This window comes from Amphritea sp. (assembly GCF_048266285.1).
Classification (GTDB): Bacteria; Pseudomonadota; Gammaproteobacteria; order Pseudomonadales; family Balneatricaceae; genus Amphritea.
This window is the reverse complement of sequence record NZ_JBLWZV010000002.1, coordinates 1-57,671: the sequence shown is the minus strand read 5'-3', so window position 1 is coordinate 57,671 and position 57,671 is coordinate 1. Positions and strand designations below refer to the sequence as shown.

The 57,671-nt window shown below is 48.4% G+C and carries 57 protein-coding genes, 1 other RNA gene and 2 pseudogenes (1 of these 60 running past the window's edge); 17 read left to right on the top strand and 43 right to left on the bottom strand.

The window, feature by feature from the left end; all coding sequences use genetic code 11:
* The 5 genes in view from mrdA to ACN0T0_RS03820 are tightly spaced (at most 54 nt apart) and all read right to left on the bottom strand, a layout consistent with a single transcriptional unit that may run on beyond the window.
* A protein-coding gene (gene mrdA, locus ACN0T0_RS03840) for a penicillin-binding protein 2 (RefSeq protein WP_417223526.1) crosses the window boundary here: on the bottom strand, positions 1-42 show its 5' end (the start). 1,920 nt of this gene lie to the left of the window's left edge; 42 of the gene's 1,962 nt are visible here — the first part of the coding sequence; it begins with the start codon at positions 40-42; its stop codon lies beyond the left edge, outside the window.
* Between the two features lie 47 nt (positions 43-89).
* Complete coding sequence (gene rlmH / locus ACN0T0_RS03835; RefSeq protein WP_417223524.1) at positions 90-557, bottom strand: 23S rRNA (pseudouridine(1915)-N(3))-methyltransferase RlmH; 468 nt, start codon at positions 555-557, stop codon at positions 90-92.
* A gap of 54 nt (positions 558-611) precedes the next feature.
* Entirely contained in the window at positions 612-959 is a 348-nt protein-coding gene (gene rsfS / locus ACN0T0_RS03830; RefSeq protein ID WP_417223523.1) for a ribosome silencing factor, read from the bottom strand.
* A 6-nt stretch (positions 960-965) separates the two neighbouring features.
* A complete protein-coding gene (gene nadD, locus ACN0T0_RS03825) occupies positions 966-1,631 on the bottom strand; it encodes a nicotinate-nucleotide adenylyltransferase (protein WP_417223520.1) in 666 nt (221 codons plus the stop codon).
* A 6-nt stretch (positions 1,632-1,637) separates the two neighbouring features.
* On the bottom strand, positions 1,638-2,894 hold the full coding sequence (locus ACN0T0_RS03820; protein ID WP_417223518.1) for a glutamate-5-semialdehyde dehydrogenase: 1,257 nt from the start codon (positions 2,892-2,894) through the stop codon (positions 1,638-1,640).
* A 155-nt stretch (positions 2,895-3,049) separates the two neighbouring features.
* On the opposite strand from ACN0T0_RS03820, the gene ACN0T0_RS03815 reads away from it, so the two are divergent.
* From ACN0T0_RS03815 to ACN0T0_RS03805, 3 genes are all read left to right on the top strand, one after another.
* Positions 3,050-4,528: a hypothetical protein gene (locus ACN0T0_RS03815; protein WP_417223516.1), complete on the top strand. Its 1,479-nt coding sequence runs from the start codon at positions 3,050-3,052 to the stop codon at positions 4,526-4,528.
* Positions 4,529-4,722: 194 nt separating this feature from the next.
* A complete protein-coding gene (locus ACN0T0_RS03810; protein WP_417223514.1) occupies positions 4,723-5,514 on the top strand; it encodes a sulfite exporter TauE/SafE family protein in 792 nt (263 codons plus the stop codon).
* Between the two features lie 45 nt (positions 5,515-5,559).
* Positions 5,560-6,183: a LysE family translocator gene (locus tag ACN0T0_RS03805; RefSeq protein WP_417223511.1), complete on the top strand. Its 624-nt coding sequence runs from the start codon at positions 5,560-5,562 to the stop codon at positions 6,181-6,183.
* Between the two features lie 334 nt (positions 6,184-6,517).
* Here the strand turns inward: ACN0T0_RS03805 and rpsA are convergent, their stop codons facing one another.
* The 7 genes from rpsA to ACN0T0_RS03770 form a co-directional block, all read right to left on the bottom strand.
* Positions 6,518-8,197 (bottom strand): 30S ribosomal protein S1, encoded by a 1,680-nt coding sequence (rpsA, locus tag ACN0T0_RS03800; RefSeq protein ID WP_215953921.1) that lies wholly within the window; start codon positions 8,195-8,197, stop codon positions 6,518-6,520.
* Positions 8,198-8,539: 342 nt separating this feature from the next.
* The gene (parC, locus tag ACN0T0_RS03795) at positions 8,540-10,822 is read right to left on the bottom strand and encodes a DNA topoisomerase IV subunit A (RefSeq protein ID WP_417223509.1); all 2,283 of its coding nucleotides are present in this window, start codon (positions 10,820-10,822) and stop codon (positions 8,540-8,542) included.
* A gap of 81 nt (positions 10,823-10,903) precedes the next feature.
* On the bottom strand, positions 10,904-12,796 hold the full coding sequence (gene parE / locus ACN0T0_RS03790) for a DNA topoisomerase IV subunit B (RefSeq protein ID WP_417223508.1): 1,893 nt from the start codon (positions 12,794-12,796) through the stop codon (positions 10,904-10,906).
* Positions 12,789-13,433: a YqiA/YcfP family alpha/beta fold hydrolase gene (locus ACN0T0_RS03785; protein ID WP_417223505.1), complete on the bottom strand. Its 645-nt coding sequence runs from the start codon at positions 13,431-13,433 to the stop codon at positions 12,789-12,791. The genes parE and ACN0T0_RS03785 overlap by 8 nt, the downstream gene beginning before the upstream one ends.
* A gap of 88 nt (positions 13,434-13,521) precedes the next feature.
* Positions 13,522-14,286 (bottom strand): metallophosphoesterase, encoded by a 765-nt coding sequence (locus tag ACN0T0_RS03780; protein ID WP_417223502.1) that lies wholly within the window; start codon positions 14,284-14,286, stop codon positions 13,522-13,524.
* Positions 14,283-14,723, bottom strand: coding sequence for a DUF1249 domain-containing protein (locus tag ACN0T0_RS03775; protein ID WP_417223500.1), 441 nt, complete (start codon positions 14,721-14,723; stop codon positions 14,283-14,285). Before ACN0T0_RS03775 ends, ACN0T0_RS03780 begins: the two co-directional genes overlap by 4 nt.
* Before the next feature lie 68 nt (positions 14,724-14,791).
* Entirely contained in the window at positions 14,792-15,433 is a 642-nt protein-coding gene (locus ACN0T0_RS03770) for an NUDIX domain-containing protein (RefSeq protein ID WP_417223498.1), read from the bottom strand.
* Between the two features lie 279 nt (positions 15,434-15,712).
* Between ACN0T0_RS03770 and ACN0T0_RS03765 the strand changes: the two genes are divergently transcribed.
* Complete coding sequence (locus tag ACN0T0_RS03765) at positions 15,713-17,488, top strand: SulP family inorganic anion transporter (RefSeq protein WP_417223497.1); 1,776 nt, start codon at positions 15,713-15,715, stop codon at positions 17,486-17,488.
* Here the strand turns inward: ACN0T0_RS03765 and ACN0T0_RS03760 are convergent.
* The 15 genes from ACN0T0_RS03760 to ffh all read right to left on the bottom strand — a co-directional run bounded on the left by ACN0T0_RS03760 (position 17,481) and on the right by ffh (position 32,107).
* Positions 17,481-19,247, bottom strand: a complete 1,767-nt coding sequence (locus ACN0T0_RS03760) for an EAL domain-containing protein (protein WP_417223495.1) — start codon at positions 19,245-19,247, stop codon at positions 17,481-17,483. The genes ACN0T0_RS03765 and ACN0T0_RS03760 overlap by 8 nt on opposite strands.
* A gap of 153 nt (positions 19,248-19,400) precedes the next feature.
* Positions 19,401-20,249, bottom strand: a complete 849-nt coding sequence (gene nfo / locus ACN0T0_RS03755; RefSeq protein ID WP_417223492.1) for a deoxyribonuclease IV — start codon at positions 20,247-20,249, stop codon at positions 19,401-19,403.
* A 110-nt stretch (positions 20,250-20,359) separates the two neighbouring features.
* Complete coding sequence (locus tag ACN0T0_RS03750; protein ID WP_417223489.1) at positions 20,360-20,542, bottom strand: hypothetical protein; 183 nt, start codon at positions 20,540-20,542, stop codon at positions 20,360-20,362.
* Between the two features lie 30 nt (positions 20,543-20,572).
* A complete protein-coding gene (gene recJ, locus ACN0T0_RS03745; RefSeq protein ID WP_417223487.1) occupies positions 20,573-22,306 on the bottom strand; it encodes a single-stranded-DNA-specific exonuclease RecJ in 1,734 nt (577 codons plus the stop codon).
* On the bottom strand, positions 22,299-23,108 hold the full coding sequence (locus ACN0T0_RS03740) for a YdcF family protein (protein WP_417223484.1): 810 nt from the start codon (positions 23,106-23,108) through the stop codon (positions 22,299-22,301). Before ACN0T0_RS03740 ends, recJ begins: the two co-directional genes overlap by 8 nt.
* 72 nt (positions 23,109-23,180) lie before the next feature.
* Entirely contained in the window at positions 23,181-24,575 is a 1,395-nt protein-coding gene (gene thrC / locus ACN0T0_RS03735; RefSeq protein ID WP_417223481.1) for a threonine synthase, read from the bottom strand.
* A 28-nt stretch (positions 24,576-24,603) separates the two neighbouring features.
* Positions 24,604-25,899, bottom strand: coding sequence for a homoserine dehydrogenase (locus ACN0T0_RS03730; protein ID WP_417223479.1), 1,296 nt, complete (start codon positions 25,897-25,899; stop codon positions 24,604-24,606).
* A 211-nt stretch (positions 25,900-26,110) separates the two neighbouring features.
* Entirely contained in the window at positions 26,111-26,854 is a 744-nt protein-coding gene (locus ACN0T0_RS03725) for a DsbC family protein (RefSeq protein ID WP_417223476.1), read from the bottom strand.
* A gap of 168 nt (positions 26,855-27,022) precedes the next feature.
* Positions 27,023-27,895 carry a site-specific tyrosine recombinase XerD gene (xerD, locus tag ACN0T0_RS03720; protein WP_417224011.1) on the bottom strand — a complete coding sequence of 291 codons (873 nt, stop codon included), beginning with the start codon at positions 27,893-27,895 and terminating at the stop codon, positions 27,023-27,025.
* A gap of 110 nt (positions 27,896-28,005) precedes the next feature.
* The gene (locus ACN0T0_RS03715) at positions 28,006-28,413 is read right to left on the bottom strand and encodes a hypothetical protein (protein ID WP_417223474.1); all 408 of its coding nucleotides are present in this window, start codon (positions 28,411-28,413) and stop codon (positions 28,006-28,008) included.
* A 176-nt stretch (positions 28,414-28,589) separates the two neighbouring features.
* Positions 28,590-28,949, bottom strand: a complete 360-nt coding sequence (gene rplS, locus ACN0T0_RS03710; RefSeq protein ID WP_215950319.1) for a 50S ribosomal protein L19 — start codon at positions 28,947-28,949, stop codon at positions 28,590-28,592.
* A 16-nt stretch (positions 28,950-28,965) separates the two neighbouring features.
* Entirely contained in the window at positions 28,966-29,715 is a 750-nt protein-coding gene (trmD, locus tag ACN0T0_RS03705) for a tRNA (guanosine(37)-N1)-methyltransferase TrmD (protein WP_417223471.1), read from the bottom strand.
* A 3-nt stretch (positions 29,716-29,718) separates the two neighbouring features.
* A complete protein-coding gene (gene rimM / locus ACN0T0_RS03700; RefSeq protein WP_417223468.1) occupies positions 29,719-30,252 on the bottom strand; it encodes a ribosome maturation factor RimM in 534 nt (177 codons plus the stop codon).
* A gap of 31 nt (positions 30,253-30,283) precedes the next feature.
* Positions 30,284-30,523: a 30S ribosomal protein S16 gene (rpsP, locus tag ACN0T0_RS03695; RefSeq protein WP_126157587.1), complete on the bottom strand. Its 240-nt coding sequence runs from the start codon at positions 30,521-30,523 to the stop codon at positions 30,284-30,286.
* A gap of 192 nt (positions 30,524-30,715) precedes the next feature.
* Complete coding sequence (gene ffh, locus ACN0T0_RS03690) at positions 30,716-32,107, bottom strand: signal recognition particle protein (protein WP_417223465.1); 1,392 nt, start codon at positions 32,105-32,107, stop codon at positions 30,716-30,718.
* A gap of 257 nt (positions 32,108-32,364) precedes the next feature.
* On the opposite strand from ffh, the gene ACN0T0_RS03685 reads away from it, so the two are divergent.
* Entirely contained in the window at positions 32,365-33,150 is a 786-nt protein-coding gene (locus ACN0T0_RS03685) for a cytochrome C assembly family protein (RefSeq protein WP_417223462.1), read from the top strand.
* A gap of 105 nt (positions 33,151-33,255) precedes the next feature.
* The gene (locus ACN0T0_RS03680; protein WP_417223459.1) at positions 33,256-34,536 is read left to right on the top strand and encodes an HlyC/CorC family transporter; all 1,281 of its coding nucleotides are present in this window, start codon (positions 33,256-33,258) and stop codon (positions 34,534-34,536) included.
* A gap of 13 nt (positions 34,537-34,549) precedes the next feature.
* Here ACN0T0_RS03680 and ACN0T0_RS03675 read toward each other — a convergent pair whose 3' ends face one another.
* From ACN0T0_RS03675 to ACN0T0_RS03665, 3 genes are read right to left on the bottom strand one after another with little or no spacing between them, the layout of a single operon-like run.
* A complete protein-coding gene (locus ACN0T0_RS03675) occupies positions 34,550-34,852 on the bottom strand; it encodes an MTH1187 family thiamine-binding protein (protein WP_417223456.1) in 303 nt (100 codons plus the stop codon).
* 13 nt (positions 34,853-34,865) lie between these two features.
* Positions 34,866-35,063, bottom strand: coding sequence for a DUF1289 domain-containing protein (locus tag ACN0T0_RS03670; protein ID WP_417223453.1), 198 nt, complete (start codon positions 35,061-35,063; stop codon positions 34,866-34,868).
* A gap of 48 nt (positions 35,064-35,111) precedes the next feature.
* On the bottom strand, positions 35,112-35,693 hold the full coding sequence (locus ACN0T0_RS03665; RefSeq protein WP_417223450.1) for an NUDIX hydrolase: 582 nt from the start codon (positions 35,691-35,693) through the stop codon (positions 35,112-35,114).
* Between the two features lie 288 nt (positions 35,694-35,981).
* Between ACN0T0_RS03665 and ACN0T0_RS03660 the strand changes: the two genes are divergently transcribed.
* The 3 genes from ACN0T0_RS03660 (at position 35,982) to ACN0T0_RS03650 (ending at position 37,445) form a co-directional block, all read left to right on the top strand.
* Positions 35,982-36,539, top strand: a complete 558-nt coding sequence (locus ACN0T0_RS03660; protein ID WP_417223449.1) for an NUDIX hydrolase — start codon at positions 35,982-35,984, stop codon at positions 36,537-36,539.
* A 23-nt stretch (positions 36,540-36,562) separates the two neighbouring features.
* The gene (locus ACN0T0_RS03655) at positions 36,563-36,724 is read left to right on the top strand and encodes a YqaE/Pmp3 family membrane protein (RefSeq protein ID WP_417223446.1); all 162 of its coding nucleotides are present in this window, start codon (positions 36,563-36,565) and stop codon (positions 36,722-36,724) included.
* Between the two features lie 112 nt (positions 36,725-36,836).
* A complete protein-coding gene (locus ACN0T0_RS03650; RefSeq protein WP_417223444.1) occupies positions 36,837-37,445 on the top strand; it encodes a MarC family protein in 609 nt (202 codons plus the stop codon).
* A 274-nt stretch (positions 37,446-37,719) separates the two neighbouring features.
* On the opposite strand, the gene ACN0T0_RS03645 is transcribed toward ACN0T0_RS03650, so the two are convergent.
* The 7 genes from ACN0T0_RS03645 to grpE all read right to left on the bottom strand — a co-directional run bounded on the left by ACN0T0_RS03645 (position 37,720) and on the right by grpE (position 44,287).
* Positions 37,720-38,031 (bottom strand): NGG1p interacting factor NIF3, encoded by a 312-nt coding sequence (locus tag ACN0T0_RS03645; protein ID WP_417223441.1) that lies wholly within the window; start codon positions 38,029-38,031, stop codon positions 37,720-37,722.
* A 111-nt stretch (positions 38,032-38,142) separates the two neighbouring features.
* Positions 38,143-38,532: a DUF3461 family protein gene (locus ACN0T0_RS03640; RefSeq protein WP_417223438.1), complete on the bottom strand. Its 390-nt coding sequence runs from the start codon at positions 38,530-38,532 to the stop codon at positions 38,143-38,145.
* 166 nt (positions 38,533-38,698) lie between these two features.
* Entirely contained in the window at positions 38,699-39,505 is an 807-nt protein-coding gene (dapB, locus tag ACN0T0_RS03635; protein WP_417223435.1) for a 4-hydroxy-tetrahydrodipicolinate reductase, read from the bottom strand.
* A gap of 56 nt (positions 39,506-39,561) precedes the next feature.
* On the bottom strand, positions 39,562-40,365 hold the full coding sequence (gene cysE, locus ACN0T0_RS03630) for a serine O-acetyltransferase (RefSeq protein WP_417223434.1): 804 nt from the start codon (positions 40,363-40,365) through the stop codon (positions 39,562-39,564).
* Between the two features lie 48 nt (positions 40,366-40,413).
* Entirely contained in the window at positions 40,414-41,550 is a 1,137-nt protein-coding gene (gene dnaJ, locus ACN0T0_RS03625; RefSeq protein WP_417223433.1) for a molecular chaperone DnaJ, read from the bottom strand.
* 112 nt (positions 41,551-41,662) lie between these two features.
* Positions 41,663-43,585, bottom strand: a complete 1,923-nt coding sequence (gene dnaK, locus ACN0T0_RS03620) for a molecular chaperone DnaK (protein WP_417223430.1) — start codon at positions 43,583-43,585, stop codon at positions 41,663-41,665.
* Positions 43,586-43,681: 96 nt separating this feature from the next.
* Positions 43,682-44,287, bottom strand: coding sequence for a nucleotide exchange factor GrpE (gene grpE / locus ACN0T0_RS03615; protein WP_417223427.1), 606 nt, complete (start codon positions 44,285-44,287; stop codon positions 43,682-43,684).
* 175 nt (positions 44,288-44,462) lie between these two features.
* Here grpE and recN point away from each other — a divergent pair, with 175 nt between their 5' ends.
* Positions 44,463-46,142 (top strand): DNA repair protein RecN, encoded by a 1,680-nt coding sequence (gene recN / locus ACN0T0_RS03610; protein ID WP_417223425.1) that lies wholly within the window; start codon positions 44,463-44,465, stop codon positions 46,140-46,142.
* Positions 46,143-46,223: 81 nt separating this feature from the next.
* Here the strand turns inward: recN and fur are convergent, their stop codons facing one another.
* Complete coding sequence (fur, locus tag ACN0T0_RS03605; RefSeq protein WP_417223422.1) at positions 46,224-46,649, bottom strand: ferric iron uptake transcriptional regulator; 426 nt, start codon at positions 46,647-46,649, stop codon at positions 46,224-46,226.
* Between the two features lie 90 nt (positions 46,650-46,739).
* Between fur and bamE the strand changes: the two genes are divergently transcribed.
* Positions 46,740-47,081 (top strand): outer membrane protein assembly factor BamE, encoded by a 342-nt coding sequence (gene bamE, locus ACN0T0_RS03600; protein WP_417223420.1) that lies wholly within the window; start codon positions 46,740-46,742, stop codon positions 47,079-47,081.
* Between the two features lie 69 nt (positions 47,082-47,150).
* Here bamE and ACN0T0_RS03595 read toward each other — a convergent pair whose 3' ends face one another.
* The 3 genes from ACN0T0_RS03595 to ACN0T0_RS03585 are packed head-to-tail and all read right to left on the bottom strand — an operon-like array spanning position 47,151 to position 49,281.
* Positions 47,151-47,447 carry an RnfH family protein gene (locus tag ACN0T0_RS03595; RefSeq protein ID WP_417223417.1) on the bottom strand — a complete coding sequence of 99 codons (297 nt, stop codon included), beginning with the start codon at positions 47,445-47,447 and terminating at the stop codon, positions 47,151-47,153.
* Positions 47,448-47,480: 33 nt separating this feature from the next.
* Positions 47,481-47,912 (bottom strand): type II toxin-antitoxin system RatA family toxin, encoded by a 432-nt coding sequence (locus ACN0T0_RS03590; protein WP_417223416.1) that lies wholly within the window; start codon positions 47,910-47,912, stop codon positions 47,481-47,483.
* Between the two features lies 1 nt (position 47,913).
* Positions 47,914-49,281: a sodium-dependent transporter gene (locus ACN0T0_RS03585; RefSeq protein ID WP_417223413.1), complete on the bottom strand. Its 1,368-nt coding sequence runs from the start codon at positions 49,279-49,281 to the stop codon at positions 47,914-47,916.
* A gap of 220 nt (positions 49,282-49,501) precedes the next feature.
* Here ACN0T0_RS03585 and smpB point away from each other — a divergent pair, with 220 nt between their 5' ends.
* The 5 genes and pseudogenes from smpB to ACN0T0_RS03560 all read left to right on the top strand — a co-directional run.
* Complete coding sequence (gene smpB / locus ACN0T0_RS03580) at positions 49,502-49,975, top strand: SsrA-binding protein SmpB (RefSeq protein ID WP_417223411.1); 474 nt, start codon at positions 49,502-49,504, stop codon at positions 49,973-49,975.
* Positions 49,976-50,100: 125 nt separating this feature from the next.
* Positions 50,101-50,459, top strand: a transfer-messenger RNA (tmRNA) gene (ssrA, locus tag ACN0T0_RS03575).
* 97 nt (positions 50,460-50,556) lie between these two features.
* Entirely contained in the window at positions 50,557-52,272 is a 1,716-nt protein-coding gene (locus tag ACN0T0_RS03570) for a DUF6538 domain-containing protein (RefSeq protein ID WP_417223408.1), read from the top strand.
* Between the two features lie 270 nt (positions 52,273-52,542).
* The gene (locus tag ACN0T0_RS03565; RefSeq protein ID WP_417223407.1) at positions 52,543-52,878 is read left to right on the top strand and encodes a 50S ribosome-binding protein YggL; all 336 of its coding nucleotides are present in this window, start codon (positions 52,543-52,545) and stop codon (positions 52,876-52,878) included.
* A gap of 390 nt (positions 52,879-53,268) precedes the next feature.
* Positions 53,269-54,066: pseudogene (locus tag ACN0T0_RS03560) on the top strand (IS30 family transposase); the annotation flags it as partial.
* Positions 54,067-54,113: 47 nt separating this feature from the next.
* On the opposite strand, the gene ACN0T0_RS03555 reads toward ACN0T0_RS03560, so the two are convergent.
* Positions 54,114-55,526: an amidase gene (locus ACN0T0_RS03555; protein WP_417223404.1), complete on the bottom strand. Its 1,413-nt coding sequence runs from the start codon at positions 55,524-55,526 to the stop codon at positions 54,114-54,116.
* A gap of 112 nt (positions 55,527-55,638) precedes the next feature.
* Positions 55,639-56,817 carry a BCCT family transporter gene (locus ACN0T0_RS03550; RefSeq protein ID WP_417223402.1) on the bottom strand — a complete coding sequence of 393 codons (1,179 nt, stop codon included), beginning with the start codon at positions 56,815-56,817 and terminating at the stop codon, positions 55,639-55,641.
* A gap of 254 nt (positions 56,818-57,071) precedes the next feature.
* Between ACN0T0_RS03550 and ACN0T0_RS03545 the strand changes: the two are divergent.
* A pseudogene (locus ACN0T0_RS03545) lies at positions 57,072-57,479 on the top strand (IS30 family transposase); the annotation flags it as partial.
* Positions 57,480-57,671 lie beyond the last annotated feature (192 nt).

Sequence of the window (57,671 nt, the reverse complement as noted above, 5' to 3'; positions counted from 1 at the left end):
TCCCTCTTTGGTATGATCTTTCAGGCTATCAAAGGCTGACATCGAAGCAACTCGTCACAGAATGGGATTCACAGGTAGGTAATAATCGGTTATTTATGATAAGGGTGGCCCTGCAAAATACTCCAAGCCCGGTAAAGCTGTTCAGACAGTAGAATGCGCACCAAGGGATGCGGCAGTGTCAGGCCGGATAACGACCATTTCTGATCAGCTATGGCGACACACTCAGGCGCCAGCCCCTCAGGCCCACCGACCAATAAACTGACATTTCGCCCAGACATCTGCCACTGTTCCGCCTGTTCTGCCAGTTGCTCGGTGCTCCAGTTGCGGCCACCCACTTCAAGAGCTATCACCTGATCGCCCTTAGGGATCGCCGCCAGCATCAGTTCGCCTTCTTGACGTTTCGCACGGGCTAAATCAGCCCCTTTGCCTCGATGTCCCAAAGGGATCTCCACCAGTTCCAAAGAAAATTCGTGCGGTAGGCGTTTCTGATACTCATTAAACCCTTCGGTGACCCAGCCAGGCATCTTGGTGCCTACGGCAATAAGGCGTATTTTCATTCTAAGACCAGTATCCTTCTCTCTCTGGTGACAACTCGACTAAGTCAACCTGAACTAAACAGTTTCCTGCTCAGCCACGCTATCAAAGCCCCACAGTTTCTCAAGGTCGTAGAAGCTACGAGCATCTGGCATCATCACATGAACCACTAGGTCTCCGAGATCCACCAACACCCATTCACCGGTGTCCACACCTTCAATACCCAACGGCATGACACCCTGACGCTTCATCTCTTCTTGCACATGTTGTCCTATAGACATCACATGACGCTTAGAGGTTCCGCTGGCAATCACCATCCGGTCAGTCACTGTTGATTTATTGGTGACATCAATCTCGACAATATCCCGGGCTTTCATATCATCAAGGGCTTCACGTACAGCGATGATCATCTGATCCATTTCCATTAGTAATTATTTACCTTCAGTTGGTTGCTCATAATCATAGAGCTTGTTTTGTTTTATATAGTCCCACACCGCATCCGGTATCAGATAGCGAGGCGAGTGGCCGGCACGGATCAACGCTCTGATCTGTGTCGCAGAAATTCCCAGCGGCGTCAGTTCACGAAAAATCACTTGGCCAGCCGGTAACTGCAGCATGGTATCGATATCATGAACTTCGTGATTCATGCTTATCTGCTGCATCTGTTCGCAGGGCTCATAAATCCATCCCGGACGTTTGACCACCACAATATGACAAAGATTAAGGAGTTCCTGCCAGCGATCCCATTGTGGCAGAGAAAGATAGGCATCCATACCCAGTATCATACAGATCGGGACCTTTTCACCCAGTTCACGACGAAAAGATTCCAGCGTCAATACAGTATAGGAAGCATCAGCCGAGATAACCTCTCGATCTTCGGCCACCAACGCTCGTTCGTCAGCAACGGCCAAACGCACCATATCGAGACGCTGCTGACCGCTACGCTCGGGTTGTTTACGATGCACCGGTGCCTTTGATGGCATCAATGTCACCTGTTCAACACCTAACCACTGTTGAATTTCCAGCGCAGTGCGCAGGTGACCATTATGGATAGGATCAAAAGTCCCACCCATAAAGACCTTTACCGATTGGCTCATCACGTATTATTGACGGACATGACCATCACCAAGCACCACATATTTTTGCGAGGTTAAGCCTTCCAGCCCAACTGGGCCTCGGGCATGTATTTTGTCGGTAGAGATACCGATCTCAGCCCCTAGGCCATATTCAAACCCATCAGCAAAACGGGTCGACGCATTTACCATCACGGAGCTGGAATCAACTTCGCGTAAAAAGCGACGGGCGCGGGTGTAATTTTCAGTAATAATGGAATCAGTATGATGGGAGCCGTAACGATTAATATGTTCAATCGCTTCATCCATATCGCTAACCAGTTTAATCGACAACACCGGCCCTAAGTATTCGGTTTCCCAATCGGCTTCGGTGGCAGCGTTAATACCTGGCAATATTGCACAGGTTTTCTCGCAGCCACGTAGCTCAACCCCAAGTGAGCGATACTGGCCTGCTAACTCGGGCAAAATATCTTCAGCCCGGGCCTCATGTACCAGCAACGTTTCCATGGTATTACAGGTACCGTAACGATGTGTTTTAGCATTAATCGCCACATTGATCGCTTTAGTTTTATCGGCATCATTATCAATATACACATGACAAACGCCATCAAGATGCTTGATGACCATCACCTTCGCATCACGACTCACCCGCTCAATCAGGCCCTTTCCACCTCGCGGCACGATCACATCAACATATTCAGGCATGGTAATAAGCTCACCCACTGCCTCGCGATCCGTGGTCTTCACCACCTGGACGGTATTTTCTGGCAGCCCAGCAGCCTTCAAGCCCGCTTGAATACACTCAGCTACCGCTTTATTACTGTGAATAGCTTCGGAGCCGCCTCGCAAAATGGTTGCGTTGCCAGATTTCAGGCACAAACTAGCAGCCTCAACGGTCACATTTGGCCGAGATTCATAAATAATACCGACCACTCCGAGTGGCACTCGCATTTTACCCACCTGAATACCACTCGGCAGATAATTCATATCGGTGATCGCACCGATCGGGTCCGGTAGTGTCGCCACCTGACGCAAACCTTCGATCATCGTGTCGATTTGAGAGGGTTTCAGTTCCAAACGATCCAACATGGCATCATCAAGACCATTCACACGGCCCTGTTCTAGGTCTTTAGCATTCGCCGCAACCAATGTTTCGCGGGCAGCATCAATCGCCTCCGCCATCGCCAGTAACGCACGGTTCTTTATGCCGGTGTCAGCTTTCGCGATTGCACGTGAGGCGACACGCGCCTGCTGCCCCAGTTCTGCCATATACTCTTTAACGTTCATAACCTTCCTTCCCCCTCGAGACCGGGCATTATAACCTGCCCGACAGCGGGGGTCATCGACAGAGAAAGCAAAACAGAAAAAAACCCGTTTTTGCAGGGTAACTTAGCTGCTATCATCTGCAGGCTTTACTACCCCGGAATAATTACCGTCGGAATATGGATAAACCGCTACGCTTTTCAGTCATGATTCATCAGCGCACCCAGTTGATGATCACACTCGCCTGCATTTTGCTCGCAGGCTTGCTGCTGTCTGGCATCTACCTATCCGTTGTGGCAGGCAAGATAGCCCAACAACAAACCCGACAGCAAGGCACGCTGCTAGGCCAGCAAACAGTAACGATGATCAAACCTGCCCTGATGGCAGGTGACTCAGTGAGTCTCAATTTCATTCTCAACCAACTTGTGCAACAGCCCAGCATTGACGCCATTATCCTTAATGACCCCAAAGATCGCCTATTAGGCCGGGCTGGCGATATCAAACACGATAATCTTATTCACCAAGAAATACTCATTCGGCAGCAACAAGAGACCCTCGCAATTCTGGAACTGCGTCTTAACCCCGCATCAAACAAAGCCAATCTCAACGCCATTCTGATGCAAGCCGCCATCCTAGCCCTAATTACCGTCATTTTAGCGCTGCTGGGCTGCTGGCTTTTCCTTAATCGCAACAGCAAGCTTGAGCAAGCCAACAATCTGCCAACAACTCATACGGGCAATACTTCAAACCACAGCCAGAGCAACATCCCTAACAGTACAGAACACCCCCTAATAGCGACACCTCAGCAGAAAAGCAAAAAGAAAAAGAAGAAAACGCCTGATAACGAAGCACTCGTTGATCTACTCAGACCCGCAGATGACGCCCCCCATATGCCAGACTTCGCACCTTTTTCTGATCATAAAGAGAGTGCGCCAGAGGAAGAATATGACGCCGATATAGAGTTCACTCTGATCGAAGAGGTCGAACTGGAAGCGCCACCGCGTCACAAACGCAACCCACTATTTGAAAACAGCAAGCATGAAGTTCAGCTCGACCTTTATGCCTTTGAGCAGGAACTGGAGCTAATCGTCCCGGCTGACCAAGCCGGCTACCTACTCTATCTCGACCTATCATCCGGCCACTCCGATAACCTGCAAAGCGAAGAATTACAAACGTTACAGGCATACTATTATCGAATGCTCGATATGGTAATCACCATTTACCAAGGCGAAGTCGCCCGCCTCGATAACGGCGACCTACAATTGGCCTTCCTAAAACCACATAAAGATGATGCCCACGGCATCAACGCTATCTGCGCTAGCCAACTATTTAACCGTCTATATAAACTATTTAATCAGCAACGCATTCGCAGCTTTCAACCTGTGCTCAATTTACATATGGCATTAGTGCGGGGGCATTACCAAAAGCTCGCTCGCATGCAGGAAGAGGCTCGCTACCTCACCCACAGCACCGACAGTAATGAACTGATCACCCACACAACGCTGAGCGAAGCCCCTGACCTAAAAGTGAGCTTACTGGCGGGTGCCGAGATCGTCCGTGCCGAAGAAGATAAGGTATTGGTTAAATCCGTTAACGAGAACTATCAAAAACTGCTAGATAAACAAGCACGACACCTGCTTAGCAAGCTGTTTCCATAGACGCTAACGCAGGTACCCGCTCAGCAAGAAGCCTAACAGGCTAACCTTGGAGCAACCCCAATCACTGCTTATGCTATACGATTAAAGCAGTACAGATCGACCTCGTTTTTTATTTATCGTGTATCTGTATCGTTTACTTAAGCTCACCTATACTCACCCCTCGTCATTTGTACGCTCTAACCTAAGGTAACACCATGTTAAACGACCTCATTATTCTCTTTATCGCGGGTTTTCTTGGCGGTATCTTAAATTCAATTGCTGGCGGCGGCAGCTTTATCACCTTTCCCGCTCTACTATTTGCCGGCGTACCGCCGATCAGCGCTAATGCCACCAACACCTTCGCCTCATGCTCTGGCTACATGAGCGGCACCTGGGCCTTTCGCAAAGACCTTGCAGAGATCAAAGATCAACTGCCTCACTTTATTATCATTAGCCTACTGGGCGGCATCAGCGGCGCTTGGTTGCTATTACAAACACCGGAAGCCTCATTCGAAATGGCCGTGCCTTGGCTGCTACTATTTGCCACCTTGCTGTTTATCTTTGGCGGCCACCTCAATCGCAGCCTCAAAAAGCTCAGCACCAAACATCGCCACGCCTCCTCAGCCGGTGCTGCGCTGCTGATCATTCTATTGTTTGGCGTCTGCCTGTATGGCGGTTTTTTTAATGCGGGCCTAGGCATTATTTCATTAAGCTATCTCGCCCTCGCCGGGCACACCGATATCAACCGGATGAATGGATTAAAACTGCTGATCTCAACCTTCGTCTCACTGATCGCTATCGTTTTGTTTGCCTATGATGGCGTCATTGCTTGGTATGAAGGCTCAATTGTTCTGGTCGGCACTGTGCTTGGCGGCTATATGGCTGCTCACCTGTCTCGCAGACTGCCACAACAACTCGTGCGTAACTTCGTTATCATCGCCAGCATCGGTATCACCCTATACTTTTTCTATGATGCCTATCTGGTCAAACCGGCCTTAGGGGGCTAGCATAACGCTAAACAATAAAGACCTAAAAAGACCGGGCATTCAATCATGGAAATGATAACGCTGCTGCTATTTATACCCACCTGCTTTGCATTAAATATGTCACCGGGGCCTAACAACCTGCTGGCAATGAGTAACGCAAAACGCTATGGCTTTCGCAGCGCTGTTATCGCCGGCGCAGGCCGCTTACTCGCTTTCTGCGGCATGATTTTCCTCGCCGCGACTGGGTTAGCGGTGGTGCTACTGGCCTCGGAAAAAGTATTTATTGCTGTTAAGGTCGCCGGGGCCTGCTATCTGTTCTGGCTAGCCTTTAAGCTCTGGCAAGCCGACACAAGCCAATCGAACGAAATACCCAACAGCACAAAAAAAACACTGTTCGGCTTAGCCCAGCAAGAGTTTTTGCTGGCGGCCAGCAATCCTAAAGCGATACTGTTCTTTACCGCCTTTTTGCCACAATTCACCAACCCGGCGGCGCCTACAGGCCTACAGTTCTTCCAGCTCGGCATCACCTTTCTGATACTGGAATCCATCGCAATAACCTCCTATGCACTGTTCGGCATCTATCTGCGCCAGTGGTTTGCTCAACCCCACAAAAGACGCTGGTTTAATCGTAGTTGCGCCACCTTACTTGGCAGTGCTGGAATCGGCTTACTAGCCAGCCGCCAACACTAAGACAACCCTGCTAGAACGCCAAGATATAGCCTTTCGCCTAGCTCGACGGGGTATTCAATGCCAACAGAACACCTGCACATTAGTAATATAAAGCACAAGAGACTCTTAAGATGAACCTGATGAATAGGCTAGCAAGGAATTCATAAAGACGGATAACGAGGCGGGTACACAGGCACAAGACCATCGCGATAAAAACACAGGAAGGAACTGAAATAGCTGAACAGGGAAACAACAAGTACTGAGGGTTTTACAAACAATACCGATGCTTGGCAGCCCGGTAAAAAATCAAAAAAAAGGAGCGCATCAGCGCTCCTTTTTTATCAGCTTAGAAGTCTTACTTCTTAGCAGCCATCTGTGCCTTGATCAGGTCACCGATAGTAGTAGGTCCAGCCGTTTCAACCGGTGCATCAGCAACCGCTTTGATTGCCGCTTTCTCATCTGCCTGGTCTTTCGCTTTAATAGACAGAGTGATTGAACGGTTACGACGATCCAAGTTAACGATCTTCGCTTCAACTTCTTCGCCTACTTTCAGGACAGTAGAAGCATCTTCGATGCGATCGATGCTGATGTCAGACACTTTCAGGTAACCTTCGATGCCTTCAGCCAGCTCGATGTTAGCGCCTTTAGCGTCTACAGACTTAACAATACCTTTAACGATAGTGTTTTTGTCATTGGCAGCAGCGTACTCAGAGAAAGGATCGCTTTCCAGTTGCTTGATACCCAGAGAGATACGCTCTTTCTCAGCATCAATAGACAGGATAACGGCTTCAACTTCTTCGCCTTTCTTGTATTCGCGCAGTGCAGTTTCACTATCCGCATCCCAAGAGATGTCAGACATATGAACCAGACCGTCAAGATCATTTTCCAGACCAACGAAGATACCGAAGTCTGTAATAGTCTTGATAGTACCAGTCACTTTATCGCCAGCAGCGAACTGCTCAGCAAAAGTAGACCATGGGTTAGGGATGCACTGTTTCATACCTAGAGAGATACGACGACGCTTCTCATCAACATCCAGAACCATAACTTCAACTTCGTCGTTCACTTGAACAACTTTAGAAGGATGGATGTTTTTGTTTGTCCAAGACATTTCAGAAACGTGGATCAAACCTTCAACGCCATCTTCAATAGAAGCAAAGCAACCGTAGTCAGTCAGGTTAGTCACACGTGCAGGAACTTTAGTTCCAGCAGGGAAACGAGCCAGGATAGAAGACCAAGGATCTTCGTTCAGCTGTTTCAGGCCTAGAGACAGACGGTTAGTTTCTTTATCAAACTTGATGATCTGAACAGTGATCTCATCACCCGGAGTCAGCATATCGCTAGGGTGAGAAATACGCTTCCAAGCCATGTCAGTGATGTGCAGCAGGCCGTCAACACCACCCAGATCTACGAATGCACCGTAGTTGGTCAGGTTCTTAACGTAACCCTTAACTTGCTGACCTTCTTCCAGAGTAGCCAGCAGTTCATCACGTTGAGCGCTGTTAGCTTCTTGAAGAACAGCACGACGAGATACAACGATGTTGTCGCGCTTCTGATCCAGCTTGATCAGTTTAAATTCCAGCTCTTGACCCATCAGGTGGTCAACGTTTTTAACTGGACGAACATCTACCAGTGAACCTGGCAGGAAGCCGTTGATCTTGTTAACGGTAACGGTGAAGCCACCTTTAACAGTACCACTGATGAAACCTTTAACCGTTTCTTCAGCTTCGAATGCAGTTTCCAGAACGCCCCAAGACTCAGCGCGTTTAGCTTTTTCACGAGACAGACGTGTTTCACCGGAACCATCTTCAACGCTTTCCAGTGTAACCTTAACCATGTCACCCACTTGAACTTCAAGTTCTTGGGCATCATTAAGGAACTGGCTGCGGGCAATAACAGCCTCAGATTTCAGGCCAGCATTTACGGTAACCCAGTCACTATCGATGTCGATAACTTCACCCATAACGAGGGTGCCTGGCACCATAGCAACGAGTTCAAGGGATTCTTCAAATAAGTCAGCAAAGCTTTCGGTCATGCTTTTTCCTATACAGCAAATCCGTAGGTAAACAGGATTCGCAGGGGGTCAACCTGTATTGTCAGTTGATACAGGGCAGTTTAATTATCTTGTAAGGTTGCACAGACTGACTAAAAAACAACCAAACAAGAGAGGTAGGGGCGGTATTATACAGATAACTTCTGCAATAAGAAAGCAGGTAGGTGATTGCAATAGTGCTGCCGCTGTCATCAGCGCACACACAAACCACACAGGCATGCATTTCGATAAACAAAAAAAAGAGCCCTCGATCATGGCTCTTTCTACTTAGGCTTTATCTTCTGTCTTGAGCTTAGGTACGACTCAGCAGACTCAACTCAGCGGCTAGTCCGGTTCATCGGATGAATCCGTAGACGGCTTCACGATCACTTCCAGAGAATCCACCCGCTGATAGCCTCGCGGTAACTTATTCCCCCGGCGGCCACGCTCACCACGGTAATGCTCCAAATCAGACGGTTTCATCTTCAGATGCTGACGACCAGAGTTCACCTGCAGAGTATCCTGCTCAGACAGCGTCACCATCGCAATCAGTAACTCCTCCCTCGCAGCGGCTCTGGCAGATGGAATGTTGATAATTTTATTACCCTTGCCACGACCTAACTCAGGCAGGTCTTTTACTGGGAACACCAGCATCCGACCTTCGTTTGTCACCGCCACCAGCAGATCACTATCTTTGCTAGACAAGGCCATCGGCGGCATCCCTTTCGCGCCTTTCGGCAATGTCAGGGCCGCTTTACCGGTACGGGTTTTACTAGTCATATCGGCAATCTTGGTGACAAAGCCATAACCGGCATCCGATGCCAGCAGCACCGCATCATCATCCTTACCCGCAATCGCGCCATCTATCGTCGCCCCTTTTGGAAGCGTTAGCTTACCGGTCACCGGCTCGCCCTGTCCTCGTGCAGATGGCAGCGTATGCGCTTCCAACGAATAGGCCCGCCCCGTACTATCGAGCAAAATTATCGGCTGGTTCATCCGCCCAAAACAGGCTAGCTTAAAGCCATCACCGGATTTATAGCTTAACCCTTCAGGATCGATATCATGCCCTTTCGCAGAACGAATCCAACCCTGCTTGGAGATCACCGCCGTAATTGGGTCGGCCGTCAGCAGCGCTTTCTCATCCATGATTTTCGCTTCTTCACGGGCAACGATCGGAGAGCGACGATCATCGCCATACTCTTTCGCATCGGCCTTCAGCTCATCACGAATCAACTTACGCATCAGCTTTTCGGAGCCTAAAATCTCTTCTAGGTAGTTACGCTCTTCGGTGAGCTCATCAATCTCCCCGCGAATTTTAATCTCTTCCAGCTTGGCTAACTGGCGCAGACGAATTTCGAGAATAGCCTCGGCCTGCGTCGCGGTAATGCCAAAGCGTTCGATCATCACCAGCTTAGGCTTCTCTTCGGTGCGGATAATCTCAATCACTTCGTCGATATTGAGATAGGCCACCATTAAGCCTTCAAGAATATGTAATCGGGCCAGCACCTTGTCCAAGCGAAATTGCAGCCGGCGACGCACGGTTTCTGTGCGGTACACCAACCATTCAGACAGGATCTCCTTGAGGTTTTTCACCTTAGGGCGACCGTCGATGCCGATCATATTCATATTGACCCGGTAAGTACGTTCTAGGTCAGTACTGGCGAACAGGTGAGCCATCAACTGCTCAACATCAATACGGTTTGAGCGGGGTACGATTACCAAACGGGTCGGGTTTTCATGATCCGATTCATCTCGCAAATCAGATACCATTGGCAGTTTTTTCTGCTGCATCTGCTGGGCGATCTGCTCCAACACTTTTGCCCCAGAGACCTGATAAGGCAGCGCAGTAATCACAATATCACCCTGCTCTCGACTATAGACTGCACGCGCTCTGAGACTCCCTTTCCCCGTCTCGTACATTTTCTGCAGTTCTTTACGCGGTGTGATCAGCTCAGCATCAGTAGGCATATCCGGACCGGGAATAATTTCGCATAACTCATCGATGCTCATACTCGGCTTCGACAGCAGCTTAATACAGGCTTGCGTGACTTCGCGAAGATTATGGGGCGGAATGTCGGTCGCCATGCCCACCGCGATACCGGTGGTACCGTTCAACAGGATATTGGGTAATCGAGCCGGCAATGTCAGCGGCTCATCGATGGTGCCATCAAAGTTTGGCCCCCACTCGACGGTGCCCTGCGCTACCTCTTTAAGCAACACTTCGGCGTATTTCGCCAATTTAGACTCGGTATAACGCATCGCCGCAAAGGATTTCGGATCATCCGGTGAGCCCCAGTTACCCTGACCATCGATCAGCGGGTAGCGATAGGAGAATGGCTGCGCCATCAACACCATCGCTTCATAGCAGGCGCTGTCGCCGTGTGGGTGGAATTTACCCAACACATCACCCACGGTACGGGCCGACTTTTTGTACTTAGCGGTTGATTTCAACCCGAGTTCAGACATCGCATAGACAATGCGTCGCTGCACCGGTTTCAGGCCGTCGCCGATATTTGGCAGCGCCCGATCAAGGATGACGTACATGGAATAATCCAGATACGCCTTCTCGGTATATTCTTTCAGTGACAGGCGTTCAATGCCTTGATCAATATGTACTGTTCCGCTCATTTCTTATCCCGGCGCTCATCAAACTCAACTATTGCTTCAGCGTACGCATCAATATAATCACGAGGTCACTAAACCCCGACATTATACGTCTGCCAGATTACCCTTGCTCTCCAACCACTCTTTACGGTCCGGGGAACGTTTCTTCGCCAGCAGCATATCCATCACTTCATTGGTACCATCGCCCGGCTCGATGGTCAGTTGAACCAAACGACGGGTATCACGGGACATGGTGGTTTCACGCAGTTGCAATGGGTTCATCTCACCCAAACCCTTGAAGCGCTGCACGCCGATCTTGGCATTTTTGCGCTCCTTCTTAATCCGCTCAACGATACTGTCTTTTTCGTTATCATCGAGGGCATAGAAGACATCTTTCGCCACATCGATACGATACAGTGGTGGCATCGCCACATAGACATGACCAGCGGCCACCAGCGGTTTAAAGTGACGCACAAACAGCGCACACAAGAGCGTGGCGATGTGCAATCCATCGGAGTCCGCATCGGCAAGGATACAAATTTTGCCATAACGTAAACCGTCAAAATTATCGGTGCCGGGCTCTACGCCAATGGCGATGGAGATATGGTTAACCTCCTGAGACGCCAACACATCATGATGATCGACTTCCCAAGTATTAAGGATCTTACCCCGTAGTGGCATCACCGCTTGGTATTCACGATCCCGCGCTTGCTTGGCAGAACCACCTGCCGAATCCCCTTCCACTAAGAAGAGTTCTCCTTGCATCGCATCGTTACCGGTGCAGTCTGCCAGCTTACCCGGCAGCGCAGGCCCTGAGGTGACTTTCTTACGGATGACTTTCTTATTTGAACGCAACCGCTTCTGCGCATTGCTGATCACCAATTCGGCGATCTTTTCGCCGTCTTCAACATGACGGTTAAGCCACAGGCTGAAGGCATCTTTCACCGCGCTGGAAACAAAGGCCGCGATTTCTCGGGACGACAGACGCTCTTTGGTTTGCCCGGAGAACTGTGGGTCCTGCATTTTCACTGAGAGGATATAGCAACAACGTTCCCAAATATCTTCGGCAGAGATCTTAACGCCACGGGGCAATAAATTACGGAATTCACAAAACTCCCGCATCGCTTCCAGCAGCCCGGTACGCAAACCGTTCACATGGGTGCCGCCCTGTGCCGTCGGAATCAAGTTAACGTAGCTCTCGCCGGTCAGTTCACCACCTTCCGGCAGCCACTGAAGTGCCACATCTAAGCCGTCGCGTTCACCTTGAAAAGACACCGTAAACGGTTCTTCCGGCAGAGTATCAAATACCTGAGTGGTACCTTTAAGGTAATCCACCAAACCATCTTCGTAATACCACTCATCTTTTTCTTTGGTGCTACCTGAAGCGTCGGTAAAGGTCACCCGCAAACCGGAACAAAGTACCGCTTTTGCGCGCAGCATATGCCGTAGTTTAGTCAGATGATATTTAGGCGTATCGAAATATTGAGGATCGGCGAGAAAGCGAACTTCGGTGCCGGTATTACGCTGCCCACAACTATCGATAATTTCAAGATCAGATACTTTTTCGCCGTCGGCATAGGTCATACGATAAACATTACCGCCGCGACGAATGGTGACTTCTAAGAGTTTCGATAGGGCATTAACCACCGAGACCCCCACGCCGTGCAAACCACCGGAGTAGTTGTAGTTTTCATTGGAAAACTTACCCCCAGCATGCAACCGAGTCAAAATCAGTTCAACACCGCTGACGCCCTCTTCGGGGTGGATATCCACCGGCATGCCCCGACCATTATCTTTAACACTAATGGCGCCATCTTTATGCAGGGTAACATCCATCTGGGTCGCATGACCGGCCAGTGCTTCATCCACACTGTTATCGATCACTTCCTGGGCCAGATGGTTGGGGCGATCGGTCTCAGTATACATACCTGGACGACGACGCACCGGGTCCAGCCCACTCAGTACTTCAATTGCATCAGAGTTATAGGTATTACTCATCGGAAGTTTCAGTCCTTATTTGCTCGGCGGTCAGATCAGTGATCGCTGGCAACTCAATCCGGCCTTCGGCAAATGCCAGAATCGCCGGAATAACAGATTCAAATTGGTCAAAACCATGACTGCCACCCGTCTGAACCAACATGGGTGACGCCTTAAATTTACTCACCGCTTCGCGATAATCGAGCGTTTCATCGCCGGTTTGGGTCAGCAGTAGATAGCGGGATGGATCTTGCAAATTGTCGCAGTTAATCGCTAGCAACTGTTCTAGATGCTCTCCGGTTAGCTCATATTTTTCATCGCTATAATAGTTGCCCTGCTCACCCAGCATCTCCGCCAATAGTTCAAACGGACGTACCGCTGGATTAATCAACACCGCCCGCAGGCCATATTTTTCGACCAACCAGGTGCTGTAATAGCCCCCCAGCGAGCTGCCCACCAGCACAATGGTGCGTTCAGAATGATTTTCGATGAGTTGCTCAAGCAGCGCGATGGCCGCAGCAGGCCAATGGGGCAGCGCAGGCACTATGACCTCATCCCCACGCCCGGCCGCCATCATCCAGTCGACAAAAAAACGCGCTTTAAAAGAGTCCGGCGAGCTGTTGAAACCGTGAATATAGATAAACAGTGGTTGGGCCATTAATAACCTTTACTCTCTGCTATAAACTTTATCTGTATATATATACATGCTTTCAGTAAATTACCGGAGAGCGCTGAGTGTTGCAACCTTAACAGGCGACTCTTTTAACCGAGGTCGTTATCCGGCCATCAGGATAAAGCTGCAATAATCGATAGCCCGGCAACTCTAGCACCGGGGAATCCTCGAGGGTCATTTGCCGACATCGCGCCTTAAACTGCACCGAACTCGCGGGAGTCATCAACACACGAACCCCCTGATATAAGTGATCACCCGGTTGGTGAACATGGCCATGAATGACACCTTTGACCTGTTGATGCGAGGCCAGAATACGCCAAAAGGCACCGGCATTCGCCAGCATGATACTATCTTGCCATTCGCTATCGACCGGTAGTGGGTTGTGATGCAACCCGATCAGGCAATGATAATCCTTATACAGCTGCAGTTGCTGCTCCAGAAAACTCAACTCCAGTGACGCTAAACATCCACCACCCTGACCGTCTGGCTCAGAAGTACTATCGAGCAGAATAATCGCCCATCCCTGCTTAACAAGCGTCCGCTGATTCAGTTTGCCACCCAGCTGTCGCATCAGATCAGCATCATCATGATTACCGGGAATCCAATAGCTCGGCAACGGCAATGCAGCAAGCCGTTCATTTAAACGGTGATAACCCTTCTGCGCACCGTGATGGACTAAATCACCGGTCCATAGGATTAACTCAGCTGCGGGGGTTTGAGCCAACAGATCATCGACCACACAATCGAGCTGCTGCTCGACATCCCGGCCTCGGTAATCTTGCCTTGGATCATTTTGCAGATGACAATCAGTAATCTGCGCAACAGTGAACGGGTTCATGAAAAGCTATACGCCGCTTCAGTGGCTTGCCCATGACTGAGACAATGGCTCAGCCATTCACCAAGATACTGATTCAGCTGCGCTTTCTCATCTTTTTGATGCATCTGATCATTCGGGTAACTATAAACGCCACGAAAGTGACGCTTACTTTTCAGGCAGATAACTTCCGCTGCACGGGCATCATGATACATCCTCACGATCAGACTCGGAGCTTCCAGCCAATGGTGATCGAAGCTCTGCGAGACCAAGACCGTGGTCGTATAGGTAAAACGTTCCTCAACCTGCAGGCGAACAGTGCTCTGCTGTTGATGACAATGAACATCGAACGCACGCTCATCGCGCTGCTCGATATCCGGCATCAACCGCATTAGACGCAGATAGTTGGCCTCACAATCGGCCATCTGCTTAACCAGATCAGGAATATAACGTTTTTTCATTTTCGACAGCTCTTAAATCTACAGCGTTTAAAATTTAAGTTTTACTCTTCACCGCTCATGCACAGTCATCATTTAGCTTCTAGGGGTGGCAGATAACCCCAGCCTTGCAGCAGCGTTTGCCGGTTCAATTGTAGCCATTGTACCGCAATGATGGTGGCGGCATTATCGATCACGCCGCTGGCTACCAATTCACAAACCTCAGCAAAGGGTAGCACATGCACTCGAATATCTTCGCCTTCCTCAGCAAGCCCATGTACGCCACCGACGATCGTGCTATCCACGCGGGCACAGAGTAGATCAACATATTCGTCACATCCCCCAGCGCTAGGCAAATAACGGGTAATCGATACAATATTATCAATATAGGCGCCGGCTTCCTCTTGCGACTCACGCAGAGCGACATCCTTCGGCGTTTCACCCGGCTCAACAATACCCGCCACCAGTTCTAACAACCACGGGCTATCAGCTTTACCCAACGCGCCAACACGAAACTGCTCCACCAGCACCACGGCATCATGATCGGGATCAAACAACAACACACAGACAGCATTTCCGCGCTGAAACTGCTCCCGCACAATCTCAATCTCTCCACCTTCAAAAAGCGCATGACGGATAGTTAAGCGACGGATTTTAAAAAAGCCATCACAGGTACGCTCCTGCGCAATGATGGCTGCATCCGCAGCGGTAAAGGTAGGTTGCCAGTTAGCCATCGCTAAGCTCCCAGTTAAGTGCTAAATGTTACGTTTGAGTGGAATGCTAGGCTGAGGACCGAACACTGGCACGGCTCAACTCAGCGCCAACAGTGTGTATCGAGCCTTAATAAGGCTTGGGGCTAGAGCACCTCAGTGCATCAACAATGCAGCCATGATAAACAGTGCGCCAATATACCATGACTGGTCAGGCACTCTGAACAGGAGTTATAATATTGAGCAATATCGATATTCTATTTAGTACTATCAACCATTCAATACAAGGTCTGTCTCGATTTAATGCCATCACCCCAACGCTTAGCAACATTACGTCATTATTTTCCGCTGACTCGCTGGTTAAGCGACTATCAACGGAGCGACTTCATTAGTGACCTTATCGCCGGGATGGTCGTCGGGGTACTACTGATCCCTCAAGGCATGGCTTATGCTTTTCTGGCCGGCCTACCGCCGCAATACGGTTTATATGCGGCGATTATTCCGTTGCTAATCTATGCCCTACTCGGCTCAAGCCGAAGTTTAGCGGTCGGACCCGTGGCTATCGCCTCATTAATGGTCGGTTCCACTATTGCCGATGCCACCGCTAGCGGTCTGGGTGATCCGGTATCGATCGCTATCAATCTATCACTCTTGGTTGGTACGATTCTTATCTGTTTACGGATTCTGCAATTGGGATCGATTGTGAACTTTATGAGTCACTCGGTCATCTCAGGTTTTACCAGTGCTGCCGCCCTATTAATTGGCGTTAGCCAGCTACGCCACCTGACCGGCCTAGCGATCCCCAACGACGGCTTTATCACCGACTCCTTGGGCTTTCTACTACAACACCTCAGCAGCATCAACGGCATCACCCTATTGCTGGGTTTACTCGGTTTATTGGTACTATGGTTTTGCAAAGCAAAGCTGGCGGGCATCCTCAGTCGATCGCCGCTGCCAGACTGGCTGATCCAACCACTCTGTCGTGCCGGGCCAATGTTTGCCATGATCATCAGCATCCTATTCGTTGCCAGCTCCGGCTTGGCTCAACACGACCAGATCGCCATTATCGGCAAAATACCGCAGGGACTCCCCGTTATTGGACTGATCAGTATCGATCTACAGCTTTGGCAACAGCTGTTAACCCCTGCCATATTGATCGCCCTGATTGGCTTTCTCGAAAGTGTTTCCGTGGGTACCACACTCGCCAGCCGTGAACGGGAAAGGATCGACCCCAATAAAGAGCTCGTCGCACTCGGTGCAGCCAACCTAGGAGCGGCTTTCAGTGGCACCTACCCGGTTGCCGGCGGTTTTGGTCGTTCAATGGTGAACTTCGCCTCAGGGGCGCGTACCACAATCGCTTCAATCATAGCGGCACTGATGGTGGCGATAACGGTTAGTTTTTTAACGCCGCTGTTTTATTACTTACCCAAAGCCATTCTGGGAGCCGTTATCATTATGGCGGTTCTACCATTGATCGATATCCACGCCTTTCGTGCTAGCTGGACGTTCAATAAAGCCGATGCACTCACTATGTTCAGCACCTTTATCGCCGTACTCACACTGGGGGTTGAGCTTGGTATTCTCTGCGGTATCGGGATCTCTTTCCTATTGTTCATCTACCGCAGTAGCCAACCCCATATCGCCGTTGTCGGCCGTGTTGGCAACAGTCAGCATTTCCGTAATGTTGCCCGCCACGAAGTAACCACTGATAAACATATACTAGCGATTCGTGTGGATGAAAGTCTCTATTTTGCCAACACCCGCTTTGTGGAAGACTTTATTCGGGCACAGTGCGCCTCTCGGCGGGAGGTCGAACATGTCATTATGATCTGTAATGCGGTTAACTTTATCGATGCCAGCGCTCTAGAAAGTTTAGAAAACCTAACCCTGCAACTCGCTTCAGAGGGTGTCACCTTGCACCTCGCCGAGGTCAAAGGCCCGATTATGGACCGCTTACAACAAACCACATTTCTACAACAACTCAGTCCTGGGCAGGTGTTTTTTACCGCGGATGAAGCCATGTGTGCACTGACAAAAGCGACCGCCGAGGGACAGCCGAGTAAGGGTCAACTCAGTTAGGACGTATTTTTCGCCGTTGAGAGATAAACAGATAACTACCCTCGCGCTTTTTGGCTTCTTTCTTAGCCTGCGCGGCCAACTCAGCGACTTCATGATAACTGACGCAGCAGTAGGGGTCGGGATGCACTACACCACAGGAAAGACTAAGCACCGGGTAGAAGGTTGAATCACCGTTACGACTAGCCGCCCAAATTCCTCCCTGCTCTAAATCTTTTGGGCTATAAAACTCCCGAATGGCTTGATCAAACTCCTGCAAAATCAACTCACAGCAGGCCTGCCAATCGTCCGTGCGAAACACGACCACGAAGTCATCACCGCCCACATGACCGGTAAAATTTTCGCCGTTCGCATGGCGAGTCAATAGCTCACCGAGGAGCTGAATAAGGCGATCCCCCTTCACATAGCCATAGCTATCATTGAATGGTTTAAAGAAATTGATATCAAAATAGGCAACACGGAAGTTTTCCGTCTGTTTTAGTAGCCCATCAATCTCTCGGTTGATCGGTACATTACCCGGCATTAGGGTTAACGGGTTAGCATAGCGGGCATTGCGAATTTTCAATTCAGTGATATTTTTCAACAGATCCCGAACATTACCAATACCCTGATAATGACCATCCTTGGTAATCACCAACCCCTGATGCAGATACACCGCATCCTGCTCGGTGATTAACCGCGACACCTGCTCTAGACTGGTGTCCGATTCAATAATAATCGCCTTGCTATCCAGAATTCGAGTAACCGGACGGTTTTCATATAAAGCGCGACCGTACTGGGTGGAAAACAGTTCTAGCAGGTCAGAACGATGAACAGTCCCGATCGGACGCCCCTCTTCCAAAACCGCCAAAATATCATACAGGGGATTATCGCTAAACAGCTGAGCGGTATATCCCATTTGATCATCAAAACTAAGTGCAGGCGCTGGGTGAATCAGCACCGCAGCGGTCTCGGCCATATCTTTTTCACTGCCCGCACGGCGTTTACGGGGTAGCCATTCTTCGCTATCGCACTCCATTTTCGGCTGCTGTGTGGGCATCCCAAGATAAAAACCTTGCCCGATTGTTGCCCCTAACTCTTTTAGGGTGACTAGCTCTGAGCGGGTTTCTATCCCCTCAACAATCACCTTCGAGCCAACCCCATTGGCAATGCTACAGATCGATTTCACAAACTGTCGCTTAATCGGCTCGCGGTCGACATTGTGGATAAAATGACGATCAATTTTGACATAATCTGGCTGCAGTTCAGACCAGAGCTTCAACCCTGAGTAGCCCGTGCCGAGATCATCCACCGCGACTTTAAAACCCATCTGTTTATAATAGTTAATCGCGTCCAGCGTTAGCCCGTAATTATCAAACGGATGCTGCTCGGATATCTCAATAACGATGGAATCTAATGGGATATTAAGGGATTTGAGCCACTCAGCAGTTAAACCCTTGCGGTGTTCTGGCGTCCCCAACAGAGAAGCACTGACATTCAGAAACAGCTTACCTTCCAACTCTTGGCGCGCATAGGCTTCCAGTGAAAGCCGACGACACAGCAACTCTAGCCGATGCTCCAAGCCACATGCCATGGCGGTGCTAAACAAGACCAAGGGTGAATGCAGCTCACTATTTTCCGGCCCCCGAATCAGCGCTTCATGGCCCAGTACTTCGCCCCGACGTAGATCCACGATGGGTTGAAAATGAGGATATAACTGTTCCGTTTCAATCAGTTCCTGAAGCTGGGCATAACGGTCGGGTATAATCTGCGAAACGGTCATATTCAAAGTGTCGGCAATGGCGGCTAGTTCCGACAGCTTATTAAGCGCAGGTGACAGTAAGATGACAAGCGGAGCTTTTACGCCAGCGGGAAGCACACTTGCTAGGTGCTAGGCGGGCCTCCCGCCATCAGAGCACCCCGTTCAAAGCGTCCGCTACTCGCCTAAAGAAAAGCTCCGGAGCATCTGAATCTCCTCTGTCCACTTTTTGCCATCTATTGTTTCTAAAACTAGCGGAATGCCTTGAAAGCGCTCATCGGACATAATAAAACGAAACACTTCCAAACCTATTTCACCCATCCCCAAACTATGGTGGCGGTCTTTATGGCTATCGAAAGCCGCTTTTGAATCATTCAGATGCATGCCTTTGAGATACTCAAAACCGACAATACGAGAAAATTCAGCAAAGGTATGCTCGCAATCCGCCCGGTCACGCAGATCGTAACCCGAAGCAAAGGTATGGCAGGTATCAAGACAAACACCCACTCGGCTTTTATCTTCAACCCGGTCGATAATATGCGCCAGATGCTCGAAACGACAACCTAGGTTACTCCCCTGCCCGACGGTGTTTTCAATGACAGCGGTCACACCCGCTGTTTTATCCAGCGCTAGGTTGATCGACTCGGCAATAGTATTCAGGCAGGTCTCTTCATCCACCTTACGCAGATGACTGCCGGGATGAAAGTTTAGGTAGCACAACCCTAATTGCTCGCAGCGCTGTAACTCATCGATAAAAGCTGCGCGGGATTTTGCTAACGGTTCTGCTTCAGGATGACCTAAATTAATCAGATAACTGTCATGGGGCAGAATCTGCTCCGGCTTAAACCCTAACCGTTCACAATTATCACGAAACTTGCTGATATTGCCCCGCGTGAGCGGTTTCGCTTCCCAGCGACGCTGATTTTTAGTGAACAGAGCAAAGGCATTCGCCCCCAATTTGGCCGCATTCAGCGGAGCATTTTCAACACCGCCGCTGGCACTGACATGAGCGCCGACATAATACATCGCTAACACCTTACAGAGTTTATTAAATGGCCGTTAAACGGCAGAGGCAACGTTTAAATAGGCTCAATAGTACGCAACCGGTATCCCCGATTGCGCCGAGACATTGATGGTTACAGCTTGCAGCCGCCGCCGAGGCAATCATCAAAATCCATGCTTTCCAGTTCGGCACGTTCCGCTTGTGCGGCTTTAACACGACTAAACATCAGGGCTTCAGCACTACCATCATCACTAATACCGGCTTTCTCAAATACAGTAACCAGTGTGTTTAGTTCGTCTAGGGTAAAATCATTCATCGTTTTGCTCTCATTAAAAAAATAGCCGCCTTAAAGTGGCAGCAGGTGATCAATCATTAATTGCAGGCTACGCTGCCCGCGAAATTCATTCACATCCAACCGATACACAGCGCGCACCCGCTGCACGCTATCATTCGGCCAGATCTCCATATCAGCATTAAAGTGGATCGCATCGATGGCGGTGCCACTTTCGGGCTCCATCAACACTAATTTTAGATGGCGCTGCCCTACGATACGTTGCTGCAACAGGGAAAACTCACCATCAAACAACGGCTCCGGAAACTGGTGCCCCCAAGGGCCCGCTTCGCGCAGTAGCTCGGCCATCTCCATGGTCAACTCTGCTGCGGATAAACTACCATCGGTCAGCACTGCATGCTGCAGTTGTTCGGCACTCAACTGCCGACGCACTTCGGCATCAAACGCTTGCTGAAACAAACCTAGATTTTCCGCCGCAATGGTCATTCCCGCAGCCATCGCATGGCCACCAAATTTCTTCAGCAATTCGGGATGTTTTGCTGCAACGGCATCAAGACCATCTCGAATATGAAACCCGTTAATCGAACGGGCCGAGCCTTTCAGTTCGCCGGCATCACCTACCGCGAAAGCAACCACCGGGCGATTAAACTTTTCTTTGATGCGCGAGGCCAAAATGCCGATAACCCCTTGATGCCAATCCACATCATAGAGGCACAAACCAAACGGCAACGCACCTTCGGCCTCCAGTTCCAGCTCCTCGAGCAGAGCATTTGCCTGCTGCTGCATCTCTTGCTCTATCCCTCGACGCTCTTGATTGAGACTGTCGAGTTGCAATGCAAGTTGCTGAGCCCGCTCAGTGTTATTGGTTAACAGGCACTCGATACCGATCGACATATCATCTAGGCGCCCAGCGGCATTCAAACGCGGCCCCAAAGCAAACCCCAGATCGGTCGCCGTTAAACGGCTACGTTGCCGACCACTGATATCAATTAACGCCATAATACCGGGGCGCGCTTTAGCCGCACGGATGCGCTGCAAGCCTTGATAAACCAGTGTACGGTTGTTCTGCTCTAACGGCACCACATCCGCCACGGTCCCCAAGGCAACAAGGTCGAGTAAGGCCGCAAGGTTAGGCTTAGCCAGCCCGCGTTTCTCAAACCACTGCTGTTCATCCAGCACTCGACGCAGGGCAGTCATTACATAGAAGATGACGCCCACACCACAGGTCGATTTTTCACTAAACTGACAGCCCGGCTGATTAGGATTAACAATGGCACATGCCGCCGGCAGTATCTCACCAGGCAGGTGATGATCGGTAACCAGTACATCGATGCCAAGACTGTTGGCTCTGGCAACGCCCTCGACGCTGGAGATGCCATTATCTACCGTAATAATCAGATCCGGCTGTTGCTTGGCGGCAACATCAACAATTTCTGGGCTAAGCCCATAACCATACTCAAACCGATTGGGCACTAGGTAACTCACCCGGTTCGCCCCCATCATCCCCAGCCCAAGCATAGCGACGGCAGTACTGGTCGCACCATCGCAGTCAAAATCGCCGACAATCAGAATCTGCTGATCCTGCTCTAACGCCAACACCAAACGCTCGACTGCTGCGGCTAACCCCAGCATATCCCGACCAGTTTGCAACTGCTGCAAACTACGTCCTAATGCGGCAACATCATCCAACCCTCGACTGGCGTAAATACGCGCTAACAGCGGATTCACCTGATTAAAAATAGGGCTGTTCGCGTCCGCCTCTCGGCGACGAATGATGATGTCACTCATTAACACTGATATCCAAATTAGCTGATGGAAATAACGAACCGGTTTTTGCTGTTACATAGTAAGCCACTAGGCCAATCCACTCGCGTACACCGATTGAAAGTTCATAAAGGTTACGCCCTAAGTCGGCACGCCAACTACTTAAGCCGATAGGCCGGGAGTAATAATCCACAGGATAGGGAATAACATTCCAGCCCTGCAGCCTAAAAATTCCCACCGAACGCGGCATATGAAAGGCCGAAGTGACTAACAACCAACCACGAGGGTCATTAAAATCGACACCGGCCGGGATTACATCCTGACTGTAGATCGCGTTTTCGAAGGTATTACGTGAATCCCGTTCAAATATCACCCGATGATCAAGCTGCTGCGCAGCAAGCCACGCTTGTTGAACATCTGCGCCGCGATACTCGGCGTTAAGCACCTTGCCCGAGCCTCCGGTCAGAATCACCGGCGCATCACTATAACGCTGTAACAGCGGCAAAATAGCCATATCTCGTTCGGCAGCCATATTAAACTGTGGCTGCTGCCAAAGGTGGCTTAATTCCGCCTCTTCGGCACCGCCGAGCACCACAATACCGGCGATCTCTTGCGGCATAGACGTCGGGGCTGAAAAGCGCTTTTCCAACGGTTGCAAGAGCAGATCCCCTGCCGGATAGAAGGTGATCAATAGCAAACAGACCGCGACCCCAGAAGAGAGAGCACGCCAACCTTTCAATAGCCCAAGGGCCAACAACAGAATGAGAAAGTTTCCCGGATTGGCTAACACCCAAAAACCTTTCGACAACAGAAAAAACAGGTCCATGCTTGTTATCCCCCAATAAAAAGCCCGTTAAGGTCAGAGACTCTAACGGGCTAGTATCAAAGCAGCAAGCACTTAGTCGCTGTGGACATGCTCAGCGACAAACTGCTGTACGGTCGTCAGTTCATTAGGCAGCACGGTGAACTGCTCTTCACGCTCAAACAGGTCCGCCATATGGGCCGGCAACTGAGGTGACTCCAACCCTGCCTTTAGCACTGCTTCGGGAAATTTCACCGGATGCGCCGTCGCCAACACAATCATCGGCACACTAGCATCTCGCTGACAGGCACGACCGGCAGCCACACCAATCGCGGTATGTGGATCTAGCAGATAACCGGTTTCAGCGGCCACCGTAGCAATGGTATTGCAAGTAGCTTCATCATCACAGGCAAAGCTATCAAACAGTTCACGAACTTTTTCCCAGCGCGGCGGATCAAGCTGTACCGCCTCTGTTTTAAACTTCGCCATTAAATCGCTAATCGCTGCACCATCACGGCCATAGACATCAAACAGCAAACGCTCAAAGTTAGACGACACCATGATATCCATTGATGGTGACAAGGTATGAACCAACTCACCTTTACTCATATCATTACCGGAAATCACCCGATGAAGGATATCGTTTTTATTGGTGGCAACCACCAACTGACTGATCGGCAAGCCCATCTGCTTAGCCAGATAACCGGCAAAGATATCGCCAAAGTTACCGGTTGGCACTGAGAACGCTACATCGCGATGCGGCCCACCCACCGCCAGAGACGCCGAGAAGTAATACACGATCTGCGACATAATACGTGCCCAGTTGATCGAGTTTACTGCCCCCAGCTTACGACCACCGAGGAAATCCTGATTTGCGAAGCTGTCTTTAACCATCTCCTGACAATCATCAAAATTGCCTTCTAGGGCAATATTGAACACATTATCTTCAATAATCGTGGTCATCTGTTTGCGCTGAACTTCCGACACTCGGTTGTAAGGGTGCAGAATAAAGATATCCAGATGCTCACTATGACGACAACCTTCGATCGCCGCAGAACCGGTGTCTCCAGAGGTTGCCCCCATGATAACCAGACGCTCTTGACGCTTAGTCAGGGCATAATCCATCAACCGGCCTAGCAGCTGTAGCGCAAAATCTTTAAAAGCCAAGGTTGGGCCGTGGAACAGCTCCAACACCCATTCGTTAGTACCCAGCTCTTTCAACGGCGCAACAGCAGTATGATTAAACCCAGCATAGGTTTCATCGATCATCTGTTTTAGGTCAGCATCGGCAACACAATCACCGACAAATGGCTTAATGATCTTATACGCTAATTCGCTGTATGGCAGACCCGCCCATGAGGCGATCTCCGCTTTACTGAAGGTCGGCAATTCCTCAGGGACATACAAACCACCATCGCTGGCAAGACCTGCCAACAACACTTCTTCAAAATTCAGCGCTGGGGCCTGGCCCCGGGTAGAGATATATTTCACGATCTAAATTCCTACTTTTGCGGTTGCCTTACAGATGTTCAACGCGGATACGAGTCACCGCTTCATTCACGTCAGCCAACGCTTCAATTTTAACAATCGCTTCGTTCATCAGTTTTTCTTTCACATCCTGAGTCAGGATAATGACGGGCACTTGGCGCTGATGAGTTTCTTTCTGCACAATCGCATTAATACTGATTTCAGATTCGCTAAGAATAGAGGCAACCTTAGCCAACACCCCTGGGCGCTCATTAACAGTCAAACGCAGATAGTATCCACTCACGATCTCTTCGACCGGCAGGATTGGCATCTCAGACAGACTACCCGGCTGGAAGGCCAAGTGCGGCACACGGTTATCACGGTCTGCCGTTAATGTCCGGACCACATCGACGATATCCGCCACGACCGCAGACGCAGTCGGTTCAGCACCGGCACCGGCACCGTAATACATGGTTTGACCGACCGCATCGCCATCGACCAACACCGCGTTCATCACGCCATGTACATTAGCCAGCAACGCCTTCTCTGGAATCATGGTTGGATGCACCCGCAGCTCAATACCGTTTTCGCTACGACGGCTAACACCTAAGTGTTTAATTCGATAACCCAACTCTTCAGCATACTGCACGTCGGCCGCGGTAATGTTGCTGATACCTTCCGTATAGGCCTTATCGAACTGCAACGGAACACCAAAGGCGATTGAAGCCAAAATAGTCAGTTTATGGGCAGCGTCGATGCCTTCCACGTCAAAGGTTGGGTCCGCTTCCGCGTAGCCCAGCGCTTGAGCTTCAGCCAACACATCGGCGAAATCACGGCCCTTGTCGCGCATCTCGGTCAAGATAAAGTTACCGGTGCCGTTGATAATACCCGCCAACCAGTTGATTTTGTTACCTGACAGTCCTTCACGGATCGCCTTGATGACGGGAATACCACCCGCAACCGAAGCCTCAAACGCCACCATCACATTCTTTTTCTGCGCGGCTTCGAAAATCTCGTTACCGTGTACCGCGATCAACGCTTTATTAGCCGTAACAACGTGCTTACCGTGCTCGATAGCCGTCATCACCAACTCAAGGGCGATGTCATAACCACCAATCAGTTCAACAACAATATCGATCTCGGGATTGCGGGCAATCTCAAAAATATCCGCTGTAATATGGGTACCCCGGGTGTCGCAATCAGGATTTTCACGACGGGCGCCAATCGCTTCTACAACGATGCTACGACCCGCACGACGGGAGATCTCTTCCGCGTTGCGTTTGAGTACATTGAACGTACCACCACCAACGGTGCCAAGACCACAGATACCAACTTTTACAGGTTTCAAACCATTACCTCACGCTATTACTAGGCTATTCGAGCGACAGACATTTCTGCGGTTAAAAAATAGGCACGCATTATAGCTAAATCCAAGCCTAAGCTCTACGCAGCGCCTTATCTCTGGCCAAAAAAAATCATCTTTGCAAAATCTAAAGACAGAAAAAGGAGCCTAAGCTCCCTTTCTATTGAAATTGTTATCTCAACGGCGACTACACCCCTTAGTTAACAACCCCCATCCGCTTAGCTAAATCAGCGGCAGGCATATAACCCGGCACCATCGTACCATCTTCCAACACCAGCGCAGGCGTACCGGTTACCCCAAGTTTTTGCCCGAGCAGATATTGGCTCATAACCGGGCTATCTTCACAACTAAGCATCGGGATGGTCTGCCCAGACTTCGCTTTATTCATCAGCATGGCTTGATCTGACTTATCAGCACACCAGATTGCATCCATCACATGCTGAGTTTTAGACCCCTCACCCGCACGAGGGAAGGCTAGATAACGCACTTCGATACCGCGCTTAGTAATCTCTTCCATCTCACCGTGCAATTTACGGCAGTAAAAACAATCGGTATCAGTGAATACCGTCAGATGAGCTTTGGTTTCACCTTTAGCAGGGAAAATAATCATATCGTCCCGGCTAATAGCATCCAACTGATCAATACGGCCAGACTTGCGCGCCTCTTCTGTCAGGTTCATCAACTGACCATCGGCCTGAACCTTAAATACCTCACCAACAATAAAGTGACTACCAGTATCATTTACATACAGTGTCTCGCCGCTAGCCAATGTGACCTCGTAAAGCCCAGGAAAAGCGGCATCCGCAACAGCAACAATCGGCACTTTGCTGTTCAGCGCGCTCAATGCAGCACGAATAGTGGCTTCTTTATCGGCGTCAGCGGCTGACACATTGAAACTCAGCAGTGCCATCGCCACTAAGCTGAAAAATAATTTTCGCATAATATCCTCTAATATCCGGCACTTGCGGACATCTTGATCAAAAAAACTTTACTCTACAGGCTCTAATGACAAACCCCAACAAAAAGACCTGCTTTTAAGACGCCAAAAGCGCCGCTTAGTTTCCAGCCTAACCCTTAAAACTGAAAATAACCTGAAAAACGCGCAGTTTCATCCGCGTGGGTGATGCTGCTTATGCAACGATTGTAAACGATGTTGGGCAATATGCGTATAGATCTGAGTAGTCGATAAGTCGCTATGCCCCAACAACAGCTGTACGACCCGCAGATCGGCCCCGTGATTCAATAGATGAGTAGCAAAGGCATGCCGCAACACATGAGGGGATGGCAACTGCTCTATACCCGCCGTTAAACCATGACGTTTAATACGATGCCAAAAAGTTTGCCGCGTCATCTGCTGCCCTCGACGACTCGGAAATACCACTTCATTGGCATCATCGTGTATCAACGCAGGGCGCGCCTCCTTAAGATAACGCACCAACCAATCAGCCGCTTCATCTCCCAAGGGCACTAAGCGTTCTTTATCACCCTTACCTACCACTCGAATAACACCTTGGCGAAGGTTTATCTGTGATAACTGTAGCCCTACCAATTCACTGACACGCAAACCCGATGAGTACAGCATCTCTAGCATCGCCCGATCCCGAAAACCAAGGGCATCGCCGGTATCAGGAGCCTGCAACAGCGACTCAACATCAACCTCACTCAGGCTTTTCGGTAGAGGCCGGCCTCGCTTGGGACTTTCAACCTGCAAAGTCGGGTCTTCACTTAATACCCCTTCTCTTAACAGATAACGATAAAAACCCCTTAAACAGGAGAGGAGACGGGAGGTAGAGCTCGCTTTCATTCGCTGACGAACACGCCAGTTGAGATAACTCAGTAGATCGGTACGACTCGATGGTAAAAGAGAGGATTGACGACTATTGAGCCAGCAGGCATAGATACACAGATCGCGACGATAGGAACTCAACGTATTCTTACTTAACCCCTTCTCCAACCAGAGCGCATCGACATACTGCTCTATCCATTCAACATCAGCAGGGGATGGACGTTCTGCGGTCTTGCGACCATCAACCGAAGGCTCAGCTGTGGATAATTCGCTCGTCACTCAGGTGCATCCTTTAACAAACAGAATCAGCGTAAGACTTTGAGGCGGGACAATTTGGTTTTATTAATCGGATAGGTCGCGTTGCCTCGCTCGACATACTCATCAATATAAAGAGTATCGCCTTTCACACGCCGAAGCACACCTTCAACCTTGCGGCCGAAATAGGTTTCAAGCTTTACCCAGCAACCGATATATTGGTCAACTTCTTCATGACTGATCGATTCATAACGCTTTTCAAACACGGCGGCATCGGTAACATCGCCCCGCACAGCCCGTCGAATCGCTTCACGGGTCGCCTCTCGGCGCAGCTTCTCTTCTGTCACCTTTACTTTTGGCGGCTCAACCTGCATCGCTTGTTTATCGTCGCCCGCATAAGCGCCGCCGATAACTACCAGCAATAAAGCAGAGCTTAGTCCGATCAATAGTCTCTTCAAAGCCTCAACCTAAAAGCGATAGTTTAGTTCATAATCTGGCAGTGCCATATAACAACAACAGCACAACACTATATACAGCAATCATACCATTTTACTGTGAGTTCACTCTGAGCGCGAATTTCAAACGCAAAAAAGGCGGCCTAAGCCGCCTTTTCATACTCAAACCGGGTAAGTGATTACTTAGCCAGTTTCTCTTTGATACGTGCAGACTTACCACTACGCTCACGCAAGTAGTACAGTTTAGCCTGACGTACGTCACCGCGACGCTTAACTTCAATGCTATCTACAGTAGACGCGAAAGTCTGGAAAGTACGCTCAACACCAACACCGTGAGAGATTTTACGTACAGTGAACGCAGAGTTAACGCCACGGTTACGCTTACCAATCACAACACCTTCAAACGCCTGCAGACGCTGACGGGTGCCTTCAACTACTTTTACCTGAACAACAACGGTGTCACCCGGTGCAAATTCTGGCACTTCTTTATTCATCTGTTCAGCTTCAATCTGCTGAATGATAGAGTTTTTGCTGCTCATCGCTCGCTCCTAAATACTAACCCTGAGACGCTTCTGTCTCACGGATAAATTCGTTTAACAATGTTTGCTGCTCTTTGTTTAACTCAAGATCTTCCAGCAGCTCAGGACGCCTTTTCCAGGTTCGACCCAATTGCTGTTTCAGACGCCAGCGTCTGATCGATTCATGGTTACCGCCAAGCAACACATCAGGTACGGACATATCGTCAAGTTTTTCCGGTCGGGTATAGTGCGGACAATCAAGCAGTCCATCACTAAAGGAATCTTCGGCAGCTGAATCCTGATGGCCAAGCACGCCAGGAACCAAACGGGATACCGCATCGATCATTACCATTGCTGGTAGTTCGCCGCCACTGAGCACAAAATCACCCAACGACCACTCTTCATCGATTTCGGTTTCCACCAGACGCTCATCAATACCTTCATAGCGCCCTGCAACCAGAATTAACCGCTCTTCAGCAGCTAGCTCCTTTACCCCGGCATGATCAAGTCGGCGCCCCTGCGGTGATAGATAGATCACTCTAGCCTTACCACCAGCAGTCTGTTTCGCTGCCTGGATCGCGTCCCGCAGCGGCTGCACCTTCATCAACATACCGGGACCACCGCCATAAGGACGGTCATCCACCGTACGATGCTTATCCTGTGTGAATTCCCTAGGATTCCAACACTGCACACCCAGCAAGCCGTTGCGCACTGCCCTACCGGTAACGCCGTGGCGGGTGACCGCCTCAAACATCTCCGGAAAAAGGGTAATTACACCGATCCACACCGGTTAAAACTCCGGATCCCAATCGACCCGAATCGTACCTTCTTCAAGGTTTATCTCTTTCACCACCTGATCGGGCAGATAGGGAATTAATCGCTCACGGCGATCAATGCTGTCTGCGTTACCCTTCACTACCAATACATCGTTAGATCCGGTAGCGATCAGATGACTTACCTTACCCAGCTTTTCGCCGGACTCGGTTAATACATCAAGCTTTTCTAACTGGCTCCAGTAGAAATCACCCTCTTCCAATTCAGGAAGCAGACTGGTTTCTATCGCGATATCAACGCCACAATACTGTTTCGCGAGATCCCGATCATCGACTCCGGCTAGTTTTGCGACCAGCCCCTTACCATGTTTTTTACCATCCGCTATTTTGAACGGTAACCACTGACCATTAATATTCAGTAGCCATGGTGAGTAATCGAGGATGCTCTCCATCGGCTCGGTATGGGAATAAACCTTAACCCATCCCTTGACACCATAAAGTGTGGTGATGCGCCCGACGGTTGTTATATCTTCAGACGTATAGCCACTCATCACTCAAACCCGACTGATTGCTTCAATATGATTACTTAGCTTCTTTCAGCAGCTTAGCAACACGATCAGACATCTGAGCGCCTTTAGCAACCCAGTACTCGATGCGCTCTTGATTGATGCGCAGAGTCTCTTCCTGACCCTTAGCCAGCGGGTTGAAGAAACCAACACGCTCAATAAAACGACCGTCGCGCGGATTACGAGAATCAGCCACAGTCAGGTGATAGAATGGACGCTTTTTAGCGCCGCTACGAGCTAGACGAATAGTTACCATGCGTAGGTCCCTTTATTAAGTGAGTTTTGATATCGCTCACAGTTTACAGATAACAGTCTCATTCCGACTTTTAAGAAAGCCGACGCAGACTGCACCCATTTAAAAAACAGGCCGGCATATTACGTGAATTTGCCGGCCCTGTGAAGCTTTTTGATTATAAAATAAACATTCGAGATGAGCGCAAAAGAGCGGTTACATCCGCGGGAAGCCACCTGGGCCGCCCATACCACCTGGCATCATACCTTTCATGCCGCGCATCATTTTGGCCATACCGGCTTTAGAGGAGAACTTCTTCATCATTTTGGCCATCTGCTTATGTTGTTTCAGCAGACGGTTAACATCTTGAATCTGAGTACCAGAACCCATCGCAATACGTTTTTTACGTGAACCAGAAATAACATCCGGGCGTTTACGCTCATGCGGTGTCATTGAGTTGATAATCGATTCGAACTGTTTAAAACCTTTCTCGGCACTCGACAGATTAGCCCCTTGCATCGCTTGGCCCATCTGCCCCATACCCGGCAGCTTATCCATCAGCGAAGCCATACCGCCCATATTGTTCATCTGTTCCAGCTGATCACGGAAATCTTCCAGATCAAAGCCTTTACCTTTCTGAACTTTTTTCGCCAGCCGCTCAGCTTTTTCTTTGTCGACTTTCTGTTCGACTTCTTCAATCAGGGAGAGCACATCCCCCATACCGAGAATTCTTGAGGCGATACGATCGGGATGGAACGGTTCAAGAGCATCAACTTTTTCACCCACACCCAAAAACTTAATCGGCTTACCGGTAATATGACGCACCGATAACGCAGCACCACCACGGGCATCACCATCGGTTTTGGTCAAAATCACACCGGTCAGCGGTAACACATCATTGAATGCCTTAGCCGTATTGGCAGCATCCTGACCGGTCATCGCATCGACCACAAACAGTGTTTCAACAGGCTTAACCGCCGCATGCAGCGCTTTAATCTCATCCATCATGTCGCTATCGACATGCAAACGGCCAGCGGTATCGACGATCAGAACATCGAAGTGCTTAATCTTGGCATGATGAATTGCCGCATTAACAATATCGATCGGCTTTTGCTGGATATCCGACGGAAAGAAGTCCACCTCAACTTCAGCGGCCAAGGTTTCCAACTGCTTGATCGCAGCAGGGCGATAAACGTCAGCCGACACCACCAATACTTTTTTCTTTTCCCGCTCTCGCAGGAAACGAGACAGCTTCGCCACCGAGGTAGTTTTACCCGCCCCTTGCAAGCCTGCCATCATCACCACGGCAGGCGGCTGAACCGCAAGGTTGAGACCTTCATTGGCCTCACCCATGACTTTTTCCAGTTCCTGCTGAACGATCTTAACGAATACCTGACCCGGACTCAGACTCTTGCTGACCTCGGTTCCTACGGCACGCTCTTTTACGTTGTTAATAAATGCTTTAACAACCGGCAACGCTACGTCGGCTTCCAGCAATGCCATACGCACTTCACGCAGAGTGCCTTGAATATTGTCTTCGGTCAGTTTTGCCTGGCCCGTCACCGCTTTAAGCGTTTTCGCCAGACGATCCGTCAGATTCTCAAACATAGTTACGCCTTGAGGTGTTAATCCGCTACTGTATATGCCAGAGCCAGCCTTGAATCTGCTCTGTGACAGTAAAATAAAGTCGGCTATTATACAGCAGCCGCGCCCTTTAGGAACCTGATAATAGTGCCCGACCGACTATTAAATAACCAGCGAGCCCGAACAACGACTAATTGAGCCCGTATCAATATTTCATCACACTGATATTTATGACACACTTAGCTCCTGCAAATTCTATGGAACTGACGAGCTAATCTCTGATGCACACTCTGCCCGCAATTATCGCTATTATCTGTTACCTGATCGCTGCTGTTTTACAGTGGCAGAATGTAAGCGGACGCAGGATAAACCCACTTATCATTCGTTTGATCGGTTTGGTTGCTGTTATCTCTCACGGTTTTTCCGCTTATTTAGACCTACATCGCCCTAGCGGAATTCATTTAGAATTTTTCAGCGCCGGCTCACTGATCGGCTGGCTGGTTGCCGGACTGGTGTTGCTAAGCTCTCTGCGGCAAAAAATCGACAACCTGTTTATTGGCATTTTCCCGCTCGCAGCCATAGCCCTCTTCTTTACTCTGCTCGGCCTCGATGACTCAGTCGGGCGGCACTACGATGCTGGTTTGGTTATCCATATCCTGATCTCCATCTTAGCCTATAGCATCTTTACACTGGCAGCCTTTCAAGCGGTTCTACTGGCCAAACAGGAATATCACCTCAAGCATCATAAGACCAAGGGATTACTGCGTTCACTACCGCCCTTACAAACAATGGAAGCCCTGCTATTTGAGATGATCTGGACCGGGCTTATCCTGCTAACCCTGTCATTAATTACCGGCGCCATCGTTTTCGACGACCTTTTTGCTCAGCATCTGGTGCACAAAACGATCCTGTCCATCTTCGCTTGGCTACTTTACGCCACACTTCTGGTAGGGCGTCACTTCCTCGGCTGGCGCAGTCATAAAGCGATACGCTGGACGGTCGGCGGCTTCATTGTGCTAATGCTCTCCTTCTTCGGCAGCAAATTTGTCGTCGAACTGCTGCTATAAAGCGCTTTAATTCACGAAAAAGCCCTTAGAAACCCTCCTATGCTTGACAGTTTCAGGGGTTAACCCGACAATGTCTTTCCTACTAGCAACCAAAGGTTTACCGTCTTGGAAGGCGCATCGATTGAGTCCCTTGTGGGACTGCTTTTTTTTCTGATCCTCTGTTCAGCTTTTTTCTCGAGTTCTGAAACAGGCATGATGTCACTTAACCGCTATCGGTTACGACATCTAGTCAAGAACCGGCACAGGGGAGCCATCAAGGCTAATAAGCTTTTGAAACGCCCAGATCGACTGATCGGCGTGATTCTCATCGGCAACAACTTCGTTAATATTTTAGCCTCTGCAATTGCCACGATTATCGCGGTGAAAATCTGGGGAGAAAGCGGCATCTTTATCGCCACTGCAGCACTTACGCTGGTGATTCTGATCTTTGCGGAGGTCTCGCCAAAAACGGTTGCCGCACTACACCCTGAAAAAGTGGCTTTTCCCGCGGCTTATGTACTCCAGCCCTTGCTGAAACTACTTTACCCGCTGGTATGGATGGTCAACTTGATCACCAATAACCTGCTCAAACTACTGGGTATTAAAGTCACCACCGGCGAGAATCATCACCTCAGCACAGAAGAGCTGCGCACCTTAGTGAATGAATCCGGCGCGGTCTTGCAACAGCGTAACCAATCGATGCTGCTTGGCGTACTAGAGCTAGACGATGTCACCGTTAACGACATTATGATCCCGCGCAACGAAGTTGGCGGCATCGACATGGACAATGACCTCGAAGAGATTATTGACCAGCTCAGCAAAACCGCCCATACCCGCATGCCGGTTTACCGTGGCGAGCTGAATAAAGTTGTCGGCATCCTGCATATGCGTAACCTAGCACAGGTGTTCCGCCAAGAGTCGGTCACCAAAGCCGCTATTCTGCAGGTGATTCACGAACCCTACTTTGTCCCCGAAAGTACTCCGCTGCAAACCCAGCTGTTAAACTTTCAGCAGGAAAATCGTCGCATCGCTCTAGTGGTAGATGAATATGGCGACATTCAAGGTATTGTCACGCTCGAAGATATTCTCGAAGAGATCGTTGGTGAAATGTCACTCAACGGTAAAGAAGATAATCAGGACATCTATCCGCAATCTGACGGCAGCTTCTTTATCGACGGCACGGCTAACATCCGCGATGTTAACAAGTCGCTCAATTGGAGCCTGCCCACCGATGGGCCAAAAACCATCAATGGTTTGGTAATGGAAATTCTAGAAGCCATTCCGGATGCCAACATCTGTATGCTAATAGGCAACTATCGGATCGAAACGCTGCAAGTCTGCGATAACCAGATAAAAACGATTCGCGCGATGACTCACGACAGCGAATATGAGGAAGAGGAGGAGTAACGCTCCTGTGACACTACTCCGCTAACTTAGATTTAACGCTGTTGATCTTATCATCAATGGTTTGCTCCCGGTCGGTGCGGGTGCCGATACGCATACTACTGCTAATCCGCACCGCACCCATTTCATGCACCACTTCATGGCAACGTTTTACCGCCGCAAACACCTCATCCCACTCACCTTCGATATTTGTGCCATAACCATGCATTTGATGGGATAACCCCGACTCCTGCAAAACCCGCTGACAAGCGGTGACATAAGCCGACACCGAAGTGCCTACCCCTAACGGGATGACACACAGATCAATCATTACCTTCATTATTATCTCCCTTTCAGGTGAGTTTATCTTCCGCTTCACGTTGGCGAATCAAAGCCCATACCGCTCGCTTTTCATCATCCGTCAAACACCCCCACTCAGCGATCTCCATGCCACTTCGGCGACAGGCGATACAGAGATCTTTTTCATCAAGGGCACATACACCAATACAGGGTGAGCGGATAGGACGAGGTGGTGTATTTTCAGTGGTCATATTTTCAGTTTTATCATTTTAGGTGGTGCCATACTCAAGCTGCATGGCTCAGGCGATACTGTGTTCCGGCCGCACCTTCATAGGAATCTGCGCATCAAAACCAACATTTAAAAGTTCAACCAGCATATAGGCCGTCAGCCCCCAGATGATATCACCCTCAAATTCATAGGCTGGCACATAATGGGTCATACCGCGAAACTTGATCTTATCAGTATGGTGACGGTGATCTTCGAGAAAAAAGCTCAAAGGCACCCGGTGAATCCGATCCAGCTCATCCAAATTAGGAATCAACTCCGTTTCCATCGGAATAATGCCCACATAGGGCCTGACCTGAAGTTTGTGTTTCGACAACACATCCCCCAATGGACCAACGATATCGACCCGGGCAGGGTTCAACCCAACCTCTTCTTCAGCTTCACGTAAGGCAGTAAATAGCAGATCCGGATCGGTCGCATCGCGCTTACCTCCCGGAAAGGCAATTTCACCACTATGGGTGCTGAGGTTATCACTGCGACGGGTCAGGATCACTTCCGGGCCGGCAGGGTTATCCGTCAACGCAATCAACACACTCGCCTGAGGGCCAGCGCACTGAAGCGTCCTCGGGGAATACAGGGCTAATTTTCGTTTCAACTGATCTATCATGGGACGTTAGACTAAATACCAATGCGTATAATGATTATTGTCACAACATCATACCGTTGCTTACGGCGAAAGTTTAGCGCTGTTGCGCAATTTCAACGCATTTCGGTTCAACTCGGCGCGTATAATTCGGCCCAAAAGCCGACGATTTTACTGCCAAATATCATATTTATGCCATAGATCATTTGAGCCACTGACCACAATTGCAGTACAGTTGAAATAAAGGCGACGCCATAACAATGCGTTTCTATTATCGCCCTGTATTTTGAAGGACATACTATGAAGTACTGCAACCTGTGCGGATCGACGGTCCGGTTTGAAATTCCCCCCGGCGATAACCGTCCTCGGCACATCTGCAACCAGTGCGGTGAAATACACTACGTGAATCCAAAGGTCATCGCCGGCTGCCTCCCTGTCTATGACGGCCAAGTACTGCTATGCAAACGCGCCATTGAACCCCGCGTTGGCTTCTGGACCCTCCCCGCAGGCTTTATGGAAAACGGCGAATCCACCCGCCAAGCCGCCGCGCGCGAAACCCTCGAAGAAGCGAATGCCCGGGTGAGCGAATTACAGCTGTATACCCTCACTTCCATCGTGCCGGTTAGCCAAGTCCAATTCATCTACCTGGCACAGCTTGATGACCTAAATTTCTCGGCCGGTGATGAAACCACCGATGTACAGCTATTTACAGAAGAGAATGTTCCTTGGGACAATCTAGCCTTTCAAACTATCCGCAACGCCTTAAGGTTTTATTTTGCAGACCGCAAAAAAGGCCACTACCCATTACATCACGTTGACCTTGAAACACCACCCGGTCAATATGTTGATAAAATCTAATCCCAGCATAAAAAGAGCAACCTATGGATAACAAACTGATTCTTATTATTCTTGCCATCTTACTACCACCAATTGCCGTTTTTCTGAAAGCCGGCCTAGGCCTGCAGTTATTCATTAATATTGTGCTCTGCCTGATTTTTTATATTCCGGGTATTCTGCATGCGCTCTGGCTGGTGTTAAAATAACCGCATCCTGTTTCCATAACGGCTTAGCCTAGGTTTCAGCGACGAATAACGGCCCATCAGGCCGTTTTTTTATTTGACGGCACCTACCCGGCGCACATAATGAGATTCATCAATGACTCTGTTAATCACCACCTGGATTAAGTTCTTTATCCTTTTTGCACCCTTCTTTGTGGTGTCTATGTTTCTATCGCTGACGCGTGGTGACACACCAGCAGAGCGTCGTAGCACCGCTAACAAAGCAGTGCTGGCCGCCGCTTTAGCAGCGCTCGTCTTATTTTTCTTCGGCTCACCGCTGTTTGAACTACTCGGCATTACCATCGATTCATTTCGCATTGGCGCTGGTATTTTGCTATTCCTCTCAGCTATCAGCTTGGTCAAAGAAGGAGTGCGCACCAATGCTCAGGTGCCTGATGCTATTCGTGAAGATACTTCGGTCGTGCCCTTAGCCATCCCCACGATTATCGGCCCAGCAACCATCGGTGCCATATTGGTGTACGGCTCAGAACTTCATGGGGTCGATATGCTGTTCGGCCTCAGCGGCATGTTCCTCGCCCTGACTTCGCTGTTGCTGCTGCTCCATGTCGCCAACCGATTAGAGCGCGTACTAGGCAAAACAGGCCTGAACATTCTCAGTAAGATCACTGGCCTAATTCTGGCCGCTATGGCATCGGAAATTGTGCTGACAGGTATCACGGGGTTTATGACCCGCATCGGCCACTGAACGATATTGCAGCAACTTCGCAGACCCCAGCAGCCACGGGGCCTGCGCGCTTTACCCCACTGATACCCAAGCTTAATCCACAACTTTACCCACAGATTTTGTGACTAGTTTTGAGTCTTTTTAACAGGTTATTTTTTACCCTGAACAAATTTAACACACTACAAATTAAGCCAATAATAACAATAGCTTAAAATACTACCGCAACGGTTATCCATACTTAACTAACCGCTTTACCCACAGGATATGTTCATAACTATCTCAGTTATAAACATGATCATAAATCAGCCAGCTGCCAAACATCATAGGCCACCTCTTCATAAGGGTGCGCCTGCTTGAGTGCCGCAATCGCCGCATGAATCAGATCATCCTCGCACACTAATTCAACCTTCCACTCCGATAGCTGCTCTAAAGTATTCTCCCGACCAATATGAGGCTGACTGCCCGGCATGGGCCGAAACTGCCCCAACCCTTTAATCTGCCAGCAGCAACTCTCGTACTGCCCTATGCGGCCAGCTCCACTCATAAACACCGCTTCTTTAACGACTTCTAAAGCCTCATCCGGAACAAAAAACGCTAACTTATACATCGCCTTTCCTCTTCTATATTCATGATTTCTATACGCCATAGGCGGCGAATTAAGCCAAAAAAAAGCGGCCAGTGATTGCTCACCGCCGCTTATTGATAATCATGGTTTGATTTATAGATCTTCCACGAGCCGGCGCAGATCTTCCACCTTACGAGACACTACTTTTTCAAGGTGCTCGATCTCATCCAGCAGATGCTGCTTTTTGTCTTTAACCGTTTTCTCTGCAGACACCAGCATTTCCAGCTCGTCGATCGCCCGCAAGAAATATGGCGAAGGTTCGGTGCTTGCACGGTATGGTACCAAGCCACCCTCAACCGATACGTTGGTATGCTTACGCTTGAATTTGAATTTTTTACTTTTCGTCATCCACTCACCATGATGACGATGTAAATACACCTTCAGCACATCAACATCATTTTCAGTGCGGGTGGTGAATTTTTCAATTTCATGGGGATTCTCAAATCCCATTTCTTTTAAAGTCCGAAATTTATCGGCAGACATTGGTTTACTCCATAAGCCATTAGCGGAAAACTTCCTTGAATATAGATGAAAAAATCTAAAACGGGAGTTTTTCTTAATCCCATAATGGGATGTTAATACAAGGTTGCTATCACGGGATAAAAAAAACCGCCGGACGGCGGTTTTAATAAGCCATCAATAAACGATGTTAATTTTTCAGGTTGAGCACATCCTGCATATCGTACAGCCCATTCTCTTTACCGGCCAGCCAACTAGCAGCACGCATAGCACCTTTTGCAAAGGTCATACGAGAACTCGCTTTATGGGTAATCTCAACGCGCTCGCCTTCAGTCGCAAATAATACCGTATGATCACCCACCACATCACCTGCGCGGATAGTCACAAAGCCAATTTCCTCTTTGCTACGGGCACCTATCTGCCCCTCACGACCATAGACAGCACACTGGCGTAGATCACGACCTAACGCATCGGCAACCACCTCACCCATGCTCAGAGCAGTGCCAGAAGGCGAATCCACTTTGTGATGATGATGCGCTTCGATTATCTCGACATCATAATCATCACCCAACGCCTTAGCCGCATCGGCCAGTAGCTTAAAGCAAAGGTTCACCCCCACGCTCATATTAGAAGCAAAGACCAACGGCATGGTTTCACCAAAGCTGCGCAACTCATTACGCTCTGCTTCATTCAAACCGGTGGTGCCAATGACCATCGCTTTTCCATTAGCGGCACAGAGCGCCAGATTTGCGAGTGTCGCTTTCGGGGCGGTAAAGTCGATAAGCACATCGAAGTCATCGATCACCTGCTCTAGTGAGCCGACAATCGCCACACCTAGTTTACCCACACCGGCAACTTCGCCAGCATCGGCACCGATAAGACTACTGGTCGACTCAACGATGGCCGCCCCCAGTGTTAGCCCATCGGTTGCCTGAATAGCTTCGATATTAGTTTTTCCCATACGCCCAGCGGCGCCGGTTACGGCAATTCTAATCATTCTCACTTCCTGATCTGATGCCGGGCCTTCGTTAACTGCAGCCCCGCTCATGAATCTTAACCCTTCGAACGACTGACACTCTGGTCCATATCAAAGGCCGGTTTTTCACACTCAGGCCGACCAACGATCTTAGCTGGCACACCCACCACCGTGGTATGAGGAGGTACATCTTCGAGCACCACAGAACCGCCACCGACTTTAGCGCCGACACCGACTTCGATATTCCCGAAGATCTTCGCGCCCGCGGCAATCATAACCCCTTCACGAATCTTAGGATGACGATCACCGGTCTCTTTACCCGTGCCACCGAGTGTCACTGATTGCAGAATAGAGACATCATTTTCAATAACGCAGGTTTCGCCGACCACAATACCGGTCGCGTGATCAAACATCACTCCACAGCCAATCCGCGCCGCCGGATGAATATCCACCTGAAAAACTTCACTCACGCGGCTCTGAATATACAGCGCCATTGAGTGCCGTCCCTGCTTCCACATCCAGTGAGCGATACGATAAGCCTGTAGAGCATGAAAGCCCTTTAAATACAGTAATACCGTGGTAAAACTAAACACAGCGGGGTCACGGATACGTACAGCACTGATATCTTTACAGATGCACTTGAGGATTTCAGGATCACCACTCAGGGCCTCTTCAATCAACTCACGCAGGGTAATAGCAGCCATCACCTCATCAGACAGTTTATTAGCCAAGAGGTAACTCACCGCCTCGCAGAGGCTGTTATGCCGGATAATGGTGCTGTGAAAGAAACTCGCCAGAAATGGCTCAATAGCCATCTCGTCACGTGCTTCTTGTTGAATCAGCCGCCACAACTCTTCCGGGTGAGTGGGAAAATCACTCATGTAAGACTCCTAAAAGTCGAAGGGGCTGCAATGCAGCCCCTTGGGATATTAGGTCATATCCTCAAAAAATTTCTTAACGCTATCAAAGAACCCATGTTTCTTTGGCCCATGGTGTTTTTGGCGTTCATCCATCGCGGTTTCAAACTGTTTCAGCAACTCTTTCTGCTTGCTATTCAGGTTCACCGGCGTTTCAACAATCACCCGTACTAGCAGATCACCAACACTACCACCACGAACAGGCTTAATACCTTTACCTCGCAGACGGAATAGCTTACCGGTCTGGGTTTCAGCAGGTATCTTCAGTTTAACACGTGATTCTAGCGTCGGAACTTCTAGTTCACCGCCAAGCGCGGCATCGATAAAGCTGATTGGCACTTCACAGTATAGATGCTTGCCATCACGCTCGAAAATCGCATGATCACGTACATTAACCTGAACAAACAGATCACCTGATGGGCCACCATGGCCACCCGCTTCACCCTCACCTGAGAGACGAATACGATCGCCGGTATCCACACCCGCCGGAATTTTAACCGACAGTTTCTTGGTTTGTTGCTTACGGCCCTGACCATGACAGCTAGTACATGGATCAGAAACCACTTGGCCTTCACCATGACAGGTTGGACAAGTCTGCTGCACAGAGAAGAACCCTTGCTGCATACGTACTTGACCAATACCACCACAGGTACCACAGGTTTTAGCACTGGTGCCGGCTTTAGCGCCACTACCATCACAAACATCGCAGGGTACTAACGTCGGTACGGTAATGGTTTTTTCACAGCCACGTACCGCTTCTTCCAGGCTCAAGTCCATGGTGTAGCGGAGGTCGGCGCCGCGCTGTACATGACTACGACGACCGCCATGACCTTGCTGGCCAAAGATATCGCCAAACACATCACCAAAGATATCGCCAAAGCCACCCTGACCGCCGCCAAAGCCCTGACCACCCATGCCATTCTGATCTATACCTGCATGCCCATATTGGTCATAAGCAGCTTTCTTCTGCTGGTCGGACAGTACTTCGTAGGCTTCGTTAACCTCTTTAAAGGCATCTTCCGCGGACTTATCATCAGGATTACGGTCCGGGTGATATTTCATCGCCATACGACGAAAGGCCTTTTTAATATCCCGGTCAGAAGCGTCACGGTCAACGCCTAACACATCATAAAAATCTTTCTTCGACATAATCGGTATCGCAATCCGGTTAACTAATTCTTTAAATCAGCTCAGAATAAAAACAAGACAACGCGGGACCGGCCCGCGCTGTCAATTTAAGCTTGATTCACTTCAATCCGACTTATTTTTTGTCGTCGTCTTTAACTTCTTCAAACTCAGCGTCAACAGCGTCGTCAGCCGGCTCAGCTTGAGCCTGCTCACCCGGTTGACCTTCAGCCTGTTGTGCAGCTTCAGCATACATCTTCTGAGCCAGTGCAGAAACGGCTTCAGTCAGTGCGGCTGTTTTACTTTCGATGGCGTCTTTATCGTCTTCTTTAAGCACGCCTTCCAACGCTTCGATTGCACCGTTGATCGCTGTTTTCTCATCTTCAGTTGCCTTATCACCGGCATCTTCCAACGTTTTCTTAGCGGAGTGAATCATCGCATCACCCTGGTTACGGGCTTGACTCATCTCTTCAAACTTCTTATCCGCTTCAGCGTTGGCTTCAGCATCACGAATCATTTGTTCAACTTCATCATCACTCAGACCTGAAGACGCTTTAATGATAATTGACTGCTCTTTACCGGTCGCTTTATCTTTCGCAGACACGTTCAGGATACCGTTAGCATCGATGTCGAATGTTACTTCAACCTGTGGCATGCCACGGGGTGCTGGCGGAATATCGGCCAGGTCAAAACGACCCAGTGATTTATTGCCTGAAGCCTGCTTACGCTCACCCTGTACTACGTGAATGGTTACAGCAGTCTGGTTGTCTTCCGCCGTAGAGAACACCTGAGACTTCTTAGTTGGGATAGTCGTGTTCTTCTCGATCACTGGTGTAGCAACCCCCCCCATAGTCTCGATACCCAAGCTCAGTGGGGTAACGTCCAGCAGCAATACGTCTTTAACATCACCGGCCAGAACCGCAGCTTGGATAGATGCGCCAATCGCAACCGCTTCATCAGGGTTAACATCTTTACGTGCTTCTTTACCGAAGAATTCTGTTACTTTCTTCTGTACCAGAGGCATACGGGTCTGACCACCTACCAAAATCACTTCATCGATATCAGCAGCAGACAGATCAGCATCTTTCAATGCCATACGGCAAGGTTCCAGAGAACGATCAACCAACGCTTCAACGAGGGATTCCATTTTTGCACGGCTGATCTTAACATTCAGGTGTTTAGGACCCGTTGCATCAGCAGTGATGTAAGGCAGGTTAACATCAGTGCTCTGTGCAGATGACAGTTCAACTTTGGCTTTCTCAGCACCTTCTTTCAAACGCTGCAGTGCCAGTGGATCACTGTGCAGATCGATACCAGATTCTTTCTTAAACTCAGCCGCCAGATATTCAATCAGACGTGAGTCGAAATCTTCACCACCCAAGAAAGTGTCACCGTTAGTCGCCAACACTTCAAACTGGTGCTCGCCATCAACTTCTGCAATTTCGATAATAGAGATATCGAATGTACCACCACCCAAGTCGTATACAGCGATCGTTTTATCGCCTTTAGATTTGTCCATACCGTAAGCCAGTGCAGCAGCAGTTGGTTCGTTGATGATACGTTTAACATTCAGACCCGCAATTTTACCGGCATCTTTAGTTGCCTGACGCTGAGAATCATTGAAGTAAGCTGGAACGGTAATAACCGCTTCAGTCACCTCTTCACCCAAGTAATCTTCAGCAGTTTTCTTCATCTTCTTCAGAATTTCTGCAGATACCTGTGGTGCAGCCATTTTCTTATCGTTTACTTGAACCCAAGCATCGCCGTTGTCAGCTTCGATAATTTTGTATGGCACCATTTTAATATCTTTCTGTACTACATCGTCTTTAAAACGACGACCGATCAAACGCTTGATCGCGTACAGTGTATTGTTCGGGTTAGTCACAGCCTGACGTTTAGCCGGCTGACCTACCAGAATTTCACCATCATCCGCATAAGCAATGATAGACGGGGTGGTGCGTTCACCCTCTGCGTTTTCGATAACCCGTGGCTTATCACCGTCCAATACTGCGACGCATGAGTTTGTAGTACCCAGGTCAATACCAATAATTCTACCCATCTCAATCACTCCAATCATTCTGTGCCCGATCTAGCGGGCAAATTCTTTTTTCTTGCTAGCTATATTGGTGCATATTTATCAGTTTCAAGGCCTGACTTATTCAGCACCTTTAGAAACAATCACCATCGCTGGACGAATCAAGCGGTCATTCAAGGTATAGCCCTTCTGCATTACCGCCATCACATGGTTAGCCGGCACATCGGGGTTCGGTACCATTGACATTGCCTGATGTAATTCAGGATTAAACGCTTCACCCACTGGGTTATGCTGTTCCACCTTAAATTTACCCAAACCAGTGATAAACATATTCAGCGTCATCTCAACCCCTTCACGCAGGGCGACAACCGCTTCATCATCACTATTAGATGCTTCAATTGCCCGTTCCAAGCTGTCCACGACCGGCAGCAGCTCATTGGCAAATTTGTCCAGCGCAAACTTATGCGCTTTCTCAACATCCATCTCGGCCCGACGACGCACGTTCTGCATCTCGGCTAAGGTCCGGAGTTCCTGTTCTTTCAGTTCGGAAATCTGATCCTGAGCCTGCGCCAATTGAAGCTGCAATGCGTCCACATCAACCTCGGCTGCGGTAGCGCCTTCAGCGGCGGGCTCAACGGTTTCGTCAGCGGCTGCGGTTGCATCAACCGCATCCGTTACTGTGTCCGGCTGCTGCTCGTCAACCTGAGTCTTATCTTCGCCTGCCATCACTTTCTCCAACCATCTGATATGTGAATTTTCTGTTGAGCTTTATATGGGGCTAAGCCAACAGGATTCAAGTGGTTATTTTTGATTTTTTTATGCAAAGGAGTAGTTATTGATTGCGCTAGGGTAATTATTGGCTTATATATTAACTACTGTATAAAAACACAGGCTTGAGGCCATGCTGACTCAACTCAATATTCGCAATTACGCCATCGTTGAACAACTCGACCTAGAACTAGACAAGGGTATGACCGTGGTTAGCGGTGAAACCGGTGCCGGTAAATCGATCATGCTCGACGCACTCGGCCTTACCCTTGGTGATCGCGCCGATATGGGCTCAGTGCGCAAAGGCGCGGAACGGGCTGAAATTATCGCTAGCTTCGATATAACCGATATCCCCACGGCTAAACAGTGGCTAAAAAGCCAAGAGCTAGACGATAGCGAGTGCATACTTCGCCGGGTGATCACCAGCGAAGGGCGTTCTCGTAGCTATATTAACGGCAGCCCCTGCCCTATTAATAAGGTCCGTGAACTCGGTGAACATTTGATCGAAATTCACGGCCAGCATGAACATCAGCGACTACTAAAGAAAGATCATCACCGGCACCTTCTCGATGCGTACTCCGGCAAAGGCGAACTGGCCTGCAAAACCCGTACATTATTTCGTCACTGGCACAGCCTGAATCATCGCCTACATCAGTTATCGGCTCAGAATGAAGAGCAAACCGCTCGCTTACAGCTATTAAGCTACCAAGCCGAAGAACTAGAGCAACTGGCCCTCGATGAGGGTGAATATGAGAAGTTGGTTGAAGAGCAAAGCACCCTAGCCAATGCTGAAGATATTCTCCATTCAGGTCAGCAAATACTCTTGCTCACCAGCGACGGCGAAGAAGTAAGCTGCCTAAGTCTACTAAATCAGTGTCAAAACCTACTTAGCAAGATGAAAGGCACCTCCCCTTCGGTGACACAAACCATCGAAATGCTTAGCAGCGCACAGATACAGATAGAAGAAGCGTCGCAGGAGATCAGTCACTATATGGACCGGGTTGAGCTTAACCCAACCCGTCAAGCCGACGTCGAAGAACGCCTCGGCACCATCTTTGATTTAGCGCGCAAACATCGTATCCCGCCCGAGCAACTACCGCAGTTCCAACAAGACATTCAACAAGAACTAGAAAGCCTCAGCATGTCAGACCAAGCCTTAGAGGCACTGCATCAAGAAACCGAACAGGCGCGTCAGGCATTTCTAAGCAGCGCCAAGCAGCTCAGTAAAACTCGTCACAAAGCCGCATCGAGCCTCAAAAATGAAGTCAATAAGCAGCTACATAGCCTAGGTATGACCGCTGCCGAGTTAAGCTTGTCGCTGACCCCTTATGCCAAAGACCAACTTAATGCCCACGGCCTCGAAGAGGTCGAGTTTCTGATCACCACCAACGCCGGTCAACCGCCTCGCCCACTAAACAAAATAGCCTCTGGTGGTGAATTATCACGCATTTCACTGGCGATTCAGGTGATTACAGCTCAGTCCTCTAGCACACCAACGCTAATCTTCGACGAAGTTGATGTCGGTATCGGCGGTGCCATTGCTGAAGTTGTCGGACGCTTGCTCAGACAGTTAGGCGAAAATAATCAGATTCTGGTGGTCACTCACCAGCCTCAGGTCGCATCTCAGGGGCATCAGCACCTATTCGTTAGCAAGAAAACCGTTAAAAACAAAACCATTACCCATATCGACCCACTCAGCATCGATCAACGGATCGGTGAAGTGGCCCGGATGCTGGGCGGTATTGATGTCACCGAAACATCACGGGATCATGCCCGCGAGATGCTCGGCCTCGAAATAGCGCGGTGCCATTAATAGCCTTATGGCTAAACTCAACACCAAAAAAAACCGGCGATGCCGGTTTTTTTAAGGTTTTGTTATTCTTACTTTTTAAGATTACTTCGGTTCACAACCATCGGCACACTCACCATATAGGTACAGTGTACGATCAGTGATTTTAAATCCCAATTCACGAGCAACTTCATCCTGACGCTCTTTCAGCCGACGATCGCTAAATTCCCGCACCTTACCGCACTTCACACAGACGATATGGTCATGCTGCTCATCCTGAGTCAGCTCAAATACGGAATGTCCTCCCTCAAAGTGATGGCGGGACACCAGCCCGGCGCCTTCAAACTGAGTGAGTACACGATACACGGTGGCCAGCCCAACATCCTCGTTATGTTCCAGCAGAAGCTTATAAATATCTTCAGCACTGAAATGATCACCTTCACCAGCCTTCTCAAGAATCTGATAAATTTTTACCCGCGGCAGGGTAACCTTCAATCCTGCGTTACGTAATTCCTGATTTTCAAGTCCCATAATCTTTCTCTATGATGTTTATCTAAACGAATGTTAGACTTGCGTTCTCAATTATCTGATTTTATACGCGAAAGTGGAAGTCATTTACTAATGCAAAAAATTCTTATTAGCGTTATCACTGCTATTTTACTAACCGGGTGCTCTGAATTTCCTGGTGTTTACAAGATCGATATTCCACAGGGTAATGTGGTCACTCAGGAAATGGTCGATACACTTCGGCCCGGAATGACTCAAAACCAAGTTCGTTACGTGCTAGGCACCCCGCTGATTACCGATAGTTTCAACAGCAACCGTTGGGATTACATCTACCGTAATCAGTCTGGCGAAACCGGCATCATCACACAACAGACACTAACAGTCTTGTTTGACGAAAGCGGTAAACTCTCTGGCCTCGCTGGCGATTTCCGCCCTGGTGCTACGCCTCAGCAGTAACTCCATTCTGACTATCAAAGCCAACACAGGACAACCTCCCGTGTTGGCTTTTGTCGTTTCAGTTTAGCACTAGCCTTGCCGTTCTGCTTTCGCTTTAGCCGCACGGCGGGCGCGTACCTCTTTTGGGTCAGCAATCAACGGACGATAGATCTCCACGCGCTGATCAGGCTTGAGAATATAATTCTTTGGGTCAGCAATGGCCTTACCAAAAATTCCCATAGGATCATGTTCAATATCAATCTGCGGAAAAATCTCGGCAATGCGCGATTGCGCCACCGCGTCATAAGCTGAACACCCTTCTTCCACCTGCAATGAAACAATCTTCTGCTCATTCGGCAAGGCGAATGCCACCTCAACATTTATCATGCCTGTCACCTTCGACTATTCTCTACTCAATGTTTAGCCATACACCTGATCAGCACGGCTAACAAAGGCCTCAACCATGGTCACTGCCATCTGGTTAAAGACTTTACTCATGGCCAGGTTGGCCAGTCTGCCTGAAAAATCAAACTGCATACTCAAGCTCACCTTACAGGCTTCATCACTCAACGCTTTAAACGTCCACTCGCCGGTAAGACTCGAAAAGGGCCCCTCAACCAACGCAATACGAATAACGTTAGGACGCTCCATCTCATTACGGGTGGTGAAGCTGTACTTAAGACCCGCCTTCGCCACCCGCAGCGTTGCCTGCATGGTCGTATCAGTAGACTCAATTAAGGTACTACCGGAACACCAAGGTAAGAACTCGGGATAACGCTCCACGTCATTAACGAGATCGAACATCTGTTCTGCCGTATGGAGCACCAATGCGCTCCGGTCTACCTGTGTCATGCTATGAACCTAGTTTGTCGATCAGGTTGAAAATAAAGATCACCGCCACCGCGAGTGGTGCCACATAACGGATCATAACAGACCAAGCCCGATAAACGCCCGGCGACGCAATCGCCAACTCATCTTGTTTAATACGCTGAGTCAAAACCCAACCGACAAAGAGGGCCACAAACAAGCCACCGAACGGAAGGAAGACATTCGCGGTAATGAAATCAAGGAAGTCGAAAATATTCATCCCCAAGAGGGAGATATCGCTGCCAAAGTTAAATGAGCTCAACGCCCCAATACCTAACAGCCATACGATTAGACCCAACATAATACAAACCGGCCCACGCTTCAGGCCGAACCGCTCGACCATCCAGGCAACACCCGGCTCCATCAGCGATATTGCCGAGGTCCAAGCCGCTAACGCAACCAGTACAAAGAAGAGAAAGCCAAATACCTGACCGCCCGGCATATGACCAAACGCCACCGGCAGAGTAATAAACATCAACCCTGGGCCTGCTGCCGGATCCAACGAATTAGCAAAAACAATCGGGAAAATCGCCATCCCTGCAACCAATGCCACCACTGTATCCAGAGCAGCAATCGTCAACACTGTGCTGCCGATAGAGGCACTCTTCGGCATATATGAGCCATACGCCATAATCGAACCCATCCCCAACGACAGGGTAAAGAACGAATGGCCTAAAGCCACCAATACCGCATTCCATGATAATTCAGAGGGATCGAAATGAAATAGGAAATCCAGCCCTTCACCAAAGGAACCAGACGACATCGAATAGCCCAACAGTAACAACAACAGCACAAACAGTGCCGGCATCATGATCTTAGTGGCCCGCTCGAGGCCCTTATTAACGCCGCCCAGTAAGACCGACATCACGAGCACCACAAACACCGTATGCCAGATTAATAACGCCTGCGGATCGGCCAACAACTCATTAAACACTTTACCGGCCTGATCACTGCCGATCTCCAGAAAATCACCGTTAGCCATCGCTGCAACATAAGCCAACACCCAACCGGCGACCACAGAATAAAACGAAAAGATCAAAAAACCCGCCAGCGCACCAACCCAGCCGACTAAAGCCCATTTCGGTGAGTGATTTGCTTCCATCGCCACTTCGCGCATCGAATTGATCGGGCTTTGACGGCCACGGCGCCCCACCAGCACCTCTGCCATCATGATGGGCACACCGACCGCTAAAATACATACGAGGTAGACCAACACAAACGCACCGCCACCATTCTGACCTGCGATATAAGGAAACTTCCAGATATTACCCAAGCCAACAGCTGAACCGGTCGCAGCCATTATAAAGACCCAGCGACTGGCCCACGAACCATGAATATTTTGACGATCTTTCATGTAAATCTCTTCAAGTAGACGGATATTTCAAACAACGAATAGAAAGCACTCACTCAAAGCACTAAATAGCCCGGCATTGTCCATATTTTGGCCACCTAATTCAATGATTCACATTAACCGCTGCCAAAAAAGCCCTTTTATCAACACCAGGTAAACAACAACGCCTCTTGTCGCTCAATTCTCTTTCCTTGAACTGTAACGCTCTATATAATCCCGCTCCATGGCAAAGAAGAAAGCAAAAACCAGTGGCAATACCATCTGCCAGAACAAGAAAGCCCGACACGAGTATGCAATTGATACTAAGTTCGAGGCTGGACTGTCTCTCACCGGATGGGAAGTAAAAAGCCTCCGCGAAGGTCGCGGCCAGCTTGTAGACTCATATGTAGTTCTACATAACGGCGAAGCGTGGCTCGTTGGCGCCCATTTTACACCACTTAAAACTGCAGCAGCCCATGTTGTTGCTGAACCTACTCGACAGCGTAAACTGCTGCTGCATCGGCGTGAGATTGATCGCCTAATCGGCGCAGTTCAAGCGAAAGGCTTCACCTGTGTCGCACTCGCCCTTTACTGGAAGAACGACCGGGTAAAATGTGAAATCGCATTGGCCAAGGGTAAGAAGCAGCACGACAAACGGGATTCTGAAAAAGAGCGTGACTGGAACCGTCAGAAGCAACGCGTACTGGCGGCAAAATAACGTTTTATTGCGGTAAAGCTATACTCTTGCTGTAAACCGGCTATAATGCCGGCCCGTCTTACATAATTATCTAACGATGTTGCTGCAATAGAACTCTTAAGATAATGTGTGGTCGGAAATACTATGGGGGTGACTTGGCTTCGACGCCGATTGCGAACCCTTTGGTGCATGTCGTGAGTGTAGTGAATCACGTAAATCAATTACTACACAGTTATAGTTGCAAACGACGATAACTACGCTCTAGCAGCTTAAGTCTGCTTGCGCTGCTCCTTCAGGTGTCTATAACTAGAGGATTTTGCAGTGTCATTCGAGATAGAATCGCCCGGAAGCTTTGTCTCAAGACGAAGGGTTAAAACTAAAGAGGCTCGCCCTAAACGCCCTGACCTTCGGGCCGTGCTGGGTTAACTGAGTAGAAGTGTCTAAACATGTAGATCTAGAGGCAGAGGATTGGCGGACGCGGGTTCGAAACCCGCCACCTCCACCATACGCTTATAAGTCTTTGTTTTATAAAGAAACAAAGACTTACTAAAGGCTTCGAGTGGCACAATGGACGATTCCGTGTGCCACTCGAGGCTTTTTTTATGTCTGCACATACACCACATCTTTTTCGTCGTCCGTCCGGTATTTACTACATTCGGCTGACAATACCCAAACCCGTGCTCACCAAGTTCACACGGAGCTCGCGGGATATCCGCCTTTCACTCAAAACGACTGACAAAGCAGAAGCTTCCACCCTATCCTGCTTATTGAGATACCAGTTCCCTCAGATACTTGACTGTATCAACAAGGACAGTTTTACTAACACAGCGATCAACATTACGCAGTTTGTAACGCTAAAGTTCAAAGAACTCATTCTCAAGTATCACGTTAAGGACAAGGATATGTCAGACGAGCTATCTAACCTCATCCTCCCCGACATTGAAGCTGCAGCAACAGCCTCACAGCGAGAGACGGTGGAAGAAACGCGCGAAAACACCGTCACTGTGACGACTTATAGCGAAAAACGCCGCCACGTAGCCCCGAGTAATGAGATCGTTATTGAAGTTAACGGTAACCCTGTCACCATCAATCACCCCGGCAATCCTGACTTAGAGCTCGAACAAGCCACCAAAATACTCCAGCAATTCGGCGGCGGTGGTGGCAATGGACCGGATAATCAGGACACTGAATATCCGGTCCGCTTTGTATTCGATGTCTACATCAAAAATAAAGTGCGTACCAATCTCAAAGCAAACGCCCAAACACAGAAAGAACACATCCAAATGCTCGAAACATGCGTCGAGCTATTAGGCCCAGAGACTAATTATTACACCCTGACGTTTGATGATGCTGAAGAGCTCAGAGACAAGCTCTTAACCTTGAAAGACGGTCGCGCAAAAAACTCAGCAACGGCGTCAACCATTCATCCATCGCGGGCGAAAAAAATACTCGACCGGTTCAAACAACTGGCCAAATACGCGAAACGGAAAAAATATAACCCCGAAGACCTCGGAGAGGATCTTCAGATCATCTTCAAGCAAACCGAAAAGTTAGATGAAGATAAGGTCTACAGCGAAGAAGATCTGAAAAAGCTGTACGCAGGCTACCCATACTCTCAAGTAACGCTCGACCGCGCGAGAAACCTATTTGATTATCACTTTTGGCTTATTCCTGTACTGATGTACACCGGTGCACGCTTAAATGAGATCTGCCAGCTAAAGGTCCGCGATATCAAGCAAGAGATCCAAAAGACCAAGAAAGACTCACAGGAAGCCCTAGCCCCTATCCATTACATACACATCAAGAACGAGTTTGACGAGCAAGGCAATAAAACCCAATCAGTAAAAACCGACTCATCAAGGCGTAAAGTTCCGATTCACAAAACCCTTATTAAACTGGGATTCCTAGACTTTGTAGCACAACGAAAACAACAAGTTGGGCCAGCAGAGCAATTGTTTGAGGGCCTGTATTACAGCACAAAAAATAAGTGGGCGAAGAAAGCCAGCGACTGGTTTAACGGCAACGGTAAAATGAAGTCTTACCGTGAAGAGTGCAACATAGCCAACCCTAAGCAGAAGAACCTACATACGTTCCGTCATACATTCATTGGCGCGATGACCGACTCCATCGGCGTTGAAGTCGCCTTGATTTCTCGCATCGTAGGCCATGAACTCAGCCAACAAACCGCCAAGTATGGGCGCAAACAAGTCTCGTTAGAGCGTTTAAAATCCGAAATCGACCAGCTTGATTATGATATCGATCTATCGCATTTGGATTACAAAGCGTTCCTTGCTTATAAGATGAGGAAGGGTAAATAAAAACGACATCCATAAATAAGACGGATGTGGAATTTACCCCGACACGACAGCCCCATACTTAGCTCGCTAAAAACTGAGTATTGGACTTGTTCGTACCTTCCCTTTACTCTACCTCCCCTATTTTTATTAACAGGTAGAGTGAAGGCTTAGTCTTAAGGTTCATATTGAGCACAACTAGCGTTAAACAGATCATATGATCGCCTAGTCTAGCGGCCTTATTCCACAAACCTCATCCACCACACTGATACAATTTCATAAGGACTATCCATAATGGAAGTACGAAATAAGCACAACCGCCGCCTACGCAAAAAACTGTACCTAGGTGAATTTGCCGTTAATCTCTTTGAGATACATGTAAAGCTATCCACTAGCAAAGAGAGTGATCTAGACGCATTCATTGCTAGCTTTGTTGACCAACTTGAAAAGCAGGGACTGACCTACTTTGGTTATTCAGATCCTGATGGCATTCAGGGTCATGTACTCTCTCAACAGCGCTATGAGTCCCCAACAGAGAGCCAGAGACAAGCGTTATCTGAATGGTGTGGTACTTACCCTACTATTGAAAGTTACGAACTAGGCGAGTTGGTAGACATTAACCAAGCTTAACGTTCTGCCTTCTGCTGTATTAGAAGGCAAAGTTACCGACTAAGCGGCAGAATCTAAACCGCATCCCCGTAGAACAGCAAGAACCCTACAATGGGTGTCGAATTTTACGACCCCATTTTCAAAAGAATGACTCTTCCCGACTGATTAGCTGCACCTATTTCAACCAGGAACAGGCTGAGCGGTTAAGAGCAGATATTCTCTTTGGCGCTATACCACGAACGACGGCAACCAAATGGTTGCTCACAAATCCTGTGGATAACTGTGTGGGGACGCTCTGGACTTCTCTGTTATAACCTTGCTGCATAGTCGTTATAAGGGACTGGGTGAAATCCAACCAACACACTGAGACTCGACTCAATAGCCTCTGCTTTAGCATCTGTTAGAAAGGATTACCATCCCGAACCGACTCAGCAGAAATCTCAAGAGCGAAGGACTTTCGCAACTAAATACAAAATTCCAGCGTTAACGGTTGAGTATGTTGAACTTGGTTTGTCACTTCACTGGAGTCCAGAGCAGACCAGCGGTGTTGGGCATTTAATTGATATGCCAGTCAGTCACGAGTGGATCTACCGTTACATCGCTGCGAATAAAGCCGCTGGCGGAGTGCTTTACAAAGCGTTACGGCAAGGACATAAACGCTATCGACGAGGCGTGAATACCAAGCGTAATGTGATACCCGATCCACGTTCGATAGATGAGCGACCTGAGGTCGTCGAAAATAGAGAACGCTTTGGCGATTGGGAAGTCGATACAGTTCTGGGTAAGCAAGGAACTGGGGCACTTGTCACGCTGGCAGAACGTAAAAGCCGCATGTATCTCGTTCGAAAGGTAGCGGCTAAGCGAGCATCTGATGTGCGAGATGCAGTGATCGATATGCTTAAGCCTTATGCCGCATCGGTGCGAACAATCACTGCCGACAATGGTTCGGAATTTGTCGAGCATAAGGCAATAGCTAATGCGCTCAATATAGATTTTTACTTCACTCACCCTTATTCATCTTGGGAGCGAGGGTTGAATGAAAACTTCAACGGGTTATTGCGACAGTACATCCCAAAAGGCATCGATCTACATTTGGTGAGCGATGAGGATGTGCGACAAGCAGAGAAACGATTGAATTTAAGACCAAGAAAGTGCCTTGGGTTTAGGCAGCCAGAAGCCGTCTTTCGAGAGCTGCTTCAGGTTGCATAGTTGTGTCGCACTTCGGAGCTGAATTCGCGACTATCTCTCTACTAGAGCTAGAGCTCAGGTTTTCTTGATAAAGGAAGACGCTGTTCAATAGCAGCTCCGATCTCAAAAACGGTTTCATCGGTATAAGGGCGACCAATAATTTGAACACCTATAGGCAACCCCATATCACTCATTCCTGCAGGAACGCATAATACTGGGCATTGATTAAACATATTAAAAAGAGAAGTCATAGATGTTTCTGTATCCGTTAATTTTATTCCGTTCATATCCAGTTGAGAAAAAGGCCCATTTTCAGCTGGAATTTCTGGATTGGAAACCGTAGGAGTAAGAAAAGCATCATACTCAACAAACAATGGCCCCACATGTTTAAACCATAACTCTCCTGCTATAGACTGAGCTAACCTGTATCGCGCGGGAGTAACTGAACGAGCAGATTCAATTAGTTCTGGCATATACTGGCTCGTTATTTCTAAATGATTTTTGTAAACATCTTCGAATAAACATCTAACTAAAAAAACTTCACTCTCATGAGCTAATTGAGTAGCTTCTTTCGCCCAATTAACATCTATCATTTCGACGATTGCACCTGCTTCAGTTAACGCACCAATTACATTTAACATTTCCCTAATAACATTTTCATGAACCTGATAAAAACCCTGGTCCATAGAAAACGCCACCTTAAGTCCTCTTAAATTTCCAGATGGTAAGTCGATATTCTTTAGCTGCGGTAAAGAATTAGGATCTAGTGCATAAGGCCCAGACATTATATTTTGCATCAGAACAACATCCGCTATTGTTCGAGCCATTGGACCAACACTATTATAATTATGAAAGGATTCGGAGTAATGAGCAGGGTTTCGCCCAAAAGGTGGCTTATACCCGATCACACCACATTGTGATGCAGGATGACGTATCGAACCTGTACTATCAGTACCTATAGCTAAAGTAGTTGCTCCTGCCGCTAAAGCAGCAGCAGATCCACCTGACGAACCGCCTGGAGAAGCATCGAGCCTCCATGGATTTCTAGTCACTCCCCACATTTTTGAATGACAGCTGTAAAGCCAGCAAAATTCTGGGCATGTACTACGAGCAAAAAAATTAGCACCAGCATCAAGTAAACGTCCAACTGTAGGATCTGTTGCATCTGCTATTTTTTCAGCAAATAAATAAGAACCCGAGGTAGCGCGTATACCTTTTATCGGTACATTATCTTTTATTAATAATGGGATACCATCTAAGGCCTTTGCAGTACCTAACGAATACCGGCGCTCAGACTTTTTTGCCTCTTCACGAGCCTGATCGAAGAACATATCAGCAAAGGGATTAACAGTTTCTTTTATTGAATCCGATCTTTCGATCATCACATCAATTACGTCTAAAGGGGATAATTCTTGAGATTGATAATTTCTTAACAATTCAGAAGCTGAACTGAAGCAGATTTCAATACCCTGGGAGTCCATGAATCACCTATATTTATAATTTTTCTATTATTTTATTCTATAAAACTAGCATATACATTAGCGCCCCTATAGCTTAGGGGCTTTACCCTAACGGCCATTGAACACGCTACGCTCATTTATAAGGTTTTATAATTTCATTAACATGCTCGCAACTCAAGTCATCAAAAACCTCTTTTCTGCGACGGATAACATTGAAATATATGACACCATAGAGAAATACAACGGTAACACCAACCATTTCCATTTCTAATCCAAGGTAAGCATATGCGATGGTTAAACATGACATAATTATGATGTTCATTACAACATAATTTAATCGACCAAAGCGCTTAGTCGTAATATTTAGGCTATCAGTATAAAGACGAATCAAACTATCAAAGGTATTAATTACAAAAACAATACCTACAACAATCATTGCCGTATTCCAAAAAGGTGATATTTCGATGCTTCCTGCATGGAAGATATAAAGTACAGCAAACCATATTGATAGCGGGATAGAAGGAAATAAAACCATTAGAACAAACAGCATTTTGACAGTAGTTCTAGTTGCGAATTTTGACATAAACTGCCCAATCATTATGCTCCAAGCAAACCACCAGAGAAGATAAAACTCGTGATAATCGCTAAATGGAATAATGAATCTATAGATATTTTCTACATAGTCTGAGTAATGTGATAACGTACTCCCAAGGACAGCCACATCTCCACCAGAGTGAAACCATAACCCTACTGTCAATAAGAACAAACTCCACATTGAAGCTATTGATAGCCACTTCATGAAAATTAAATCAGACGCAGAATAGCAAGCAACCACAATCACTGTAGCAGTAATTACCAATGGTGCCCAATCAGGTACATCTGCGAGATAAATAGGTATCGAAGTCAATAAAACATACCCGCCATATGCACAAGTAGCCATAATAACCAAGTTATTAATAAATTTGACCCAGGGAATCTCGAACAATTTCAACTTTGGTTCTATAAAAAGAAAATAGAACGCTGTTAAAAAATAAAAGCTCCATATAATAAATCCCCAAAAACCAATTTCGATAGCTAAAGGGTGAGCAAAATCATAAATTGAATCACTTTCAAAAATAGGAAACTCTGTTAAAGGATAAGTTATTATTGCTATATCGAGACCTGAGCAGAAAAGTACTGCTACAAATGAAAACATCCCTAATGGATAACGTCCTTCAATTTTCTTATTTCCATAGAATATCAATATCAACACAGTAAGTGATATCGATAGCACAACTGTAATTGCGACTATGATCGTCATTAAACTGTCCACATTTCATCTCCTTATACGACACTCCGGCACATTACTATTCATTAATATGCCGTATTATTTTTTAAGATAGAAGGAACAATTAATGCCTTTGTATTATTCATAATAATTATTGTGAATAATTTTCGCCTCTTCTATTGCCATAAACATTAAAAGAGATCATCTACTTTGATACAAGTCGTTAACTGTAACCCGATAAGTTACAGTTAGTTACACCTAATTTTTTTTATTTTTTGCAAACTATGAGTAAGCGTCCAACAGTTCTAGGTAAGCAAGGAACTGGGGCACTCGTCACGCTGGCAGAACGTAAAAGCCGCATGTATGGTAGCGGCTAAGCGAGCAGCTATGTGCGAGATGCAGTGATCGATATGCTTACGCTTTATGCCGCGTAGGAACAATCACTGCCGACAACGGTTCGGAATTTGTCGAGCATAAGGCGATAACTGATGCGCTCAATATAGATTTTTACTTCGCTCACCTTTACTCATCGTGGGAGTGAGGGTTGAATGAAAACTTCAATGGGTTATTGCGACAGTACACCCCAAAAGGCATCGATCTACACTTTGTGTAGCGATGAGGATATGCGACAAGCAAAGAAACGATTGAATTTAAGACCAAGAAAGCGCCTTGGATATAGGCAGCCAGAAGCCGTCTTTCGAGAGTGACTTCAGGCTGCATAGTTGTGTCGCACTTCGGAGTTGATCAAGACCCTGTACATAGAATTCGCGCACTATCTCGACGGAGCCTGTAATTTAAATTGTGTATCTGCTTATAATTAAGCCAGTCATGGCTAAGGATAAGCAATATGGATAAGAAAGCTTTAGAAGCCTTCGCTCGCGAAGCCGCTAAGTCAATTA

Bases quoted from the DNA above. Each gene is read 5' to 3' on its own strand.
- ACN0T0_RS03770 (WP_417223498.1), bottom strand. From the start codon at position 15,433: ATGGCTAACTGGCAACCTACCTTTACCGCTGCGGATGCAGCCATCATT.
- ACN0T0_RS03675 (WP_417223456.1), bottom strand. From the start codon at position 34,852: ATGAAGGTAATGATTGATCTGTGTGTCATCCCGTTAGGGGTAGGCACT.
- ACN0T0_RS03685 (WP_417223462.1), top strand. From the start codon at position 32,365: ATGCACACTCTGCCCGCAATTATCGCTATTATCTGTTACCTGATCGCT.
- ACN0T0_RS03650 (WP_417223444.1), top strand. From the start codon at position 36,837: ATGACTCTGTTAATCACCACCTGGATTAAGTTCTTTATCCTTTTTGCA.
- nadD (WP_417223520.1), bottom strand. From the start codon at position 1,631: ATGAGCCAATCGGTAAAGGTCTTTATGGGTGGGACTTTTGATCCTATC.
- ACN0T0_RS03640 (WP_417223438.1), bottom strand. From the start codon at position 38,532: ATGTCTGCCGATAAATTTCGGACTTTAAAAGAAATGGGATTTGAGAAT.
- dapB (WP_417223435.1), bottom strand. From the start codon at position 39,505: ATGATTAGAATTGCCGTAACCGGCGCCGCTGGGCGTATGGGAAAAACT.
- rplS (WP_215950319.1), bottom strand. From the start codon at position 28,949: ATGAGCAGCAAAAACTCTATCATTCAGCAGATTGAAGCTGAACAGATG.
- ACN0T0_RS03590 (WP_417223416.1), bottom strand. From the start codon at position 47,912: ATGACACAGGTAGACCGGAGCGCATTGGTGCTCCATACGGCAGAACAG.
- rlmH (WP_417223524.1), bottom strand. From the start codon at position 557: ATGAAAATACGCCTTATTGCCGTAGGCACCAAGATGCCTGGCTGGGTC.
- ACN0T0_RS03570 (WP_417223408.1), top strand. From the start codon at position 50,557: ATGTCTGCACATACACCACATCTTTTTCGTCGTCCGTCCGGTATTTAC.
- smpB (WP_417223411.1), top strand. From the start codon at position 49,502: ATGGCAAAGAAGAAAGCAAAAACCAGTGGCAATACCATCTGCCAGAAC.
- ACN0T0_RS03760 (WP_417223495.1), bottom strand. From the start codon at position 19,247: ATGACCGTTTCGCAGATTATACCCGACCGTTATGCCCAGCTTCAGGAA.
- recJ (WP_417223487.1), bottom strand. From the start codon at position 22,306: ATGAGTGACATCATCATTCGTCGCCGAGAGGCGGACGCGAACAGCCCT.
- dnaK (WP_417223430.1), bottom strand. From the start codon at position 43,585: ATGGGTAGAATTATTGGTATTGACCTGGGTACTACAAACTCATGCGTC.
- rpsP (WP_126157587.1), bottom strand. From the start codon at position 30,523: ATGGTAACTATTCGTCTAGCTCGTAGCGGCGCTAAAAAGCGTCCATTC.
- ACN0T0_RS03805 (WP_417223511.1), top strand. From the start codon at position 5,560: ATGGAAATGATAACGCTGCTGCTATTTATACCCACCTGCTTTGCATTA.
- cysE (WP_417223434.1), bottom strand. From the start codon at position 40,365: ATGAGTGATTTTCCCACTCACCCGGAAGAGTTGTGGCGGCTGATTCAA.
- ACN0T0_RS03775 (WP_417223500.1), bottom strand. From the start codon at position 14,723: ATGAAAAAACGTTATATTCCTGATCTGGTTAAGCAGATGGCCGATTGT.
- parE (WP_417223508.1), bottom strand. From the start codon at position 12,796: ATGAGTAATACCTATAACTCTGATGCAATTGAAGTACTGAGTGGGCTG.
- bamE (WP_417223420.1), top strand. From the start codon at position 46,740: ATGCAAAAAATTCTTATTAGCGTTATCACTGCTATTTTACTAACCGGG.
- rpsA (WP_215953921.1), bottom strand. From the start codon at position 8,197: ATGACCGAAAGCTTTGCTGACTTATTTGAAGAATCCCTTGAACTCGTT.
- ACN0T0_RS03660 (WP_417223449.1), top strand. From the start codon at position 35,982: ATGAAGTACTGCAACCTGTGCGGATCGACGGTCCGGTTTGAAATTCCC.
- ACN0T0_RS03585 (WP_417223413.1), bottom strand. From the start codon at position 49,281: ATGAAAGATCGTCAAAATATTCATGGTTCGTGGGCCAGTCGCTGGGTC.
- ACN0T0_RS03645 (WP_417223441.1), bottom strand. From the start codon at position 38,031: ATGTATAAGTTAGCGTTTTTTGTTCCGGATGAGGCTTTAGAAGTCGTT.
- rsfS (WP_417223523.1), bottom strand. From the start codon at position 959: ATGGAAATGGATCAGATGATCATCGCTGTACGTGAAGCCCTTGATGAT.
- grpE (WP_417223427.1), bottom strand. From the start codon at position 44,287: ATGGCAGGCGAAGATAAGACTCAGGTTGACGAGCAGCAGCCGGACACA.
- ACN0T0_RS03815 (WP_417223516.1), top strand. From the start codon at position 3,050: ATGGATAAACCGCTACGCTTTTCAGTCATGATTCATCAGCGCACCCAG.
- ACN0T0_RS03655 (WP_417223446.1), top strand. From the start codon at position 36,563: ATGGATAACAAACTGATTCTTATTATTCTTGCCATCTTACTACCACCA.
- parC (WP_417223509.1), bottom strand. From the start codon at position 10,822: ATGAGCGGAACAGTACATATTGATCAAGGCATTGAACGCCTGTCACTG.
- ACN0T0_RS03565 (WP_417223407.1), top strand. From the start codon at position 52,543: ATGGAAGTACGAAATAAGCACAACCGCCGCCTACGCAAAAAACTGTAC.
- ACN0T0_RS03595 (WP_417223417.1), bottom strand. From the start codon at position 47,447: ATGATAAATGTTGAGGTGGCATTCGCCTTGCCGAATGAGCAGAAGATT.
- dnaJ (WP_417223433.1), bottom strand. From the start codon at position 41,550: ATGTCGAAGAAAGATTTTTATGATGTGTTAGGCGTTGACCGTGACGCT.
- ACN0T0_RS03765 (WP_417223497.1), top strand. From the start codon at position 15,713: ATGCCATCACCCCAACGCTTAGCAACATTACGTCATTATTTTCCGCTG.
- ACN0T0_RS03740 (WP_417223484.1), bottom strand. From the start codon at position 23,108: ATGGACCTGTTTTTTCTGTTGTCGAAAGGTTTTTGGGTGTTAGCCAAT.
- ACN0T0_RS03785 (WP_417223505.1), bottom strand. From the start codon at position 13,433: ATGGCCCAACCACTGTTTATCTATATTCACGGTTTCAACAGCTCGCCG.
- ACN0T0_RS03725 (WP_417223476.1), bottom strand. From the start codon at position 26,854: ATGCGAAAATTATTTTTCAGCTTAGTGGCGATGGCACTGCTGAGTTTC.
- ffh (WP_417223465.1), bottom strand. From the start codon at position 32,107: ATGTTTGAGAATCTGACGGATCGTCTGGCGAAAACGCTTAAAGCGGTG.
- rimM (WP_417223468.1), bottom strand. From the start codon at position 30,252: ATGAGTGGCTATACGTCTGAAGATATAACAACCGTCGGGCGCATCACC.
- nfo (WP_417223492.1), bottom strand. From the start codon at position 20,249: ATGTATTATGTCGGCGCTCATGTCAGTGCCAGCGGCGGTGTTGAAAAT.
- ACN0T0_RS03555 (WP_417223404.1), bottom strand. From the start codon at position 55,526: ATGGACTCCCAGGGTATTGAAATCTGCTTCAGTTCAGCTTCTGAATTG.
- ACN0T0_RS03670 (WP_417223453.1), bottom strand. From the start codon at position 35,063: ATGACCACTGAAAATACACCACCTCGTCCTATCCGCTCACCCTGTATT.
- recN (WP_417223425.1), top strand. From the start codon at position 44,463: ATGCTGACTCAACTCAATATTCGCAATTACGCCATCGTTGAACAACTC.
- ACN0T0_RS03780 (WP_417223502.1), bottom strand. From the start codon at position 14,286: ATGAACCCGTTCACTGTTGCGCAGATTACTGATTGTCATCTGCAAAAT.
- ACN0T0_RS03820 (WP_417223518.1), bottom strand. From the start codon at position 2,894: ATGAACGTTAAAGAGTATATGGCAGAACTGGGGCAGCAGGCGCGTGTC.
- ACN0T0_RS03750 (WP_417223489.1), bottom strand. From the start codon at position 20,542: ATGAATGATTTTACCCTAGACGAACTAAACACACTGGTTACTGTATTT.
- ACN0T0_RS03810 (WP_417223514.1), top strand. From the start codon at position 4,723: ATGTTAAACGACCTCATTATTCTCTTTATCGCGGGTTTTCTTGGCGGT.
- fur (WP_417223422.1), bottom strand. From the start codon at position 46,649: ATGGGACTTGAAAATCAGGAATTACGTAACGCAGGATTGAAGGTTACC.